The sequence below is a fragment of the Dechloromonas denitrificans genome (assembly GCF_020510665.1).
In the GTDB taxonomy this organism is placed as follows: Bacteria; Pseudomonadota; Gammaproteobacteria; order Burkholderiales; family Rhodocyclaceae; genus Azonexus; species Azonexus denitrificans_B.
In genome coordinates this window covers 702,501-760,171 of sequence record NZ_CP075187.1, presented here as the reverse complement: position 1 = coordinate 760,171, position 57,671 = coordinate 702,501, and the positions used below count along the sequence as shown (strand labels likewise).

Annotated in this window: 49 protein-coding genes and 3 tRNA genes (1 of these 52 only partly in view); 21 read left to right on the top strand and 31 right to left on the bottom strand. The window is 57.5% G+C overall.

Features of this window, described 5'->3' with window-relative positions:
- The 5 genes from folD to KI614_RS03590 all read left to right on the top strand — a co-directional run.
- Positions 1-199, top strand: the 3' portion of a protein-coding gene (gene folD / locus KI614_RS03610; protein WP_203468737.1) for a bifunctional methylenetetrahydrofolate dehydrogenase/methenyltetrahydrofolate cyclohydrolase FolD. Its footprint begins 656 nt before the window's first position; 199 of the gene's 855 nt are visible here — the last part of the coding sequence; its start codon lies beyond the left edge, outside the window; the stop codon is at positions 197-199.
- A complete protein-coding gene (gene purE, locus KI614_RS03605) occupies positions 200-697 on the top strand; it encodes a 5-(carboxyamino)imidazole ribonucleotide mutase (RefSeq protein ID WP_226407953.1) in 498 nt (165 codons plus the stop codon).
- A 17-nt stretch (positions 698-714) separates the two neighbouring features.
- The gene (locus KI614_RS03600) at positions 715-1,857 is read left to right on the top strand and encodes a 5-(carboxyamino)imidazole ribonucleotide synthase (protein WP_226409220.1); all 1,143 of its coding nucleotides are present in this window, start codon (positions 715-717) and stop codon (positions 1,855-1,857) included.
- Positions 1,854-2,849, top strand: coding sequence for an L-threonylcarbamoyladenylate synthase (locus tag KI614_RS03595; RefSeq protein WP_226407952.1), 996 nt, complete (start codon positions 1,854-1,856; stop codon positions 2,847-2,849). Before KI614_RS03600 ends, KI614_RS03595 begins: the two co-directional genes overlap by 4 nt.
- 48 nt (positions 2,850-2,897) lie before the next feature.
- Positions 2,898-2,973 (top strand) — tRNA-Ala (locus KI614_RS03590).
- Positions 2,974-3,065: 92 nt separating this feature from the next.
- On the opposite strand, the gene KI614_RS03585 is transcribed toward KI614_RS03590, so the two are convergent.
- Together KI614_RS03585 and KI614_RS03580 are read right to left on the bottom strand one after the other, a co-directional pair.
- Positions 3,066-3,839, bottom strand: coding sequence for a sulfite exporter TauE/SafE family protein (locus KI614_RS03585; RefSeq protein ID WP_226407951.1), 774 nt, complete (start codon positions 3,837-3,839; stop codon positions 3,066-3,068).
- Positions 3,840-3,868: 29 nt separating this feature from the next.
- Complete coding sequence (locus KI614_RS03580; RefSeq protein WP_226407950.1) at positions 3,869-4,957, bottom strand: tartrate dehydrogenase; 1,089 nt, start codon at positions 4,955-4,957, stop codon at positions 3,869-3,871.
- 100 nt (positions 4,958-5,057) lie between these two features.
- Between KI614_RS03580 and KI614_RS03575 the strand changes: the two genes are divergently transcribed.
- Positions 5,058-5,990 carry a LysR family transcriptional regulator gene (locus KI614_RS03575; protein WP_226407949.1) on the top strand — a complete coding sequence of 311 codons (933 nt, stop codon included), beginning with the start codon at positions 5,058-5,060 and terminating at the stop codon, positions 5,988-5,990.
- Positions 5,991-6,008: 18 nt separating this feature from the next.
- Here KI614_RS03575 and KI614_RS03570 read toward each other — a convergent pair whose 3' ends face one another.
- Positions 6,009-6,899, bottom strand: coding sequence for a LysR family transcriptional regulator (locus KI614_RS03570; RefSeq protein ID WP_226407947.1), 891 nt, complete (start codon positions 6,897-6,899; stop codon positions 6,009-6,011).
- A complete protein-coding gene (locus KI614_RS03565) occupies positions 6,896-8,236 on the bottom strand; it encodes a sigma-54 interaction domain-containing protein (RefSeq protein WP_226407945.1) in 1,341 nt (446 codons plus the stop codon). Before KI614_RS03565 ends, KI614_RS03570 begins: the two co-directional genes overlap by 4 nt.
- Before the next feature lie 340 nt (positions 8,237-8,576).
- Here KI614_RS03565 and ccoG point away from each other — a divergent pair, with 340 nt between their 5' ends.
- Both ccoG and KI614_RS03555 read left to right on the top strand, forming a co-directional pair.
- Positions 8,577-9,989: a cytochrome c oxidase accessory protein CcoG gene (gene ccoG / locus KI614_RS03560; protein WP_226407943.1), complete on the top strand. Its 1,413-nt coding sequence runs from the start codon at positions 8,577-8,579 to the stop codon at positions 9,987-9,989.
- Between the two features lie 295 nt (positions 9,990-10,284).
- Positions 10,285-13,422 carry an EAL domain-containing protein gene (locus KI614_RS03555; protein WP_226407941.1) on the top strand — a complete coding sequence of 1,046 codons (3,138 nt, stop codon included), beginning with the start codon at positions 10,285-10,287 and terminating at the stop codon, positions 13,420-13,422.
- Positions 13,423-13,465: 43 nt separating this feature from the next.
- Here KI614_RS03555 and KI614_RS03550 read toward each other — a convergent pair whose 3' ends face one another.
- From KI614_RS03550 to KI614_RS03525, 6 genes are read right to left on the bottom strand one after another with little or no spacing between them, the layout of a single operon-like run.
- On the bottom strand, positions 13,466-13,681 hold the full coding sequence (locus tag KI614_RS03550) for an RNA-binding S4 domain-containing protein (RefSeq protein ID WP_203468722.1): 216 nt from the start codon (positions 13,679-13,681) through the stop codon (positions 13,466-13,468).
- Positions 13,678-14,328 carry a LutC/YkgG family protein gene (locus KI614_RS03545; protein WP_226407938.1) on the bottom strand — a complete coding sequence of 217 codons (651 nt, stop codon included), beginning with the start codon at positions 14,326-14,328 and terminating at the stop codon, positions 13,678-13,680. Before KI614_RS03545 ends, KI614_RS03550 begins: the two co-directional genes overlap by 4 nt.
- A complete protein-coding gene (locus KI614_RS03540) occupies positions 14,325-15,281 on the bottom strand; it encodes a D-2-hydroxyacid dehydrogenase (RefSeq protein WP_226407936.1) in 957 nt (318 codons plus the stop codon). The genes KI614_RS03545 and KI614_RS03540 overlap by 4 nt, the downstream gene beginning before the upstream one ends.
- A complete protein-coding gene (locus KI614_RS03535; RefSeq protein ID WP_226407934.1) occupies positions 15,281-15,979 on the bottom strand; it encodes an aldehyde dehydrogenase family protein in 699 nt (232 codons plus the stop codon). The genes KI614_RS03540 and KI614_RS03535 overlap by 1 nt, the downstream gene beginning before the upstream one ends.
- Before the next feature lie 2 nt (positions 15,980-15,981).
- The gene (locus KI614_RS03530) at positions 15,982-17,424 is read right to left on the bottom strand and encodes a LutB/LldF family L-lactate oxidation iron-sulfur protein (protein WP_226407931.1); all 1,443 of its coding nucleotides are present in this window, start codon (positions 17,422-17,424) and stop codon (positions 15,982-15,984) included.
- Positions 17,424-18,152 carry a (Fe-S)-binding protein gene (locus KI614_RS03525; RefSeq protein WP_226407929.1) on the bottom strand — a complete coding sequence of 243 codons (729 nt, stop codon included), beginning with the start codon at positions 18,150-18,152 and terminating at the stop codon, positions 17,424-17,426. Before KI614_RS03525 ends, KI614_RS03530 begins: the two co-directional genes overlap by 1 nt.
- Before the next feature lie 130 nt (positions 18,153-18,282).
- Between KI614_RS03525 and KI614_RS03520 the strand changes: the two genes are divergently transcribed.
- Entirely contained in the window at positions 18,283-19,011 is a 729-nt protein-coding gene (locus KI614_RS03520; RefSeq protein WP_226409218.1) for an IclR family transcriptional regulator, read from the top strand.
- Between the two features lie 44 nt (positions 19,012-19,055).
- Here KI614_RS03520 and pbpG read toward each other — a convergent pair whose 3' ends face one another.
- Together pbpG and KI614_RS03510 are read right to left on the bottom strand one after the other, a co-directional pair.
- Positions 19,056-20,165 carry a D-alanyl-D-alanine endopeptidase gene (gene pbpG, locus KI614_RS03515; RefSeq protein ID WP_226407927.1) on the bottom strand — a complete coding sequence of 370 codons (1,110 nt, stop codon included), beginning with the start codon at positions 20,163-20,165 and terminating at the stop codon, positions 19,056-19,058.
- A gap of 103 nt (positions 20,166-20,268) precedes the next feature.
- Entirely contained in the window at positions 20,269-22,548 is a 2,280-nt protein-coding gene (locus KI614_RS03510; RefSeq protein WP_226407926.1) for an NADP-dependent malic enzyme, read from the bottom strand.
- A gap of 244 nt (positions 22,549-22,792) precedes the next feature.
- Here KI614_RS03510 and KI614_RS03505 point away from each other — a divergent pair, with 244 nt between their 5' ends.
- Complete coding sequence (locus tag KI614_RS03505; protein WP_226407925.1) at positions 22,793-24,637, top strand: phosphoenolpyruvate carboxykinase (GTP); 1,845 nt, start codon at positions 22,793-22,795, stop codon at positions 24,635-24,637.
- 60 nt (positions 24,638-24,697) lie between these two features.
- Entirely contained in the window at positions 24,698-25,858 is a 1,161-nt protein-coding gene (locus tag KI614_RS03500) for a pyridoxal phosphate-dependent aminotransferase (protein ID WP_226407924.1), read from the top strand.
- Here KI614_RS03500 and ampD read toward each other — a convergent pair.
- The 9 genes from ampD to KI614_RS03455 all read right to left on the bottom strand — a co-directional run bounded on the left by ampD (position 25,835) and on the right by KI614_RS03455 (position 39,624).
- Complete coding sequence (ampD, locus tag KI614_RS03495) at positions 25,835-26,404, bottom strand: 1,6-anhydro-N-acetylmuramyl-L-alanine amidase AmpD (protein WP_226407923.1); 570 nt, start codon at positions 26,402-26,404, stop codon at positions 25,835-25,837. The genes KI614_RS03500 and ampD overlap by 24 nt on opposite strands.
- Complete coding sequence (locus KI614_RS03490; RefSeq protein ID WP_413464170.1) at positions 26,401-27,750, bottom strand: sigma-54-dependent transcriptional regulator; 1,350 nt, start codon at positions 27,748-27,750, stop codon at positions 26,401-26,403. The genes ampD and KI614_RS03490 overlap by 4 nt, the downstream gene beginning before the upstream one ends.
- A complete protein-coding gene (locus tag KI614_RS03485) occupies positions 27,708-29,315 on the bottom strand; it encodes a two-component system sensor histidine kinase NtrB (RefSeq protein WP_226407921.1) in 1,608 nt (535 codons plus the stop codon). The genes KI614_RS03490 and KI614_RS03485 overlap by 43 nt, the downstream gene beginning before the upstream one ends.
- Complete coding sequence (locus KI614_RS03480; RefSeq protein WP_226407920.1) at positions 29,315-29,530, bottom strand: PP0621 family protein; 216 nt, start codon at positions 29,528-29,530, stop codon at positions 29,315-29,317. Before KI614_RS03480 ends, KI614_RS03485 begins: the two co-directional genes overlap by 1 nt.
- 120 nt (positions 29,531-29,650) lie before the next feature.
- Positions 29,651-31,498, bottom strand: coding sequence for a hybrid sensor histidine kinase/response regulator (locus KI614_RS03475; RefSeq protein WP_226407919.1), 1,848 nt, complete (start codon positions 31,496-31,498; stop codon positions 29,651-29,653).
- Between the two features lie 869 nt (positions 31,499-32,367).
- A complete protein-coding gene (locus KI614_RS03470) occupies positions 32,368-35,517 on the bottom strand; it encodes a type I restriction endonuclease subunit R (protein ID WP_226407918.1) in 3,150 nt (1,049 codons plus the stop codon).
- A 1-nt stretch (position 35,518) separates the two neighbouring features.
- Complete coding sequence (locus KI614_RS03465) at positions 35,519-36,604, bottom strand: Fic family protein (protein WP_226407916.1); 1,086 nt, start codon at positions 36,602-36,604, stop codon at positions 35,519-35,521.
- Positions 36,605-36,758: 154 nt separating this feature from the next.
- Positions 36,759-38,069 (bottom strand): restriction endonuclease subunit S, encoded by a 1,311-nt coding sequence (locus KI614_RS03460; RefSeq protein WP_226407914.1) that lies wholly within the window; start codon positions 38,067-38,069, stop codon positions 36,759-36,761.
- Positions 38,059-39,624 (bottom strand): type I restriction-modification system subunit M, encoded by a 1,566-nt coding sequence (locus KI614_RS03455; RefSeq protein ID WP_226407912.1) that lies wholly within the window; start codon positions 39,622-39,624, stop codon positions 38,059-38,061. Before KI614_RS03455 ends, KI614_RS03460 begins: the two co-directional genes overlap by 11 nt.
- Positions 39,625-39,847: 223 nt before the next feature.
- Between KI614_RS03455 and KI614_RS03450 the strand changes: the two genes are divergently transcribed.
- Positions 39,848-40,513, top strand: a complete 666-nt coding sequence (locus KI614_RS03450; RefSeq protein ID WP_226407910.1) for a hypothetical protein — start codon at positions 39,848-39,850, stop codon at positions 40,511-40,513.
- Positions 40,514-40,652: 139 nt separating this feature from the next.
- On the opposite strand, the gene KI614_RS03445 is transcribed toward KI614_RS03450, so the two are convergent.
- The 4 genes from KI614_RS03445 to KI614_RS03430 all read right to left on the bottom strand — a co-directional run bounded on the left by KI614_RS03445 (position 40,653) and on the right by KI614_RS03430 (position 44,587).
- Entirely contained in the window at positions 40,653-40,847 is a 195-nt protein-coding gene (locus KI614_RS03445) for a hypothetical protein (RefSeq protein WP_226407908.1), read from the bottom strand.
- Between the two features lie 643 nt (positions 40,848-41,490).
- Positions 41,491-42,555 (bottom strand): alpha/beta hydrolase, encoded by a 1,065-nt coding sequence (locus KI614_RS03440; protein ID WP_226407906.1) that lies wholly within the window; start codon positions 42,553-42,555, stop codon positions 41,491-41,493.
- Between the two features lie 22 nt (positions 42,556-42,577).
- Positions 42,578-43,420, bottom strand: coding sequence for a cupin domain-containing carboxymuconolactone decarboxylase family protein (locus tag KI614_RS03435; protein WP_226407904.1), 843 nt, complete (start codon positions 43,418-43,420; stop codon positions 42,578-42,580).
- 18 nt (positions 43,421-43,438) lie between these two features.
- The gene (locus tag KI614_RS03430; protein ID WP_226407902.1) at positions 43,439-44,587 is read right to left on the bottom strand and encodes an iron-containing alcohol dehydrogenase; all 1,149 of its coding nucleotides are present in this window, start codon (positions 44,585-44,587) and stop codon (positions 43,439-43,441) included.
- 127 nt (positions 44,588-44,714) lie between these two features.
- Here KI614_RS03430 and KI614_RS03425 point away from each other — a divergent pair, with 127 nt between their 5' ends.
- On the top strand, positions 44,715-45,677 hold the full coding sequence (locus KI614_RS03425; protein ID WP_226407900.1) for a LysR family transcriptional regulator: 963 nt from the start codon (positions 44,715-44,717) through the stop codon (positions 45,675-45,677).
- A 146-nt stretch (positions 45,678-45,823) separates the two neighbouring features.
- On the opposite strand, the gene KI614_RS03420 is transcribed toward KI614_RS03425, so the two are convergent.
- Positions 45,824-46,591 (bottom strand): alpha/beta hydrolase, encoded by a 768-nt coding sequence (locus KI614_RS03420; RefSeq protein WP_226407898.1) that lies wholly within the window; start codon positions 46,589-46,591, stop codon positions 45,824-45,826.
- A gap of 268 nt (positions 46,592-46,859) precedes the next feature.
- Here KI614_RS03420 and KI614_RS03415 point away from each other — a divergent pair, with 268 nt between their 5' ends.
- Positions 46,860-47,072 (top strand): hypothetical protein, encoded by a 213-nt coding sequence (locus KI614_RS03415; RefSeq protein WP_226407896.1) that lies wholly within the window; start codon positions 46,860-46,862, stop codon positions 47,070-47,072.
- A 349-nt stretch (positions 47,073-47,421) separates the two neighbouring features.
- Here KI614_RS03415 and KI614_RS03410 read toward each other — a convergent pair.
- Positions 47,422-47,498: transfer RNA gene (locus tag KI614_RS03410), tRNA-Pro, on the bottom strand.
- 87 nt (positions 47,499-47,585) lie between these two features.
- Between KI614_RS03410 and KI614_RS03405 the strand changes: the two genes are divergently transcribed.
- The 3 genes from KI614_RS03405 to KI614_RS03395 all read left to right on the top strand — a co-directional run bounded on the left by KI614_RS03405 (position 47,586) and on the right by KI614_RS03395 (position 49,687).
- A complete protein-coding gene (locus KI614_RS03405) occupies positions 47,586-48,566 on the top strand; it encodes a tyrosine-type recombinase/integrase (protein WP_226407894.1) in 981 nt (326 codons plus the stop codon).
- Positions 48,567-48,712: 146 nt separating this feature from the next.
- A complete protein-coding gene (locus tag KI614_RS03400; RefSeq protein ID WP_226407891.1) occupies positions 48,713-49,147 on the top strand; it encodes a hypothetical protein in 435 nt (144 codons plus the stop codon).
- A gap of 36 nt (positions 49,148-49,183) precedes the next feature.
- Entirely contained in the window at positions 49,184-49,687 is a 504-nt protein-coding gene (locus KI614_RS03395; RefSeq protein WP_226407889.1) for an SHOCT domain-containing protein, read from the top strand.
- 517 nt (positions 49,688-50,204) lie between these two features.
- On the opposite strand, the gene KI614_RS03390 is transcribed toward KI614_RS03395, so the two are convergent.
- The 3 genes from KI614_RS03390 to ispB form a co-directional block, all read right to left on the bottom strand.
- Positions 50,205-51,107 carry a hypothetical protein gene (locus KI614_RS03390; RefSeq protein ID WP_226407887.1) on the bottom strand — a complete coding sequence of 301 codons (903 nt, stop codon included), beginning with the start codon at positions 51,105-51,107 and terminating at the stop codon, positions 50,205-50,207.
- Positions 51,108-51,618: 511 nt separating this feature from the next.
- A tRNA-Pro gene (locus tag KI614_RS03385) sits at positions 51,619-51,695 on the bottom strand.
- Positions 51,696-51,712: 17 nt separating this feature from the next.
- Positions 51,713-52,681 (bottom strand): octaprenyl diphosphate synthase, encoded by a 969-nt coding sequence (ispB, locus tag KI614_RS03380; protein ID WP_203468707.1) that lies wholly within the window; start codon positions 52,679-52,681, stop codon positions 51,713-51,715.
- 142 nt (positions 52,682-52,823) lie between these two features.
- Here ispB and KI614_RS03375 point away from each other — a divergent pair, with 142 nt between their 5' ends.
- The 3 genes from KI614_RS03375 to corA are packed head-to-tail and all read left to right on the top strand — an operon-like array spanning position 52,824 to position 55,758.
- A complete protein-coding gene (locus KI614_RS03375) occupies positions 52,824-53,927 on the top strand; it encodes an HD domain-containing phosphohydrolase (protein ID WP_226407885.1) in 1,104 nt (367 codons plus the stop codon).
- On the top strand, positions 53,879-54,691 hold the full coding sequence (gene tcdA / locus KI614_RS03370) for a tRNA cyclic N6-threonylcarbamoyladenosine(37) synthase TcdA (RefSeq protein ID WP_226407883.1): 813 nt from the start codon (positions 53,879-53,881) through the stop codon (positions 54,689-54,691). Before KI614_RS03375 ends, tcdA begins: the two co-directional genes overlap by 49 nt.
- A 2-nt stretch (positions 54,692-54,693) precedes the next feature.
- Positions 54,694-55,758 carry a magnesium/cobalt transporter CorA gene (gene corA / locus KI614_RS03365; RefSeq protein ID WP_226407881.1) on the top strand — a complete coding sequence of 355 codons (1,065 nt, stop codon included), beginning with the start codon at positions 54,694-54,696 and terminating at the stop codon, positions 55,756-55,758.
- Here the strand turns inward: corA and KI614_RS03360 are convergent.
- On the bottom strand, positions 55,755-56,702 hold the full coding sequence (locus KI614_RS03360) for an MBL fold metallo-hydrolase (RefSeq protein ID WP_413464188.1): 948 nt from the start codon (positions 56,700-56,702) through the stop codon (positions 55,755-55,757). The two genes, corA and KI614_RS03360, sit on opposite strands and share 4 nt — an antisense overlap.
- Positions 56,703-56,765: 63 nt before the next feature.
- Here KI614_RS03360 and KI614_RS03355 point away from each other — a divergent pair, with 63 nt between their 5' ends.
- On the top strand, positions 56,766-57,614 hold the full coding sequence (locus tag KI614_RS03355) for an alpha/beta fold hydrolase (protein WP_226407877.1): 849 nt from the start codon (positions 56,766-56,768) through the stop codon (positions 57,612-57,614).
- Positions 57,615-57,671 lie beyond the last annotated feature (57 nt).

Below are 57,671 nucleotides of genomic sequence, written 5' to 3'. Positions count from 1 at the left end.
GATCAAGCCGGGCGCCGTCGTCATCGATGTCGGCATCAACCGCCTGCCGGACGGCAAGCTATGCGGTGACGTCGATTACGCCAGCTGCCTTGAAGTGGCCGGTCAGATCACCCCGGTACCAGGCGGCGTCGGCCCGATGACCATCACCATGCTGCTGGCCAACACCATCGAAGCAGCCGAACGCAAGGCAGGCATTTAAATGAGCGACCAACAGATTTCCGTCGGCATCGTCATGGGGTCGGATTCCGACTGGCCGACCATGCAGGCCGCCGCCGTCATCCTCAAGGATTTCGGCGTGGCTTTCGAAGCCCGTGTCGTTTCCGCCCACCGCACCCCGGATCTGCTTTTCGAATACGCCGAAACGGCGGGTCCGCGCGGCCTCAAGGCGATCATTGCCGGGGCTGGCGGCGCCGCCCACCTGCCCGGCATGCTGGCCGCCAAGACCATCGTCCCGGTACTCGGCGTGCCGGTTCAATCGCGCGCCCTGTCCGGCGTCGACTCACTGCACTCCATCGTCCAGATGCCGAAGGGCATCCCGGTTGCCACCTTCGCCATCGGCGAAGCCGGTGCCGCCAATGCCGCCCTTTTCGCTGTGGCCATGCTGGCCAACGAAAACCCGGCGCTGAACGCCAAACTGCAAGCCTTCCGCCAAGCCCAGACCGACAAAGTCCTGGGCATGAAACTTCCCGAAGTCTGAGCCCCATGTCCTCGACCATGATTCTGCCGCCCGCCACGTTGGGCATGCTCGGAGGCGGCCAGTTGGGCCGCTTCTTCGTGACAGCCGCCCACGAAATGGGCTATCAGGTCTGGGTTCTCGACCCGGACAAGAACAGCCCGGCCGGCCAGATCGCCGAACGGCACTTCTGCGTCGATTACAACGACTACGCCGCGCTCGACGAATTTGCCGCCGGTTGCGCCGCGATCACCACCGAATTCGAAAATGTGCCGGCCGACACGCTGGACTATCTTGCCAAGTTCGTGCCGGTTCGCCCCTCGGCCGCCGCCGTCGGCATCTGCCAGAACCGGATTGCCGAGAAGTCATTCCTGCGCGACAACGGCTTGCCACATGGCCCGTTTGCCGAAATCCGCAGCGAAAACGACATCCGCAACGCTGACAGCGCGCTCTTTCCGGCCATCCTCAAAGTCGCCCGCTTCGGCTACGACGGCAAGGGGCAAGCCACGGTCAACAACCGTGAAGAGGCTCTTTTGGCCTTCGGCCGCTTCAAGGGCGAAGCCTGCGTTCTCGAACAGCGCCTGACGCTGGACTACGAAGTTTCGGTCGTTCTGGCCCGTGACGAACAAGGCCGCGTCGCCTGTTTCCCGACCGGCGAAAACCAGCACACCAACGGTATTCTCGACGTTTCCATTGTCCCGGCCCGGGCCTCGGCCTGCGTCCGCAGCGATGCCGAGGAAGTCGCCGCTCGCATTGCCGAAAAGCTCGGCTACATCGGCACCATGGGCGTCGAATTCTTCATCAGCCGCGGCCAGCTGATCGTCAATGAAATGGCACCACGCCCGCACAACAGCGGCCATTACACGGTCGACGCCTGCATCACCAACCAATTCGAACAGCAGGTACGCGCCCTTTGCGGCCTGCCGCTGGGCGAAGCACGCGCTCACTCTGCGGCGGTCATGGTCAATCTGCTGGGCGACCTGTGGTACGACGGCGAGCACTACCGCGAACCGGATTGGGCCAGCCTGCACGCCATCCCCAACCTCAAACTGCACCTCTACGGCAAGCACCACGCCCGTCCCGGCCGCAAGATGGGCCACTTCACGGTCATCGGCGACAACGCTGAAGCCGTCCAGCAAGCGGCGCTGGCCGCCCGTGCCGCGATCGGCATCAAGGGCGAATGACTCCTTCCGACGCGGATTTCGAACGCGCCGTCGCCCTGCTCCAGGGCGGCGAACTGGTCGGCCTGCCGACTGAAACCGTATACGGCCTGGGCGCCGATGCAGCCAATCCGGCCGCCGTTGCCAAAATCTTCGCCGCCAAGGGCCGCCCGGCCGACCACCCGTTGATCGTCCACCTGGCCGGCCATGACGCGGTCGACCATTGGGCCGAGCAAGTTCCCGCCGTCGCCTGGGAGCTGATGGAAACCTTCTGGCCCGGCCCGTTGACCCTCATTCTGAAGAAGCAGGCCTGGGTTCCCGATGCCGTCACCGGCGGCCAGGACACCGTTGGCCTGCGCGTCCCCGGCCATCCTGTCGCCCTCGAACTGCTCCGCCGCTTTGCCGCCGTCGCCGGCCTGCATGCCGGCATCGCCGCCCCCTCGGCCAACCGTTTTGGCCGAATCAGCCCGACCTCGGCGGCACACGTCGCCGAAGAACTCGGCGATCGAATTCCGCTCATTCTGGACGGTGGACCTTGCAAAGTTGGCATCGAATCAACCATTGTCGACTGCTCGCGCGGTGAGCCCGTTGTCCTGCGTCCCGGCCACATTTCTCCGGAACACTTGCAAGCCGTACTCGGGCGCTGCCCGAACATCGAAACAGCAAGCGGAGCGCCACGCGTCTCCGGCTCCCTGGCCGCCCACTACGCACCGCAAACGCCGATGCGACTGGTCGCCGGCGAGCGCCTGCTCGACTTCCTCAACGCCCAGCGCCACAAAGGCGACACCTGTGGCGTGATCAGCCACAGCCAGCCGCCGCAGGCCGGCATGCCGCACCCGTGGCGCATGCTGCCCGCCGACCCGGTCGGCTACGCCCACGACCTCTACGCCGCCCTGCGCGACATGGACCACGCCAACGTCAGCCTGATCGCCGTCGAAGCCCTGCCGGCAAGCCCGGATTGGGCTGCAGTCAGCGACCGCCTGCGCCGGGCCGTTGCCGGGGCAGGAAAAGACTGAACGCCACTTTGATCGGCCACGCAGTCTGAGATAGAATTTCCTGACGCCGGGCCGATAGCTCAGCAGGGAGAGCGCCGCGTTCGCAATGCGGAGGTCGTGAGTTCGATCCTCATTCGGTCCACCAACGAATTACCCAGCAAAGGCCAGTTTTTACTGGCCTTTGTGCTTTCAGCCCCTTCAGCTCAACGCCCGACCACCCCGCATTGTTTGCAAAAATTAGCCGAGAAGTACGGGTTTGAGCAAAAGCCAAAGTGCCGTGACGAGAATCATCCACGCAAAGGCCAGCTTCATGGTGCGCTCCGGCAGGCGATGCGCCATCGCGACACCGGTTGAAACGGTCAATAAGCCACCGACGGCCAGCGGTAGGCCCACCGACCAATCAACCTGCTGCGCGCTGCTGTAAGTCATCAGGGCGACCATCGAACACGGCGTCACCAGCGCCAGCGAAAGGCTTTGTGCCACGGTTTGTCGTTGTCCGAAAACGCCGGTGAAAAAAGGCGTCGCGACCAAGCCGCCGCCAACCCCGAGCAAGCCCATGCAGGCGCCGCCGAGCAAACCGACCAGCGGCATCCAGCGAGAATCAAGACGAGCCCGGCCTTGCTCTCCAACCGGGGCTTTTCGTTTGGCCAGCATGCGCAGCGCCAGAACGATCAGAAAAACGGCAAACACACTGCGCAAAACTTCGGAATTGAGGCTGGTGGCTACATAAGCAACCAGCCAGGTCGCCAGCGAGGCCAGGATGCCGATTTGGATGGCGATTCGCCAGGGAATCGGGTGGCGGCGCGTATAGCGCCACCAGCCAACGAGCAGGATGGGCACCATCATCGCCAGCGATGTTCCTTGGGCCAGTGCCTGCGTCATTCCCAGCGCCAAGCCGAGAAACGGGATGGCAATGATCCCGCCACCAATGCCGAACAGGCCGCCAAAAAACCCCAGCGCGGCCCCCAGGGCAAGCATGGCAAGAAGGTCAGGAATCGCCAGCAGGTGCATGGTCGGACTTTCCGGAAGAAACAGGTTGATCAGGGGACAAGAGATTCCAGCGCCCGGGCAATTGCCTGCCCCGCTTCGGCGGTACTCGCCGTGCCACCCATATCCGGGGTTCGTGGGCCGTCGACCAGGACAGTTTCGATCGCCTTGACCATCGCATCGTGAGCGGCCTTGTAGCGAACATCGCCGTTACCGAGAAAATCGAGCATCAGCGCACCGGACCAGATCATGGCGATCGGATTGGCAATTCCCTGCCCGGAGATATCCGGCGCCGAACCGTGCACCGGTTCGAACAGCGACGGAAAAGTCCGCTCCGGATTAAGGTTGGCCGACGGTGCAATACCGATGGTCCCGGTACAAGCCGGCCCCAGATCGGACAGGATGTCGCCGAACAGGTTCGAGGCGACAACGACATCGAAGCGCTCGGGACTCAGCACGAAGCGGGCCGTCAGGATATCGATGTGATATTTATCCCAACGCACATCGGCATAGTCCTTGGCCATCGTTTCGACCCGCTCATCCCAGTAGGGCATGCTGATGGCGATGCCGTTCGACTTGGTCGCCGAGGTCAGGTGTTTCTTGGGGCGCGACTGCGCCAGATCAAAGGCGAAGCGAAGGATGCGGTCGACACCCTTACGGGTGAAAATCGACTCCTGCAAAACAGTCTCGCGCTCCGTCCCTTCAAACAGACGGCCGCCGACCGAGGAATACTCGCCTTCGGTATTCTCCCGAACGACGAAGAAATCGATGTCACCCACCTTCTTGTTGGCCAACGGACAAGGCACTCCCGGCATCAGGCGCACCGGACGCAGATTGACGTACTGGTCGAAGTCGCGCCGGAACTTGATCAGCGAGCCCCACAGTGAAATATGATCAGGCACGGTAGCCGGCCAGCCGACTGCGCCGAAATAAATGGCATCGAAGCCTTTCAACTGCTCGAACCAGTCGTCCGGCATCATCTTGCCGTGCTGCAGGTAATAGTCGCAGTTGGCCCATTCGAACGTCGTGAACTCCAGATCGATTGCGAACTTTCGGGCCGCCCCCTGGAGGACGCGCAGCCCTTCGGGCATGACTTCCTGACCGATACCGTCACCGGCGATCACCGCGATTTTGTGCTGCATGTCGATTTCCTTCGCCCTAAGCAAAACTGTGTGCCAGCCAGCTTATAGGCCACGAAAATATTTACAATTAGCACCAATGTGAATTCTGTGGATACGATTCGTGAACACAAAACCTCAACTCGACGATCTCCGCCTGCTCTGTGTGGTTGCTCGTAACCGCAGCTTCGCCGAAACAGCCCGCGAACTGGGCGTTTCCAAGGCCGTCATCAGCAAGCGCATCGCCCTGCTTGAAGCTGCGGTCCAGGAGCGGCTGTTCCACCGCACGACGCGCAATGTTTCACTGACCGCGCAGGGTGAAATCGTTCATCAATGGGCCCAGCGCATCCAGGAAGATGTCGACCTGATGGGCGAGGCCATTTCGCGCGAGAAGGCCGCACCGAGCGGGCTGCTGCGAATTTGCAGCAGCACCGGTTTCGGACGTAGTCGCCTGGCGCCGGCACTTTCGCAACTGGCCAGGCAATTCCCGCAATTAGAAATCCAGCTTGAGCTCTTTGATCGCCCGGTCGACCTGGTCGATGAAGGTTTTCAGCTCGACATCCGGATCGGCCAGGTCCGCGAAGGCAATGTCATCAAACGCCGGATTGCCCGAAACCAGCGGGTACTGTGCGCCTCACCGGCCTATCTCGGACACTTCGGCACGCCGCAATCGCTGGATGACCTGAAAACCCACCGCTGCATTCCGATCCGCGAACGCGACCAGGATTTCGGGCGCTGGGAACTGGAGGGGCCGGACGGTCCGGTTGCCATCAAGGTGAGCGGCCCGCTGTCTGCCAACAATGGCGAAATTGTCCGCCAGTGGGCAATCGATGGGCACGGCATCATCCTGCGGTCGACTTGGGATATCCGCCGTGAAATCGAAGCCGGCCTACTGCTGCCGGTCTTGCCCCGCTATTTCCAGCAGGCCGACGTCTGGGCGGTCTATCCATCGCGACTCTCGGTCTCGGCCAAGGTCAAGGTCTGCGTTGAATTTCTCGAACAATGGTTTGCGCAGACCGGCATGAATGAAGGCTCGCCAGGCGAGCCAGCGAACTGAGCGGGCCGCAGCACTGCCTCAAACCGACTGGCAGCAATGTCGCAAATGCTCGCGCAGCAAAACCACGGTTGGCGAAAGCTGGCGGCGGTCGGCGCAGACCAGCGACAGTGGCGCCAATTCGCCCTGCCATGCCGGGCAAAGCTCGACCAGGCGGCCGGCGGCGAGGTCCGGCGCCACGTCAAGGCGCGACTTGTAGGCAATTCCTTGACCGGATAAAGCCCAGCGACGAACGACGTCGCCATCGTCGGCCAGCCGGTTGCCGCTGACCGCCACATTGATTTTTTCATCCCCACGACTGAATGACCAATGTTCGTGCAGCTCATCGGCCAGCCGGAAGCGCAGGCAGTTGTGCGCAGGCAAGTCGAGCGGGGACGACAAGTCGCCATGCGCGGCGACATAGGCCGGGGCTGCGCAAAGGACACGCCGATTGTCGTGCAGCAAGGGAACGGCTACCAGCGCAGAGTCGACCGGGATACCATAGCGAATCGCCAAATCAACCGGCTGGCGATAGATATCCGCCAACCGGTCGGAAAAATTGAGCCGCAAACTGACTTCGGGATAGTGCAACACGAACTCGTCCAGCCAGGCCAGCATCAGATTGCGCCCCAGATCGGAAGGCAGCGAAATTTGCAGGCTGTCGCGAATCACTTGCCGGGCACCGGACAACTGATCCCGGGCGTTGCGCAGTTCATTCAGTGCCAAACGAGCGGCGGGCAGAAAGCGTTCACCCTCGTTGCTCAGACGCAGGCTGCGTGTCGAGCGCAACAACAGCACGACGCCGACCGACGCTTCCAGACGCTTCAACGCAGCGCTGGCCACGGCGGGAGAAAGATCGAGGAAGCGCGCTGCGGCCGAAAGACTGCCGCTATCTGCCGCGCGAACAAAAACCTCAAGATCGCCAAGATTCATGACGCGCCTCTTTGACTTGCCTGCCCCGCCGCTCCCTGCAGCTTCCGGTAAAGCGTCCGCTGGCTAACCCCCAGCTGTTCGGCCAGCGTGGGCAGCTCAAAACCAGGCCGGGCCTTGGCCCACGCCAGGTAGCGCCGTTCAAGATCGGCCAGCGCAACGACCTGTTCCAACTGGAAGACATCGCCACTGGCTGGCAAAACCGCCGGCACATCATCATCCATTTCGGACAAATGCGGCAGGTCGACCGTGTCACCGTCAGCCATCAACGTGGCGCGCTCGATCAGGTTGCGTAACTCACGAATATTCCCGGCGTAGCGTCGGGTACTCAACCAATCCAATGCCGCTGGCGAGAAGTGCCGGCCGGTCTTGCGGTCGACCCGCTCAAGCAGCGATGCAGCAAGCAGCGGAATGTCGCTGGCCCGTTCGTGCAGCGCCGGTGTCCGGATCGGGAAGGTATTGATCCGGAAATAAAGATCGCGGCGAAAACTTTCAGCCTGCACCATCGCCCGCAAATCACGGTGCGTCGCCGCAATCAACCGGAAATCGACCGGCAGCCAATCCAGCCCGCCGACCCGACGATAGGTCCCGGTCTCCAGCAGACGCAACAACTTGACCTGCAAGGCGAGCGGCAACTCACCGATTTCATCGAGAAACAGCGTGCCGCCGCTGGCGGCCTCAACCAGCCCTTGCTTACGATGGGTCGCGCCAGTAAACGCGCCTTTTTCGTAGCCAAACAACTCGCTTTCAAAAAGCGTTTCCGTCATGCCGGCACAGTCGACCGCAACAAACGGCCCATCTTCGCGAGCACTGGCCTCGTGAATGGCGTGGGCGACCAGTTCCTTGCCGGTGCCGGTTTCCCCAAGCAGGAGGACGGCGGCATTCGAATTGGCAACACGCAGGACTTTCTCAAGCATCCCGATGAACGCCGGCGAACGCCCGACCAGACCTTGTGCTGCCGGCCGGCTGCTGGCCTGGCGAACGACACGCATGGTTTCGACGAAATAGGCGATCTGCCCGGCACCATCCCGAATCGGCGTGGTCTGGACATCGACATGCTCCTCGCCGCGCGGGGTGTGATGCAGATGCAGGACACGCTGCGGTGCGCCGGCCTCCAGACTCAGCTTCAGCGGACACGACTCACCGGCCTGATCGCAGGGCACATCAAAGTGATGGGAAACCTCGTAACAGCAGCGTCCGGTGATGCTTTTCCCGGCACCAAACTCGCGGATATACGCTGCATTTGCCGCAATGATCCGGTAATCGGCGTTCATCACGATGCGCGGCTCAGGCAAGCCATCGAGGAATGAAATCAGTTCGCTGAGAAAATGTGCTGCCATGCCATTTTTGTCATCAAAGCCAAGGAATTTTGCCAATATTGACAGAAAGCCCCGAAGAACACCAAGCCCACCACCGACAAAATACGACAAGGCATTGATCAGAAAAGACTAATTCATCCGAACTAATTCAGGCACGCATCTTGATACATGATGCTCAGGAAACCGGGAAAATACCGGCTTGGCAGGCCGCTCTCCGGCCGGAAAAGCCGGTACTGGAAAATCTGAAACAGCCGGGCGGCATTCGATTTATAGTAAGCCCCGCAGGCCTGCTTATGCAGCCCGACTGATTCATGCCAGACACCCGGTTTCCGACTTTTTGCTTTTGACGAACAGAGGATCAATGAGCCAGCCCCCAGTCAGCCCCACCCCCGAGACGCCTGTAAAAGTCTCGTTCTACGAAAAACGCAAAAAAATCCAGGCCAAGGGAGTCCGAGGCTATTTCGACAACTGGCGGATCGCCCTTGTCCTGTTCACCCAGATTCTCTTCTACGGCGGCCTGTGGCTTGAATGGAATGGCCGCCAGGCCCTCCTGCTGCACATGGTTGAACGCAAGTTCTACATCTTCGGCATGGTTTTCTGGCCGCAGGATGTGATTTACCTGGCTGCCTTGCTCATTGTCTCGGCTTATGCCCTGTTCCTGGTCACCGCCATTGCCGGACGCCTGTTTTGTGGCTACGCCTGTCCGCAGACGGTCTATACCCAGATTTTCATGTGGATCGAAAACTGGGTTGAAGGCGACCGCAATGCCCGCCTGAAGCTCGACAAAGCCCCGATGGATGCCCGCAAACTACGTCTGCGCATCACCAAGCACGGGTTGTGGCTACTCTTTTCATTGATCACCGGCTTCACCCTGGTGGGCTACTTCACGCCGGTCAAGGAACTGACCGAATCGTTCATGACCTGGAATCTCGGGCCATGGGAGACTTTCTGGATCTTTTTCTACGGCGGCTTCACCTACCTGATGGCTGGTTTCATGCGCGAGCAGGTCTGCAAGCACATGTGTCCCTACGCCCGCTTCCAGAGCGTGATGTTCGACCCGGACACACTGATCATCACCTACGACCCGGAGCGCGGCGAAACCCGTGGCGCACGCAAGAAAGGCGTCGACGCCAAAGCCGCCGGACTGGGTGACTGCGTCGATTGCGGCCAGTGCGTTGTCGTCTGCCCGACCGGCATCGACATCCGGAACGGCCTGCAGTACGAGTGCATCGGCTGCGCCGCCTGTATCGACGTTTGCGATCAGGTGATGGACAAAGTCGGTCTGCCGCGAGGTCTGGTGCGCTACTCGACCGAAAACGCCATGGCCAAGCACATGACGCGCAAGGATATTTTCAGCCACATCATCCGTCCGCGCATCCTGCTGTACACCGCCATCCTGGCGCTGATCACCGGCTTGAGCGCCTGGTTCCTGGTGCATCGCATCCCGCTCAAGGTCGACATTATCCGCGACCGCTCAAGTCTCGCCCGCGAAGCGGACGACGGCCGCATCGAGAATGTATTCACATTGCAGATCATGAATACAGAAGAACAGGCGCATCGCTACAAAGTTACGGTCGACGGTCTCCCTGAGATCGAAATCGATGGCGCCAATGAAGTCGAAGTACCGGCCGCGACATTGCAATCCTTCATGACCGTCGTTCGTACCGCGCCGGAGGCTGGCAAGAAGGGCGCCAACCAGATTCACTTCGAGATCGTGGCGCAGGAAGACAAGGACATTCGCGTCAGGGAAAAAGCATCGTTCATGCTGCCTTAAGCAATTATAAAAAATAAAGCCCCCAATCGCTTGGAGGCTTTGTCAGCAGTCTGAAGGGCGGGAGTTTTATCTCCCGCCCTTTTTATTCACCAGAAATCACCCTATCGAAACAATGCGACTCAAAAGCAAGCAAAAGCCTTACTTGATGAATATTTACAAGACCAATACAAATTCAAACGCACGCCAAAGACACAGTGTTTCAAAAGCCTAGGGCACATCAAAACAAGAAGCGGTGAATTGATTTATCATTTCCTCCACAAGGTAAAAAATATTACCGACCACACCCGGAGGATTGATGACACAAAAGCAGAAGATTCTGCTTTCGTTCGTATTGCCTGCGCTTATCGCGCTGGTCACGATTGCCATTTTTCTTGAGCACTCGCACAGGAAACTGGCGGTCGAACGCTGGCCAATCGAGCACAAGGCACTGGTTCACGCCATTGCCGAGGCGATGCAGGACAAGATCGATGAAGCCCGTGCCGTGCTCGGCTATACGGCACAGCTCCGGCAATTTGCCCATCTTGAATCAGTCGACCGCATCGACCGCACACTCAACGGTATCCCGCCCTACCTGGAAGCCGACAAACGCAAGACGCTCGATATTCTGCTCAAGAACAGCCGGGGTATTTCGGCTGTTTTCATTTTGCTGCCGAACGGCGATCACTACCTGTCGCACCCATTCAGCGTGCAGAAATCGCTCAAAAAATACAATTTGTCTGACCGCGCCTACTTTCAGGAAGCGCAGCAGACGAAACAACCGGCCATTTCCGATAGCCTGATCGGCGCCGACGGCAAGATGGCCGTCGTGGTGGATATTCCCTTGCTCGACGCCCAGGGGGAAATTTATGCCCACCTTGGCGCCGTCGTCCTGCTCAACAAACTGTCGGCGCTGGTCAGCCCGGAGCAAATCGCCCCCTTCGATGTCGGACTGCTGATCGACCGCCAGGGCAAACTGATCGCTCACACGGATGCCAATCAGGTCGGCCCTGAAAGCCAGTTGGTCCGTTACCGGCACCCGATGCTGTCGCTCGCCGAGGAAAGGCCGGGCGAGAATCATTTCAGTCGCTGGACCGACGAAAACGGCGTCGAATGGCTGAGCTTCGTCGAACACCTCGACCGCGGCTGGAGCCTGCTCTTGCAACGCCGCCTCGACAGCGTCATCGCCGAACATGCCGATGCGGTTCGCGACAGTGTGCTGATGGTCGCCCTGATCCTGCTGCTGACCGGCGGTATCGGACTAACCGTAGCCACCATTGCAACACGGCGCTGGGAAAAAGCTGATGCCGACCTGCGCCAGGCCAGGGACGGACTGGAAAACCGCGTACTCGAACGGACCGCCGAACTGGCCCGCAGTGAACGGCAACTGGCCGCATCGCGCGACTTTTACCTGTCCGTTCTGGAGAGCTTCCCCGCCCTCATCTGGCGAGCCGGGCTGGATGCCAAATGCGACTATTTCAACCGCACCTGGCTGGAGTTCACCGGCCGGACGATGGAGCAGGAAATGGGTGACGGCTGGGCCGACGGGGTTCATCCGGACGATATCCAGCGCTGCATCGATATTTACCTTGGCGCGTTTCATCATCGCCAGAATTTTTCGATGGAATACCGCCTGCGCCGTCACGATGGCGAATACCGCTGGATCACCGACATCGGACGCCCCTTCCACGACGTTAACGGGCAATTCATCGGCTATCTCGGCACTTGCTTCGATGTTTCCGAACGCCATCAGGCGGCGGAACAACTACGCCTCGTTGCCAGCGTTTTCTCACACACCCACGAAGGCATCATGATCACCGATGCCAACAATGTGATCATCAACGTCAATGAAGCCTTCTGCGCCATCACCGGCTACAGCCGCAGCGATGTCATTGGCCACACCCCGAACATGCTCAAGTCACCGCACCAGAATGTCGAGTTTTACCGGACGATGTGGAGCGAACTGAATACCAACGGCTACTGGCAAGGCGAGGTCTGGAACAGGAAAAAGGGCGGCGAGTTGTATGCCGAATTACTGACCATTTCCTCCGTCTTCGGCCCGGATGGTTCGCTCAACAACTATGTCGGCATCTTTGCCGACATCACGATCCAGAAGGAGCACGAGCAACGGCTCGAACACCTGGCGCACTACGATCCATTGACCGGCCTGCCGAACCGCACCCTGCTCAGCGACCGACTGCACATGTCGATTGCCCAGGCGCAGCGCAACAAGCATCTGCTGGCAGTCGGCCTGCTCGACCTCGATGGTTTCAAACAGGTCAACGACAAACTCGGGCACGCCGCCGGCGACCAGTTGCTGATCGAGTTTTCCAACCGGATGCGAACCGAGTTGCGCCAGACCGACACCCTGGCCCGACTGGGCGGCGACGAATTCGTCATCTTGCTCAATGAACTGGGCAGCATCGATGAATGCATCGAAGCGATGCGTCGCATCATTTTCAGCACCAGCCAGCCCTACATCCTGAATGACGAAATAGCGCGCATTTCGGCCAGTATCGGGATCACGATCTACCCGGATGATGGCGCAGATCCCGACTTGCTGCTGCGCCATGCCGACCAGGCGATGTACATCGCCAAGCAAAGCGGCGGCAATCGCTATTTCATGTTCGACCCGCAAAAAGACCTGGCCGCGCGTGCCGAACGCTCAGCCATCGACCGTCTGGGACAAGCCCTGCTCCAGCGCGAATTCGAACTGCACTACCAGCCCAAGGTCGATATGCGGCACGGTCTTGTCGTGGGTGCCGAAGCACTGATCCGTTGGCGTCATCCGGAAAAAGGGCTGGTCATGCCAGGTAATTTCCTGCCCGGTATCGAGGGCACCGACCTGTCGATCGCCCTCGGCGAATGGGTCATCGACCAAGCGCTGCGCGACCTGAACGATTGGCTTGCGCAAGGCATCGAGTTGAGCATCAGCATCAACATCTCGCCGCGCCACCTGCAGTTGCCGGACTTTGCCCAGCGCCTGGCCGGACAAATATCGGCCTACCCGGACCTGCCGGCCCACCTGATTGAACTCGAAATTCTCGAAACTGCTGCTTTGCACGATACCGAGCACGTGGCCGAAGTCATCGCGGCGTGTCGGCGCATGGGCGTCTCATTTGCCCTGGACGATTTCGGCACCGGCTACTCTTCGCTGCTCTATCTCAAGCATCTGCCGGCCAACACGCTGAAAATCGACCAGTCCTTCGTTCGCAACATGCTGCACGATCAGGAAAACCTGGCAATCGTCAAAGGGGTAATCGGCCTCGCCGAAGCCTTCAATCGAACCGTGATTGCCGAAGGCGTCGAAACCATCGAGCACGGCGACGCATTGCTCAAGCTGGGTTGCCAACTGGCACAAGGCTACGGCATCGCCCGTCCGATGCCGATGCAGGCGCTCGCCGAGTGGATCACCAACTGGAAACAACCGGCCAGCTGGTCACAGGATAGCCTCTGAGCGGCAGGCCCGTACGGACCTGTCGCGCTTTGCGGAGAGAAAGTTACTCAGCGACCAGGACGACGCTTTCACCGGCAAAACAGACCGTCTGACCGGGACGCAATTTAGCCCGTTTACGACTGTCGACCGCGCCATCGACTTCAACCAGTCCTTCGGCAATCGCCGCATGGGCGGCACCGCCCGATTCGCACATACCGGTCGCCTTGAGCAATTGATCAAGCTGGATATATTCGCCGCGGACGGCAAAAGTGGCGCTCATGGTGTTTCCTCTACAAGAATCAGATGTACCCGGCATGGGCCGTGTGCGCCGAGTACGATGGTTTGTTCTATATCTCCGGTCCGTGACGGCCCGGAGATGAAATTGATCGCACGCGGCGTACCGGCGGACTCCCGACGCAGCAACGCAAAGGCGTCCTCCATCGTTGCAACGATGCGCCCGACCGGGACCAGGGCAATGTGTGTTTCCGGCAGCAGACTGACCGTGGCCGGCGTTCGCGGACTGGACAGCAGCATCAGCGTTCCGGTTTCGGCTATCGCACAAAAACAGCCGGAAATCCCGACCGGATCGGCGTCGACCGCAGCACGGGCGACAACGTCCAGCCCAGCCCCGGCCCAGGCGAGCGCAGCCACATCATCGGTCGCCACGGCCGCGCAGCCAAGCTGCCCGGCTTGCAAGAACGCAGCCACGGCAGCCGGCACATCAGCCAGAGCAGCAACCTGCCCGACAGTACTCGACAGGCTTTCGGCCCGAGCCCGAAAACGGCTGGCCAACTGATCGCCGACCACCGGCTGCGGACCTCGCACCGGATGGCTCAAGCGTGCCTCGGCCGCTGCGCGGCGCGCAGCAAAGTCGGGCTTGCCGACACCGGCCCGAACGCGCTGGAGAATTTCGTCGCGGGCGCTCATGCGAGCTGGTTTTGCGGCTGGCCCGCAACAAAAGCTTCAAGATTGGCAATCAACTGATCGGCCAGCGCCCGCATCGCCGGCTGGCTCGACCAGGCGACATGCGGCGTCAACATGAAATTGGGCAAGGCCAGCAATTCGGGAGACAACATCGGATGCCCGACCGGCGGCGGTTCGGCCGTCACCACATCAAACCCGGCTCCGGCAATCCAGCCTTCACGCAAGGCCTGAATCAGGGCGGCTTCATCGACCAGCCCGCCGCGTGCAGTATTGATCAAGATGGCCGAAGATTTCATCGCCTGCAACTCGGCCGCCGCAATCAGGCCGCTGGTTTCCGCCGTTAACGGGCAGTGCAGTGAAAGCGCATCGGCCTCGGCCAGCACCGTGGCGAAGGCGGTATAACCGGGGCGCACCTGTATCGCCCCTTTGCGCTCGGCCCGCAGGACACGCATGCCGAAAGCTTCGGCCAAACGGGCAACGCCGTTGCCCAGACTGCCACTGCCGACCAGCCCCAGCGTTGCACCATGCAAATCCTGGATCGGATGGTTGAACAGGCAGAACTGTTCGGACTGCTGCCAGGCACCGGCCTGCAGCGTCGCGCGCCAGGCCAGAAGATTGCGCGACAAGGCCAGGAGCAGCGCAAAAACATGCTCAGGCACCGTGTGCTCGGCATAACCACGAATATTTGAAACGACGATGCCGCGACGCCGGCAGGCATCCAGATCGATGTGATTGGCCCCGGTTGCCGCGACCGCGATCATTTTCAGCTCAGGCAGCGCGTCGACCGCAGCAGCATCGATCGGCACCTTGTTGGTGATGGCAATCGTTGCCCCGGCCAGACGCGCAACGACATCCGCAACCACCGTTTTCGGATACTCCACCCAGTCACAGTTGAAGGCCGGACGAAAAACCTCGACCGGGATCGAGGCGCGATCGAGGTAAACGATGCGCTGCATCAGTCGGCCTGGGCGCAGAAGGTCTTGCCGGCAGCGGCCGCAATCGTCGCAATCTGCTCGCCCAGGGCGGCGTGGCCGACATAAACCAGGCGATCGACTGTCGAGGCACACAGCCCTTCAATGGCCGCCGTATCGCCATGCACCAGGTTGAGAACGCCGGCCGGCCATTCGGCGCGCGACGACAGTTCGCACAAGGCAAAAATGGCCGAAGGCGCTTTCGGGCTTGGCTTGACGACGATGGTCGCACCAGCCATCAATGCCGGCGCAGCGGCTCGGGCAAAGTTGGCCAGCGGCTGCGTCGCATCGAGCACCAGCCCGATCACGCCGGTTTCGCCCACACTGGCCCCGCGCAAGGCGTCGACCGCAGCAACGACTTCGGCGCTTGCCGCCGCTTCATCCAGCCCCGACTCGGCGAGCAGGAGCTTGGCAAAGTGCCCACGGTAATGATCGAGCTCATCAGCCAGCCTGGCCAGGCAAACCCGCCGTGCCTGCAGCCCCATGTCGGCCCAGGCCGACTGCGCCGCAAGCGCCGCACCCGCAGCTTCGGCGGCTTCGGCAGCGCCGGATAGCGGCACCCGGCGGATGGCTTCGCCGGTCGCCGGATTGCTGACTTCATAAAAGCGGTCGCCGGCGGTCAGGAATGCGTGACCGTTGATCCACAAGGGAATGGCCTTCGGGCCTTCGGGAGAAAAATCCATGTTCAGGTTCTCTTTCTTGCTGCGTAAAGTTCGTGGAATGTCTTGCCATCGGGCGGCGTCAGATCGCGTCCTGCGGTCCACCCCGGCGCCAGGCCCAAAATGCGGATACGGCCACTGTCGTCGGCCAGCCATTGCAGATAACGCGCAGCACGACGCATCACCCAGCGATAGAGCGCCGGCTTGCCGGCCAGCCAGGCCCAGGCACGCAAGGCCAGGCTTTCGGACCATGGCCTCAGACCGCCATCGACCTGATCCTCGCGCAGGCGATGCATCAATTTGGGCAAAGGAATGCGCACCGGGCAGACGCTGCCGCACTGATTGCAACCGGTCGACGCATGCGGCAGATCCAGTGCATTTTCGATGCCGGTGTATAGCGGCGTCAGCACCGAACCCATCGGGCCGGGATAAACCCAACCATAGGCATGCCCGCCCAGCGAAAAATAAACCGGGCAATGGTTCATGCAGGCGCCGCAGCGAATACAGCGCAGCATCTCCTGATAGGCCGAACCCAGCAGCTTGGCGCGACCGTTATCGACCAGGATGAAAACCGTCTTTTCCGGCCCATCCTGATCGCCCGGCTGCTTTGTCCCGGTCAACAGCGAAACATAGTTCGAAATGGTCTGCCCGGTGGCCGAACGTGGCAAAAGGCGCATCAGGGTGGCGAAATCCTCCAGAGTCGGCACAATCTTCTCGATCCCGGTAATCACGACATGTACCTTGGGCAAGGTCGTCACCATGCGACCGTTGCCCTCATTGGTCACCAGCGAAGCCGAGCCGGTTTCGGCAATCAGGAAATTGGCACCGGTAATCCCCATCTCTGCACTGAGAAAATGCTGGCGCAGCACCTGGCGCGCCTCACGCGTCATGGCCGGAATATCAGCCGAGGTGCGTTGTTGCTCGGCCCGGCCATGTTCCCTGGCAAACAGCGCCTCAACCTCGTCGATCGTCTTATGCACCGCCGGAGCGATGATATGCGACGGCGTTTCCCCGGCCAGCTGGATGATGTATTCACCGAGGTCGGTCTCGACCGGCTGAATGCCGGCGGCGGCAAGCGCCTCGTTGAGATGCGCCTCTTCCGACAGCATCGATTTCGATTTGGCGGCCTTGGTGACGCCATGACGACGCGCCACATCGATCACCAGATCGCAGATTTCGTCGCCATCGCGCGCCCAGAGCACCTCAGCACCACTGGCCCTGGCCCGTTCTTCGAAAATATCGAGCCAGACATCGAGATCGCTCAAAACGCGATTGCGGATCTCTTCGCAAGCCGAACGTAACCCCTCGAAATCCAGCCCGTCCTCGGGCAATGCGGCGATTCCCTTGGCCCGCTTGCCGACGAACAGCGGCTTGGCTTTTTGCAACGCTCGCTGCAACACCGGATTCCTGATCTTCTCTCCGGCCCGAGCCTGGAAATGCATCGCCTGCGAATGCTTGGCCGCACTCATCAATCAACGCTCCCGGCAAGGATTTCGGCAATATGCAGCACCCGCGTCGTTTCATCGCCACGACGACGCAGACGCCCTTCGATATTCATCAGGCACCCCAGATCGCCGCCCGCTACAACCTCCGCCCCGGCCGCCGCAATCGACTCGCATTTGCGATCGACGATACGGGTCGAAACATCACCGAACTTGACCGAGAATGCGCCGCCAAAGCCGCAGCACTCTTCGCAATCGGACATTTCCTTGAGCTCGGCGCCCGCCACTTTCATCAACAAGGCCCGTGGCTGCTGCTTGATGCCCAGCGAGCGCAGTCCCTTGCATGAATCGTGATAAGTCACGCTGCCCGAAAAATGCGAGGCCAGATTATCCAGCTTCAGCACATCGACCAGAAAACTGGTCAGCTCGTAGGTCCGACCGGCCACCGCCGACGCACGCGCCGCCCAGGCAGGGTCATCGGCCAGCAAGGGCGGATAGACATTGCGAATTTGATCGGTACACGAACCCGAGGGAATCACGACATAGTCGTAGGCTTCCAGTTCGGCAATCGCCTTCTTCGCCAGGTCGACAGCCAGCTTGCGATTTCCGGCACTCCAGGCCGGTTGACCGCAGCAAGTCTGCCCCTCGGGAATGACCACTTCGCAGCCGGCAGACTCAAGCAGACGCAGGGTCGCAAAGCCGACCGAGGGTCGCATCAGGTCCACCAGGCAGGTAACGTACAGAGCTAAGCGCATGCTAATATTGCGGCGCACAAGAAAATAAAGTGGCTAATGCTACTCAAACAGCACCAATAAAGGAATCCAGTTGTCAGAAGCTGCCAACGGGTCTGCAAAAACTCCCGGCTCAATCCAGGTCATCGAACGCATGATGTCGCTGCTCGACGCGCTCGCTGACGCCCCCGAAGCGACCAGCCTGAAACAACTGGCTGGCGCGACCGAACTGCATCCATCGACCGCACACCGCATTCTCGCTGCAATGTGCAATGCGCGCTTTGTCGAACGTCAAGATGCCGGCACCTATCGCCTGGGCATCCGTCTTCTGGAACTTGGCGCGATTGTCAAATCGCGCATCAATCTCCGCGAAGTCGCGCTCCCGTTCATGCAGGAACTGCACGAGTCGATCGGCGAAGCAATCAATCTGGGCGCCCGTCACGATGATGAAATCGTCTATCTTGAGCGGACCTCCTCCGGTCGTTCACTGGTTCGCGTGGTTTATCTCGTCGGTGGGCGGGCCCCGCTGCATCTGACGTCGCTCGGCAAACTCTTCCTGGCGGCCGACAATCCGCAAAAAATACGCGACTACGCGAAACGGACCGGCCTGCCGGGCAAGACGCCGCACTCGCTGACCACGCTGGCCGCCCTGGAAAAAGAGCTCGACAAAGTTCGGCGCCACGATATCGCCTACGATGATGAAGAGGCTGAAATCGGCCTGAAATGCCTGGCCGCACCGATTCGCGACGACGAGGGCAATATTGTCGCAGCACTCTCTGTCTCTGCCCCTGCGGATCGCCACGATCCGGAATGGGTTGCCAAGATCAAACAAACAGCGGATGCGGTTTCGCATGCGCTCGGCTATCTCGGCCCCAAAAAATAAGGCCGCAAACAGCGGCCTTATTTCACAAACGCACAGTCACCTCATCAAACGCGGCGACGCTCGCTACTCAGACTGGCACTTTCCATCCAGCGCTTGATCCGGTTGGCATCCCCAACCCGGGTCATCTTGCCGGCCGAGTCAAGCAGCACGATCACGACCGGCTTGTCCGCCACGCGTGCCTGCATGACCAGGCACCGCCCGGCTTCGGAGATATAGCCGGTTTTCGATACCCCGATTTCCCAACTGTCACTGCGCACCAGCGGATTGGTCGTTCCGAAGTTATGAACCCGGCCATTCAATTCCACCTTGGCTTCAGCCGTCGTCGAATAACTGCGAATTTCCGGATAACGCGCCGCAGCGGTCACCATGCGGGCCAGATCATGGGCGGTTGATACATTGTTGCTCGACAACCCGGTCGGCTCTTCAAAACGCGAGTTATACATCCCCAAGGCTTGTGCCTTCTTGTTCATCGCCGTCACAAATGCCCGCAGGCCGCCCGGATAATGGCGCCCCAGCGTATGTGCCGCACGATTCTCGGAAGACATCAGCGCCAACAGCATGGCGGTTTCACGCGTCATCGTGGTACCGACCGGCAAGCGCGAACGCGTACCTTTCAAGCTATCGACATCTTCCTCACCAATCGAAATGACTTCCTGCAAGTCCAGCTTGGCATCAAGCACAACCATGGCGGTCATCAGCTTCGAAATCGAGGCGATTGGAACCACGGCATCCGGCTGCTTTTCGAGTACGGCATGCCCGGTACTCTGATCAATCACCAGAGCCGATGAGGAATAAAGCGCCAGGCGACCGGGGTCGATATCGGCCATCGAGACACGACGTACCGGCTTTCTGGGTGCGTCATACGCGGCATGAACGGTTTTCTTCCCGGATTTAGCCGCAACAGGCTTGCCGGAAGAGGCCGCAGGCCGCACAGGTGCCGCAGCTACTTTATGTGTCGTTTTGCCATGAGAACCCTTGGCGGCAAGCCTGGATGACGGCTTGGCGGCAACAGTCGTTTTCTTGCCAGCAGATGCCGCGACCTTTTTGGTCGGCGCATGCGCATTTTTGGCGGTGCTGGACGCCAGCAACGAGGTATTAACCCCGAAGGACAACAGGGCGCCCAAGAGTAGGGCAACCTTCAGTTTTTGCTTCATTCACGATCTCCTGCCAATACCGGGAAATTTTAGCCCAGTTTAGCAGGAGAGTGTGAATTTTCAATAAAAATAAGCAGATACAACAACAACTTAAAGCAACAATTTATACAGCATCAACCACTGTAAGCGCTGTCATATTGACGATGCGACGAACCGTTGCCGTTGGCGTCAGGATGTTGACCGGCTTCGCCGCCCCGAGCAGGATCGGACCAACGGTCAGATTGTCGCCCGCAGCCACCTTGAGCAGGTTGAACGAAATGTTCGCTGCATCCAGGGTCGGCATAACCAGCAGATTGGCCTGCCCCTTGAGCCGGGAGTTCGGGAAGGCGGCAAGACGAATTTCCTCATCCAGCGCCGCATCGCCGTGCATTTCACCCTCCACCTCAAGCTCGGGAGCCCGTTGCTGCAACTGCGCCAGGACATCGCGCATCTTGATCGAGGTCGGCGTATCTTCGGTACCGAATGTCGAGTGCGACAACAATGCAACCTTCGGCTGAATACCGAAATTGCGGATTTCCTCTGCCGCCAGCAAGGCCATGTCGGTCAGATGCTCGGCCGTCGGGTCGTAATTGACATAGGTATCGCCGATGAACACGGTACGCCCCGGCAACATCAGCAAGTTCATTGCGTAGTAGCGATCCAGATCACCCCGCGTACCGATGACGCTCTGCACATACTCACGGTGCGTTTCGTGGCGCCCGAAAGTCCCGCAAATCAAGCCATCAGCATAGCCAAGATGAACCATCAAGGCACCGTACAAGGTATTGCGCCGACGAACTTCACGTCGCGCATAATCCGGAGAGACACCTTTACGCTCCATCAAGCCGTGATAGGTTTTCCAGAACTCCTCGTAATGCTCATCGAAGAACGCACAGTTTTCCGAATGAACGACTTCGAAGTCCTCACCCTCACGAATCCGCAGCCCCGCCACTTCGATCCGCCGATTGATTTCGGCGTGACGACCGATCAGTACCGGCCAGGCAATGCCTTCATCGCGAACCACCTGAACCGCACGCAGTACGCGCTCGTCTTCCCCCTCGGCAAAGACGATGCGCTTGGGCGCCATCTTGGCCTGGGAGAAAACCGGCTTCATGATCATGCCGGAGTGGTAAACAAATTCGTTCAACCCCTGGACGTAAGCATCCCAATCCTTGATCGGGCGGGTTGCCACGCCGGAATCCATCCCCGCCTTGGCGACAGCCGGTGCGATCTTGACGATCAAACGCGGGTCAAACGGTTTCGGAATCAGGTATTCAGGACCGAACGCAGAGACTTTTTCCCCATAAGCCGAAGCCACCACTTCCGATTGCTCAGCCCGGGCCAACTCGGCAATCGCCTTCACCGCGGCCATTTTCATTTCTTCGGTGATCGTCGTTGCTCCGACATCCAGAGCACCGCGGAAAATGAACGGGAAACAGAGAACGTTGTTGACCTGGTTCGGATAGTCGGAGCGACCGGTGCAAATGATGGCATCGCTGCGCACCTTGGTCACTTCCGCCGGCATGATCTCCGGCGTGGGATTGGCAAGAGCAAGAATCAGCGGATTGGCCGCCATTTTCGCGACCATCTCGCCCTTGAGCACGCCACCGGCAGAAAGGCCAAGGAACACATCGGCATCGGCAATTGCTTCACCCAGCGAACGCTGATCGGTCACCTTGGCGTAACGCGCCTTGATCTCGTCCATTTCCTCGACGCGACCTTCGTATACCAGGCCCTTGATATCGGTCACCCAGATATTTTCAATCGGCGCACCGAGCATGACCAGCAAATCAAGGCAGGCAAGAGCGGCAGCGCCCGCCCCGGAAGTCACGATTTTTACCTTGGAAAGATCTTTTCCGATCAGGTGCAGGCCATTCAGGACCGCCGCACCGACAACAATCGCCGTACCATGCTGATCATCGTGGAAGACGGGGATTTTCATCCGTTCCCGCAGCTTTTTCTCGATATAGAAACACTCCGGCGCCTTGATATCCTCAAGGTTGATCCCGCCAAAAGTCGGCTCGAGCGAGGCGATCGTGTCGATCAGCTTGTCCGGGTCACGCTCATCGATTTCCAGATCGAACACATCGATATTGGCAAATTTCTTGAACAGAACGCCCTTGCCTTCCATGACCGGCTTGGCCGCCAGCGGCCCGATGGCGCCGAGACCAAGAACTGCCGTCCCGTTGGTAATCACACCGACCAGGTTGGCGCGTGAAGTCAGGGTGCTGACTTCGGCCGGATCAGCGACGATTTCTTCGCAAGCGAAGGCCACGCCCGGCGAATACGCCATCGACAAATCATACTGGTTGGTGAGCTGCTTGATGGGTGTCACCGCGATCTTGCCCGGCTTCGGGTGGCGATGATAGTAAAGCGCGGCTTCGCGCAGTTGCCTAGGATCCATGTCTACCTCCGTTTTATATTGTGAAACGTGATTTCGAATCGCGGAACATAATATCATGCCTTTTTGCCATTTCCACCCCCGGATATCACTTAGAAGTGTAAAGTCAAGTAGATGTTTACCCTGACTTGATGCATAATTACGGGCTTCCCAGCCGACGGCCCCTCGCCGCTCTAAGTCTTGGTGGCAGCTCCCGGCGACTGGCGTGAAACTTAGCTATTTCAGTAACTTAGAGAGAGACACCGCCATGACCGCACCGCTGAATGCACCTGACTACGTCAAACATGAAGCCCTGAAAAAATGGGTTGCAGACATTGCTGCACTGACCCAGCCTGACCGTATTCACTGGGCCGATGGATCGCAGGAAGAGTATGACCGCCTGTGTGCCGAAATGGTAGAGGCCGGCACCCTGATCAAGCTCAACGAAGCCAAGCGTCCGAATTCCTACCTGGCTTTCTCCGATCCGTCCGATGTGGCACGCGTCGAAGACCGCACCTACATCTGCTCCGCCAAGAAGGAAGACGCCGGCCCGACCAATAACTGGGAAGAACCTGCCGTCATGCGCGAAACCCTGAACGGTCTGTTCAAGGGCTGCATGAAGGGCCGTACGATGTACGTCATCCCATTCTCGATGGGTCCGCTCGGTTCGCCGATCGCCCATATCGGTTTCGAAATCACCGACTCCGCCTACGTTGTCACCAACATGCGCACGATGACCCGCATGGGCAAGGCCGTTTTCGACGTGCTCGGTACCGATGGCGAATTCGTGCCCTGCATCCACACCGTCGGCGCCCCGCTTGAACCGGGCCAGCAAGACAGCAAGTGGCCGTGCAACCCGACCGTCAAGTACATCGTGCACTACCCGGAAACCCGCGAAATCTGGTCCTACGGTTCCGGCTACGGCGGCAATGCCCTGCTTGGCAAAAAGTGCTTCGCCCTGCGCATCGCCTCCAACATGGCGCGCGAACAAGGCTGGCTGGCCGAACACATGCTCATCCTCGGCGTCGAATCGCCGGAAGGTGAAAAGTCTTACGTCGCTGCCGCCTTCCCGTCGGCCTGCGGCAAGACCAACTTCGCCATGCTGATTCCGCCGAAGACCCTGGACGGCTGGAAGATCACCACCATCGGCGACGACATTGCCTGGATCAAGCCGCGCCAGGACAAGGATGGCGTCACCCGCTTCTACGCCATCAACCCGGAAGCTGGTTTCTTCGGCGTCGCTCCGGGCACCTCGGAAAAAACCAACTTCAATGCGCTGGCCACGTTGAAGGAAAACATCATCTTCACCAACGTCGCGCTGACCGACGACGGCGATGTGTGGTGGGAAGGCCTGACCAAGGAAGCACCGGCTCACCTGATCGACTGGCAGGGCAACGACTGGACGCCTGCAGATGGCAAGGCCGGCAAGAAGGCTGCGCACGCCAACTCGCGTTTCACCGCCCCGGCCAACCAGTGCCCGTCGGTTGACGAAGCTTGGGAAGACCCGGCCGGCGTACCGATTTCCGCCTTCATCTTCGGCGGCCGTCGTGCCACCACCGTGCCGCTCGTCTACCAGGCTTTCAACTGGAACTACGGCGTCTACATGGCGGCCACGCTCGGCTCCGAAACCACGGCTGCCGCCTTTGGCCAGCAAGGCGTTGTCCGTCGCGACCCGTTCGCCATGCTGCCGTTCTGCGGCTACCACATGGGCGACTACTTCAACCACTGGTTGAAGATGGGCAAAACCGTCGATGCCACCCCGAAGATCTTCTGCGTGAACTGGTTCCGCATGGATGCCGATGGCAACTTCATGTGGCCAGGCTTCGGCGACAACATGCGCGTCCTGAAGTGGATCGTTCAGCGTTGCAAGGGCACCGTTGCTGCCAAGGAAACCGCTCTGGGCTGGATGCCGAAGTTCGAGGACATCGACTGGACTGGCATCAATATTTCCAAGGGCGAATTCGATGCGCTGACCACGATCGACGCCGACGCATGGCGCTCCGAACTGGCTGGCCACAAGGAGTGGTTCGACAAGATGGGCGAAAAACTGCCGCGCGAGTTCACCCTCAAGCGTGAGCTGTTCGAAATGGCCCTGTTTAAAGACGCTGTCTGATTGAACGTCTGATTTAAGCTGACGGCCACCTGCGGGTGGCCGTTTGTTTTGGAGAATCACATGTACCGCCCAGCCCAACGCCTGGCCGACATTTCCCCGTTCCATGTGGTCGAACTGCTGACCCGGGCTCGACAACTGGAAGCTGAAGGTCGCGACATCATTCACATGGAAGTCGGCGAACCCGACTTTCCCACGCCTGAACCGATTGCTCGCGCCGCCATGGCTGCGATCGAACAAGGCCGCACCCTGTACACCCAGGCACTCGGCCTGCCCGAGTTGCGTGAAGCGATTTCCAGCTTCTACCGTCAACGCTATGGGGCTCATGTACCGGCCTCCAGAATCGCCATCACCAATGGCGCATCCGGTGCGTTGAATCTTGCATTTGCCTGCCTGGCCGACCCGGGCAGCGAATGGCTGCTGACCGATCCTGGCTACCCGTGCAACCGGCATATTTTACGGGCCTACGAAGGTCGACCGTGCAATATCCCGGTTGGCCCTGAAAGCAATTTCCAGCCGACACCTGATTTGCTCCGAAAACACTGGTCGACCGCGACACGCGGCCTGCTCGTCGCTTCACCGGCCAACCCGACCGGCACCCTGTTGACGCAATCCGAAATCGAGGCCCTTGCCGCTGTCTGTCGGGAGCAAGAGGGTCACTTTCTGGTGGACGAGATTTATCACGGGCTGACCTATGAAGGCGATGCACCGACCGCCTGCGCCGCAGGCGACGATATCTGGGTGATCAACAGCTTCTCGAAGTATTTCCAGATGACCGGCTGGCGACTGGGCTGGATGGTCATTCCCCAAGCCTATGTCAGGGATGTCGAAAAACTGGCACAGAACCTGGTTCTTTGCCCATCCACACCCGCGCAATACGGCGCACTGGCTGCATTCGAACCAGAAACCATCGCCCTGCTCGAAACTCGCCGCGCCGAATTCCGCCGGCGCCGCGACTTTCTTGCCCCGGCGCTGGAAGCCATTGGCTTTCGCATCACAGCCCGCCCAGAAGGGGCGTTCTATCTGTATTGTGACTGTTCCGCCTTATGCGAAGACAGCTTTACCCTCGCACGCGACTTGCTGGAAACGGCAGGCGTTGCGGCCACACCCGGGCTTGATTTTGGTTCGCACGAACCGGCGAAGCACATCCGTTTTGCCTACACGACAGAGATCGAACGACTGGCTGAAGCCGCGCAGCGTCTAAAAACCTATTTCAGCCGGTAAGCACAGATCGGGATAGCACCGGGCAAGCTCAGGCCAATCAAAGAATGGCCCTGGATCGGTTTTCCGCGCCGGGGCCACGTGACAATGCCCGGCAATCGCGGCAATTGGGTAGCGCTGACGCAACGCCTCGATCAACGCGCTAAGCGCAACGTATTGCTCTGCCGGATATGCCTGAAAATCGGAGCCTTCGAGCTCGATACCAACGGAGAAATCGTTGCAATTCTCCCGCCCCGACCAGCTTGACCGACCGGCATGCCAGGCTCGCTGGTCGCAACCGACAAACTGGATCACAGAACCATCGCGTCGGACGAAAAAATGGGCCGATACCTGCAACGGTGCGATTTCAGCAAAATAGGGATGGGCCTGCGGATCGAGCTGGTTGGTAAAAAACTGTTCGACCCAGGGGCCGCCAAAATGATCAGGGGGCAAGCTGATGTTATGCACGACAATCAGCGAAACATCCCCTGAATCAGGCCGCTCTCCGAAATTCGGGGAATGAATGTGACGAACCCCGCCCAGCCAGCCTCCGGGAGCCCAATCGCTCATTCGATCCCCAAGCGTTCCAGGCGATAACGCATGGAGCGAAAAGTCACACCAAGCAAACGGGCAGCGGCCGTCCGGTTACCCTCGGTGGTTTGCAAAGCCTCCAGAATCGCCTGGCGTTCAAGTCGGTTCAGATACGTATCCAGCGTCTCACTACCACGCCCGACGCTCTCTCCAACCATGTCTTCAGGTTCGAGATGGAGATCATCGGTTTCAATAAGCGCCCCCGAACACAGCGCCGTGGCTCGCTCCAGAATATTTTCCAGTTCTCGGACATTGCCTGGAAATGTGTAGAACTCCAGGGCACGCAAAGCGGCCACAGACAAAAGCGGGTGATCGGCGCCAAACAGCCGCTGCAAAATGGCGGCGACCAGCGGGGCAATATCTTCGGCTCGCTCGCGCAAAGGCGGCATGCGCAGCTCGATGACGTTCAGGCGGTAATAAAGATCCTGACGGAAAGCTCCCCGGTCGACACAATCGCGCAGGTTTTTATGCGTCGCACAGACAATACGGACATCGACAGGCTCTTCGAGTGTATTGCCCACTTTGCGCACACGTTTTTCCTGAATGGCGCGCAACAACTTGACCTGCATGGCCAGCGGCAAATCGGCCACTTCGTCAAGAAACAACGTCCCGCCATTGGCCGCCTGGAAAAAGCCGTCACGGTCGCTTTCTGCCCCGGTGAACGCGCCCTTGCGATAACCGAAGAATTCGCTCTCCATCAGCATTTCGGGGATTGCACCGCAGTTGACCGGGACAAAGGCACCGGCATGCCGGGCGCTGCGGGCATGGATCAGGCGAGCGGCCAGTTCCTTGCCACTGCCGGACTCGCCTGAAATGTAGATCGGCGCCTGGCTGCGCGCCAATTTGTCGATCATTGTCCGGACGTGCTGCATGCAAGGCGAATCGCCCACCAAGGCAAGCAAGGGATCATCTTCACGGACCGCCTCTGGCAAGCGCAGGGCCGATTTGACCAAGGTCCGCAACTGATCCAGGCCAACCGGTTTGGTCAGGTAATCAAACGCCCCGGCCTTGAGAGCCGCGACCGCATTTTCTGCACTCCCGAAAGCCGTAATCACGGCAACCGGCAGTCGACCGTGGTGCTCGGCAATATGCTGGACAATTTCCAGCCCCTCGCCATCGGGCAGACGCATATCGGTCAGGCAGAGATTAAAGGTCCCCGATTCGAGTGCTTTTTTCGCCTCGCCGACCGAGCCGACACATACCGTAGCCAAGCCCATGCGCAATAGCGTCAGATCGATCAGCTCACGAATATCCGGCTCGTCGTCGACCACCAAAACCCGGTTCAACGCATCAGCGGACCGTCGCTCACTTCGGGCAAGTGACACCAATCATTTCTCCCTGCAAGAATAAAATGGCCGCCAGACGACGTGCCGACCAGTTCAAGTGTCGCACCGTTGGCTGCCGACAACTCGCGCGCGATGAACAAACCCAAGCCCGTACCGGCATGGTGAGTCGTGAAAAAAGGCTCGAATATCTGCTCCCGAACCGCATCAGAGATACCGGGACCATCATCGATGACGTGCAATTCTACCCGCCCTTCCTGGCTGCCGCGCCGGGCAAGCAGGCGAACAGCACCTTCGCCGCGACTCGAATGCCGCAAGGCGTTGCTCACCAGGTTCCAGAGAATCTGATCAAGGTGCGAGCGATCAAAACACAAGGTCAAAGGTTCATCGAAGATGGCAGCGACAACACCGGGAGCCAGACTTTCCGCCGCTGAAAACTGCTCGATAAAAGCAGCGCAGAACTCTTCAAGTGCCAGGTTTTGCGGCTCCGCACGCTGCTGGCGCCCCAAACCCAGGACATCCTGGACGATGCGATCCAAGCGAACCACATTGTCATTCAAAATACGTAAAAGGCGATCTTGCACGGCGCCGCGCTGTTCCTCGCGCAACAACTCACCGGCATGCCCGATGGCCGACAACGGATTGCGGATTTCATGGGCAATACTCGCGGTCAACCGCCCCAGGGAGGCCAATTTCAATTGCTGGGCACGCGCCTTGATACGCCCGACATCCTCAAGAAAAACGAGCACCTCGCCATCGGAGCTAGTTGTCCGCTCAAAACGGGCCTGTAACTCGCAACCATCGCTTCCGCCAAACTGCACGGAATCGGAGCCCCCCGCCAGCCAGGCGTGAAGCGCGTCAGCCAAGGCAGGGACCAGTACAGCAAGCATCGGGGCAGTATCCGGAGCAATCCCCAGCATGTTCGCGGCCACCGGATTACTCTGCCCGACCACACCATCCTGTCCGACAATCAACACGCCATCCTGCATCCGCTCGACCACACGCCGACTGATGCGAATCTGATTCTCCAGCGCCTCGCCACGACGCCTGGCCAGATCCTCGTTGGCCATCACACGTTGTCCCAACAAGCGCGCCAGAATCGCTGTCGCAAAAAAACCGGCCGAAAGGAATCCGCCCTGGACAACGGATGCCAGTTCAAAATACCCCTCGACAAGCCCGTAAAGCTGGGTCAACAACACCGCCAGCGTAGCCAGCGCAGCATAGAACAATACCAGCCGCCCTCGCCCAACCAAACTGGCTGCCGCCAGAGAGATCAGCAACAAGACGCCGAGACCGCTCCCCACGCCTCCCGCCTCATACATGAACAAACTGACCACCACCGCATCGATGGCCACCTGGATCGAGAGCTGGAAGTTGAAACGCCGTTGCCAGTGGATCGACAACAGCAAGCCGCCAACGATACTCAGGGCATAGATTGCATCAAGCGCCAGCAAGGCGGCGGAGGGCGAAAAATGAAGTCGGCCAGTCCAGTCAAAGGGTACCAGCAGGGCCAGAAAGAACAGGCCGGCGAGCACCAGTCGATACAGGTTGAAATACTGGAAGGAGCGCCAATTAGCCTCCCAGGTCGAGGACAGCCAGTCGGACATCAGCGTCCGTCGGCCTGACGGTGAGCCTGGCAGCAAAAACTGCGGTCATTGTCGACAAGCGCTTCGCTGGCCGGCAGATAGACGCCGCAGTGTGCGCAACTGACCATCTGCTCGGGGGGCCGCCCTTGAACCGGCTGGTCCGATGGCTGTGCATTGCGCTTCTTCCACACCCACCAAATCACGCCCAAAAACGCAAAAAGGAACAGGTATTTCATTACAACCTCACACAGGAAAGGGCGTCACACCAGGATGGGCAATACAACGATAGCCCATCAGCTTCGCCCAATCCTCTGCATTTTGCAACCACCCGGCAAGACTCGGGACAGGCAAAAAAATTAATTGAGCTGACCTTCAAGCGCCGACAACAACTGGGGAAAGTCGACCGGCTTGAAAAGCACGGTCCAGCCAGAAGACTCGGCAATCTTGATCCGCTCGGGCAATGTTTCCCCCGTCAGGATGACCGCCCTGATCGGATGCATTGCTTGTCGCTGAATGGTTTTCAACATCTCGACACCATCCATGCCTGGCAGCCGAAAATCAGAAAGATAGATATCTGCGCCTGAAATATCACTGGCCGACAAAGCAAGCTCTGCAGAAGCGTAGGAAGAAACACGAATACCCTTGGCCCTGAGCGCGATATCAACCGCACTCGCCAGCAAGGCATCATCCTCGACCACCACAACCCGACGTCCAAGCCAGCAGGACTCAACGGCGGACTCGCTGACCGCGGCGGGCACCAAGGCCCGAACGGGCAACAAAGCCTCGTCGGCCAATGGGAGTGAAAATTCAAAAACTGATCCCTTGCCGTGGCGTGAACGGCAAATCACCTCGGTGCCCAGCAACTTGGCCAGGCGCTTGACAATCGACAATCCCAGCCCCAGCCCCTTGGCTCGATCACGCGCCTGGTTCCCGATCTGAAAATACTCATCGTAAATTTTTCGCGTATTTTCAGCCGAAATACCGATCCCGGTATCCCAGATCTGAATTACCGCACGGTCACCCCGGCGGCGAATACCAACCAGAATCCCGCCTGCGTCGGTGTATTTCAGTGCATTCCCGATCAGGTTATTGAGCATGCTGAGAAGCAATTTGGCATCGGTAAAAACAGCCAGCCGCCGGAAGGGAAAATAAAGCTTGAAGCGCAACCCCTTGTCCAGCGCCAGGGAACTGAATTCAGCATCGATCTGGCGAAATAAAGCCTCGACATCAATCGTATCCGGAACAGGCTTGATGCGACCGGCATCCAGCTTTGAAATATCAAGAAGGGCATTCAATAAGTCGCCCAAAGAGGTCAGCGAAAGTGACAGATAGTGACTCAAGCGCTGCTGCTCTTCATTGAGGCCCGTACCTTTGAGAACACTGTGGAATAAATTGATTGCCTGCAAAGGTTGGCGTAAATCGTGGCTCGCCGCAGCCAGGAATTCACTCTTGACCTGATTCAAGCGGGTCGCTTCCTCCTGTGCCAGTTTCAACTCGTGGGTCCGAGCCTCAACCAGCTGCTCGAGATTGTTTTGATGTTCAACCAAAGCCTGTTCGGCCTGACTACGCGCCAGATCACGGCGCTTCAATCCCTCCAGCAAGCTGCCGAAGCGCTCATCAAGCAGTTGAATTTCATCGACAGCCCGTGGGACAGGCTTTGAAGCCAGCGCCAACTCAGGCAAAGCATCGGTAATCGCCTGTTCGGTACGAGAAGTCAAATGCTCGATCGGCCCAATCACCGTCCGCCGTAACAGCCAGCGCAACGAAAAACACATGACGATGAAGATCAGCAGCATGGTAATCAGGTGATCGCGCAGGCTGGCAGCCTGCAATGCATCCCGATCATGACTGGAAAAAATAACCCGTATTTTCCCGATTCCAGGCGCATCGCTATCCCGCCAGCGGATTTCCGAAACAAATTCAGGCCCAGCCGCATCAGGATTGCCAAAACGAGCCACACCCTGGCCATGATGAGTCACCTCAACAAACTGGATACTGTCGTTTTTTTTCCCGGCAACGGCAATGGCATACTCAAGCGCGGGGTAATCCAGACTGATCAATTGCTCAATGGCAAATGCTCCCAGTGAGTCGACCAGATTCTGGCTCTGCTTCTCGAACAGACGCTCAAGAGAAGCGCGCTGATTGATTGAAAAATACGCAGTAGCCAGGAGCAGGGCGATACCGACAGCGGTTGTTGCCCCCATGAGAATTCGCGCAGAAAGGGATCGCCCTGGCCCGAAAATTTGTTCGAAGCGGTTAAACAGCCTGATCGATCTCACTGGCAAAAGCCCTTTGAGTTTTATTTCCCGGAACAATCCGGCGGCATGCGAAAACGGGAAAAATTGCCGTCCGCATAAAACGTTGAAATATATCACAGCGCAAAGAGCCGCCCTTGGAAATCCAAGGCTTCAGGAATATCGCAAAATGCTGACTGAAAATAGAAAAACCCACGTAACTGGTAGCCCAAGATGGACAAAATAGCGACCATCACCAAACGCGGCGACCTCCAATGGCGAGCTCAAGTTCGCGGGGAAGGCCACCCTGCCCAGAGTAAAATTTTTGAGACCTGAGAAGCTGCAGAGCAGTGGGCTCACGCCATAGAACGCGAACTCGACATAGATTAACCGCGACCCGGCAGAGAAAATACGCTAGGCGACATTCTCAAACGCAACTGGATGAAGTCGTTCCCTCGCACAAAGGGGCTGCTATCGAAAAAATCGGGATCAACGCCATCCTCACGGCCAAAGTCAGCCAACTGGCCATGATGGCCCTGACACCGGCGGCTCTGGCGGAGTGGCGTGACGAGCGACTAAAAGCGGTGGAAGCAGCCACAGTCCACCGCGAGCTGGACATCATTTCTGCCACCATTAACACGGCCCGAAAAAAGAGGGGAATCCACACTTCCCCCCCATTCTGTCAATGCATCGTTCCAAGCCATCGAAAGCCAGATGGACGGTCAAACGAGATATCCAAGTAATCCATCTAACCCAGTTCTTGTATCGCTCCAGGGTGAGAATTGGAACTTATTAAGCCACTAATGCCGCGTCGCCACCAGGTTTTACTGTCCGATAATTCAACAAGCCCATTCCTCCCCAAGAGTCTGCATCTGTTGCAACACTAATTCCACTGCAGTCTCCTGCTGATCCGGCGGATACTTGTACTTGCGGAGAATTCGCTTAACCATCAACCGCAGCTTCGCCCGAACACTTTCTCGCGCAGACCAATCCACCGTAATGTTCTGACGCAGGTTTTCGGTCAGCTCGTGGGCAATTTTCTTCAGCGTCTCATCCGACAGCTCGCGCACCGCTGACTCGTTGTCGGCCAGCGCATCGTAGAAACGAACCTCGTCGTTGCTCAGGCCCAGCTCTTCACCGCGATTCGCTGCAGCCCGGAACTTCTTGGCCATCTCGATCAGTTCTTCGATGACTTGTGCCGTTTCGATGGCGCGGTTCTGATAACGCTTGATAACGTTGCTCAACAGCTCAGAAAACTTCCGTTCCTGCACGACATTGCTGGCGAATTTGCTCTTGATCTCACCTTCAAGCAGCCGCTCCAGTAGCTCAACCGCCAGATTCCGCTCGGGCAGACTGCGAACATCAGCCAGGAAGTCGTCATCGAGGATGCCAATGTTCGGCTTGTCGAGGCCTACCGCATCGAAGACATCGACAACCTCTTCCGAAACCACCGCCGAACCGATGATCTGGCGGATTGCCAGTTCCTTTTCGTCGTCGCTGCGCTTTTTCTGGCTCAGGTCACGCTTGGTCAGGATCACCTTCACGGCTTGATGGAAGGCCACCTCCTCGCGCACCGCCTTGGCTTCATCCAGCGTGCAGCACAGCGTGAAAGCCTTACTCATGGCCAGCGCCGTATCGGCGAAACGCTTCTTGCCGTCTTTCAGCCCCAGTACATGATTGGCAGCACCGGCCAGCCGTTTGTGGCCGGCGCTCAGGAAATCGCTGTAATCGAAACCATGCAGCAGGCCGCGCAGAATGTCGAGTTTCTCTGCCAGCACGGCATAGGCTTCGGCGGCATCCACCGTCGGCCGGCCGCGCCCGTTGCTGTTGGTGTATTCCCGCAAGGCGCTTTTCAGTTCATTGGCGATGCCGATGTAGTCCACCACCAGCCCACCCTGCTTGTCCTTGAACACCCGATTGACCCGCGCAATGGCCTGCATCAGGTTGTGGCCCTTCATCGGCTTGTCGGCGTAGAGCGTATGGACGCAGGGCGCATCGAAGCCGGTCAGCCACATGTCGCGCACGATCACCAGGCGCAACGGGTCGGCAGGGTCTTTGAAACGCTTCTCCAGCCGTTTTTTGACCTGGCCGCTGTAGATGTGCGGCCGGAGCAATGCCTTGTCGCTGGCTGAGCCGGTCATCACGATCTTGATTGCGCCCTTTTCCGGGTCGGCGTCATGCCATTCCGGGCGCAGCTTGACGATCTCATTGTAGAGATGGACGCAGATCTCGCGACTCATGGCGACGACCATAGCCTTGCCGCTTTGCGCCTTGTTACGCTCTTCGAAATGAGCGACCAGATCGCCGGCCACGCTGGCGATGCGCGGCTCGGCGCCGACCACCTTTTCCAGCGCCGCCCATTTGCTCTTCAGTTGCGCCTTCTGGCTGTCTTCCTCGTCCTCGGCCAGCTCGTCGACCTCGTCGTCAATCTGCGGCAGTTCTTCCTGCTTCAGCGACAGCTTGGCCAGGCGCGACTCGAAGTATATGGCGACCGTCGCCCCATCCTCCTTGGCCTGCTGCATGTCGTAGACGTGAATGTAGTCGCCGAACACGGCGCGCGTATCACGGTCCTCCGACGAAACCGGTGTGCCTGTAAAAGCTACAAAGGTGGCATTGGGCAAGGCATCGCGCAAATGCTGCGCGTAGCCCACCTGGAAGCTGGTTTGATACTCCGCCGTGGGCTCGGCCACTTTAAGCGCCTGTGCGTCGTTGGCAGCAGCTCTGGGCGCCTTGATCGTCTTCAGCTTGGCCTTGAAACCGTATTGCGTCCGGTGCGCTTCGTCGGCAATCACCACGATGTTGCTGCGCTCGGAGAGCACAGGGAAGGTGTCCTCATCCTCGCCCGGCATGAATTTCTGGATAGTTGCGAAGACGATGCCGCCGGATGGACGGTTGCCCAACTTTGCGCGCAAGTCCTGCCGGGTGTTGGCCTGCACCGGCTGCTCGCGCAACAAATCCTGGGCCAGCGAAAACACGCCGAACAACTGCCCGTCCAGATCGTTGCGGTCGGTGATGACGACGATGGTCGGGTTCTCCATCGCTGTTTCCTGCATCACCCGCGCGGCAAAGCAGGTCATCGTGATGCTCTTGCCGCTGCCCTGCGTATGCCAGACGACACCGCCCTTGTGCGTGCCGCCGGGGCGCGAGGCCACCACCACCTGGTTGATCGCTGCCCGCACCGCATGGAACTGGTGATAGCCGGCAATTTTCTTGACCAGCCCGCCGTCATCCTCGAACAGCACGAAGAAACGCAGGTAATCGAGCAATTGCGCTGGCGCCAAGACGCCACGAATCAGCGTTTCCAGCTCGTTGAACTGGCCCAGCGGGTCAAGCGTCAGGCCATCGATCGTCCGCCACTGCATGAAGCGCTCAGCATTGCTGGAAAGCGAACCCAGCCGCGCCTCGCTGCCGTCAGAAATGACCAGCAGCTCGTTGTACTGGAACACATCGGGGATCTGTTCCTTGTATGTCTGAATCTGGTCGTAGGCTTTCCAGATGTCGGCCTTCTCATCGGCCGGGTTCTTCAACTCCAGCAGTACCAGCGGCAGGCCATTGACGAACAGGATCACATCCGGCCGGCGGGTATGGTGCGGCCCTTTGATGGAGAACTGATTGACTGCCAGCCAGCGGTTCTTGGCCGGGTTGCTCCAGTCGATCAGGCGAACGAAATCGCCACGCGTTTCGCCCTCTTTCTGGTACTCCACCGGCACGCCGCCCACCAACAATTTGTGGAAATGGCGATTGGCCGAAAGCAAGGCCGGGATGCCGAGATCCAGCACTTGTTTAAGCGCTTCTTCCTTGGCGGCGGTAGGGATGTCCGGGTTCAGGCGGTGAATCACCTCGCGCAAGCGGAAGGGCAATAGCACCTGCAGGTAATCGGCGCGCTCCGGGTGTTCGCCGTCCGGGGCGATGTCCGGGCCAAACAGTGTCTCGTAGCCTGCCTCTAGCAGCCAGCCCAGTGCTTCCTGTTCGAGTTGGTCTTCAGTCATTTCAACTACCCAGCAGAATGCGGTTCAACGCCACATTCACGTAGTAATTGCTGCGCCCAATCTTGTTCTTCTGCACGAAGCCGCCGGCATCCAGGGCATCCAGATACTTGCTGGCGGTCAGGCGCGAGACGTCGAGGTCGCGTTCGATGAACTCGATCTTGGTATAGGGGTGCATGAACAGGTTGTTGATCAGGTCCTGGCTGTAGAACTTGTAGTCGGCGCGAATACGGTGCTTGTAGTCGAACAGCGCATCCTTGATCGCATGGATGGTCTGAATCGTCTGCCTGGAGGTCTGTTCCACAACTTCGAGCATGTACAGCACCCACTCCTCCCAGGCGTCGGCGTCGCGCACCGCCTGCAGCAGGCGGTAATAATCCGCCTTGGTACGCACGATGTGGCGAGAGAGGTAGAGCACCGGCACATCAAGCAGCCCTTCCTTGACCAGATAGAGCACATTCAGGATGCGCCCGGTACGGCCATTGCCGTCGTAGAAGGGATGGATGCTCTCGAACTGGTGATGAATCAGCGCCATCCGTATCAGAGGGTCGACCGCGAAACGCTCGCCGTCGTTGATGAAGCGTTCCAGCTCGCTCATCAGTGCAACAATTTCGGCGGGGTCTTGTGGCGGGGTATAGACCGTTTCCCCCGCCCCGGTTTTCAGCGCCGTGCCCGGCAGTTTGCGAAAACCGGCGTTGTTGCGCTCCAACTCAGCCTGGATGTCGACAATGCGGTTGGCGGTAATCAGGCCAGTCTCACGGACTTGCCGATAGCCAAGATGCAGCGCCTGCCGGTAGCGCAACACCTCCTTGGCCGCCGGATTGGCGAAAGCCTCCGGCAACACATCATCCTTGAACAACTCATCGTGAGTCGTAACGATGTTCTCGATTTCCGAACTGTCCTTGGCCTCCTGCAAGCCTAGCGTATTGATCAGGATGCCCTGGTTCGGAATCGACGCCGCAACCCCTTTCAGCTCAGCCAAGGCACGGCTGGCGCTGGCCAGGCATTTCAGGATGGCCGGCGTATCGAAGCGGGCAGCATTCAGCGTTTCAAGGGAAGGCAAGGCAGTCATGGCAACAGGCGGGCGCATGGTCTCGTGTATAGGAAAACGGATTCTCCATGCACGTCGACCGGGACATGTTTAAGGAATCGACATTTTTATACATATCCAGCAGGACGTGTATAAAAATCGTCATTTTTTATGCACGTCTTGCGCCGGTATTAAAACCGGCTTTAATACCGGATTACGAGACTGAATTTGCTTCCGGCAGGCGCAACTGGCCGGAAATCAAGCGAGGAAGCAAGGTGTCGCGGAGGGAGGCGAGGTTTTGGGCTTGTTGTCGATTATGGCCAATACGTTCAAACACTGGACGTGTAGCCGCCTCAAAACTCTCCAGCACAGACGGAGGGGGAACAATACGCCGCATCGACAAAACACCATCAGGCTTCACACGTTGATGACTGTTCGATGTACCGGTGACCAGTTGGCAGAGCAACTGCTGAAACTCTGGTGCAGAAAAGCTGCAATACACAAACTCCCTAGATGCACCGCCAGCGGGGGTAAACACCAGAAATTCGGTTGAGCAAACTGCCGTCGCGCCGGCTGACGCCGGCATCCATACGCGGGAAATATGCGGATTCAGTTTTGAGAGCAGAACCGCGCGGGGTGGAACAGAAGTCTTGTTACTCTTGATTTCCGAACCAGCTTCAATTACCGGCATTTGCCCGGAATCGAAGGCCGGCAAGCTGTAATGCTCAAAAAAAATATCCGGGTGGCTCAAGGGATTGAGTGACCCTTTGTGTTGGTGCACCAAGTCCGATAATGCGCCAACCCGCCATCCTCTCGGCACCAAGCCCAGTTCCGACTCCTCGAAGCTGTCGGGAAAGAACGCGGCAGTGGCTTCGTCCATGCCATCCGGTGCGCGGCCTTGTTGCCTGGCGTGCACGGGGTCGAAATCGACAAACCACGATTTGAACAACGCCTGTGCGATGGCTTCCATGGTGGCGTTGGTTTCGCGCAACAAGGTGATGCGGTCGTCGAGAGGCTTTACAACATCAACGATAAATCGCTGAGTTGTGGTGTCAGGAATTGTTGCCGTGATTCTTCGCTGGTCGCGCAAGCTGACGTAGTCAGCCATATCGGTCTGACCTTTCAGGTAAGCAACCTGATTAAAGAACTCTGCGCTGTTCATCCAGTAGTAAAGATATTCCGGCAACAATCTATTCGGCGCCAGCGAGCGCCAAAAACAAAGTTGAGGTGAGTATACAAACTGCTGCGTTTGATCCCGCACTAACGCAAAGCGACCAACGGTCCCTTTTGACGTAAAGACAACATCACCGGGACGACTGAGTTTGCTCCCTACTTTGGAGAGCGAGTTCACCGGGAATAAATCAGCAGATGCAAATTTGAATCCGTCGTTGATATTTCCTGCCCGTGCGAAGGGAATACCTTGATCAGAAAGTTCACTGTTTTTTGCCCGGTAACCGTCTCCGATTTCCATTAGGCCGGCAGAAATCAACTCCTCAATTCGGTAGGTTCCGGCCTTAAAACTCATACCCTAGCCCCCCAAGCTTCTGGCGAATCAAGGCATCAAGTTCCGCCCCTTTCGCCATCTGCTCGCCGAGTTGCTCGGTGAGCTTCTGCATCTTGTCAGCAAAAGCTTCGTCGTCGTCCTCGACCTCTTCGGCACCAACGTAACGGCCCGGCGTCAGGACATGACCATGTTCGGTGATTTCGGCCAGTTTGACGCTGCGGCAGTAGCCGGGGATGTCGAAATAGAGTTCATTTTTGGCCGTTTTTTCCGGTTGACCGCGCCAAGCGGCTACCGTGTCGGCGATGCGGGCGATAACCTCATCGGTCAGTTCCGACTGCACCCGGCTGATCATGCTGCCTAGCTTGCGGGCGTCGATGAACAGCACTTCGCCCTGCCGGGTTTGCTTCTGCCGGGCAAGAAACCACAGGCAGGCGGGAATCTGGGTATTGAAGAAGAGCTGGCCGGGCAAGGCGATCATCACTTCGACCACGTCGGCGTCGACCATGGCGCGGCGGATGTCGCCTTCGCTGTTCTGGCTGGAGCTCATCGAGCCGTTGGCGAGCACGATGCCGGCGCGGCCGTTGGGCTTCAGGTGGTAGAGCATGTGCTGCAGCCAGGCGTAGTTGGCGTTGCCGGCCGGCGGCTGGCCATATTCCCAGCGCGGGTCGCCGGTCAGACTGGCATGCCACCAGTCGCTGATATTGAACGGCGGATTGGCGAGGATGAAGTCGGCGCGCAGATCCGGGTGCTGGTTGCGGGTGAAAGTGTCGCCGGGTTCGCGGCCGAGGTTGAAGTCGATGCCGCGAATGGCCAGGTTCATGGCGGCAAGGCGCCAGGTGGTCGGATTCGATTCCTGACCGTAAATGGAAACGTCGCCGATCTTGCCGCCGTGCGCCTCGATGAACTTCTCGGACTGCACGAACATGCCGCCGGAACCGCAGCAGGGGTCGTAAACCTTGCCGTGGTGAGGGGCGAGCACGGCAACCAGGGTCTTGACGATGCTGGCCGGCGTGTAGAACTGGCCGCCCTTCTTGCCTTCGGCGCTGGCGAACTGGCCGAGGAAATATTCATAGACCTGGCCGAGCACGTCGCGCGCCTTGCCTGGGTCATCGCCGAAGCCGATGGTGGACACCAGATCGACCAGCTCGCCGAGCTTGCCATCCGGCAACTGGGCACGGCCGTAGCGCTTATCGAGGATGCCCTTGAGCTTGGGATTTTCAACTTCGATGATGTTCAGCGCGTCATCGATGCGCTTGCCGATGTCCGGCTGCTTGGCGGCGGCACGGATAGCTTCCCAACGGGCCGACTCCGGCACCCAGAAGACATTGACCTCGCGGTAGTAGTCGCGGTCTTCCAGCTCGGCGGCGAGCAGTTCATCGTCGCAATCGTGCAGGAAATAGTCGTCGGACTCATCGGCAAAGCGCCGGGTCAGTTCGGCACGACGGGCAGCGAAGGTATCGGAAACGTATTTGACGAAGATCAGGCCGAGAACGAGGTGCTTGTATTCGGCTGCGTCCATGTTGGCGCGCAACTTGTCGGCGGTGGCCCAAAGGGTCTTCTTGATGTCATCCAGCATTGAGTGGGCTTTGTCGTTGATGCGATTAGGCCGGCATTATGGATTGACGCTGATCAATCCGCCAATGTCACCCGCAAGCTCTGTTGCTGGTCGAATTTTAGCGGGAAGGAAAATCAGACGGCGCTCTACCAGATTGGCACATTAAACCAGCTTGCACCATCGCACTTCTGGAATGGAGATTGCTTGATTTGTCATATTCCTTATCCAGACCGAGCGACGCCAAATGACCTCCACCGCCAATTCCTTCATGACCTTTCTGACATCTCGAAGGATCAATCTACGCAACATTGCAGGCAGGAGCCGAGGGGACTACACCGTAGATGACGTATATTCCGAAGCTTGGCTCATCGCTGATGAGATCAGACGAAAACGAGGTTTCGCCGTTGACTTCTCGAATCACGATGATCAGGAACTTGTTTTAGCATGGCTCCACTGCAAGCTCATCCGCTTTGCGGAAAAACATATTCGATTCGCTGTGAAGCTCGACAAGGGCTGGGATTCTGAGGATTCCGAGTTTGCAGTTAACCGCTTGGCCTGGTTTCTTGCCGCACCGGAGCAATTTGACCCTGCAATTCGCATCGAGCTTGATCAGGAACACGTTGCCCCCCTCGAACTGGTCAAGCACAGTTATTCGCAAGCATCGGCGTATGTAATTCTGCTGGACCGATTTGACTGGGAATTGGAGAGACTGGCCAACCATCTCCGACTCGTGGCCTCTACCGTACGGAGCAAAATGACCGCAACCGGACAACACATGAAACGCCAGCCATCGTTGTTTGACCGTATTCAGACCATCGACAACAACTTCATACCCACCGTTGCGCGCGGCCTAACTAGAATTGCCATTGGAGAAGAAGGACCACAACAACTTGCATGGGAATTCGCATAAGCCACTTGTACCAGATAGCCGCGTCGACACCTATCCGGCCCTAGACTTCCTAAACATTTTCGCGCCCGCGAAAATCATGCAGAACGATTCGAAACAACGAGGAATGACGTTAAGAAACATGAATTCACGTGGATCAACATCAATCAACACCAAGGACACGCACCAATTTAGGTTGCAAGCGACGATCAACAACGAAAAAATCTCTGGCATCGAGATTCCGGCCACAGTTTTCTGTACGATGGTCGAAATCAAAGCCATCGACTGAATGCAGAGTGCGGACCTGGCCAATTGCGAGCTTATGTTTGCCAGCCTGCTTTAATGAGAGTGCCTGCATCGTCCTATGCAACGATTCGTATTGGGACTTGCCGGTATCGCGGCCTGCCTCGAGGAACGAGGCGCGAGAGGCTACTACAGCCCCCCCCCTGCGGCATGCCAGTCACCTCATAGATTACCTGCATCCAGACATCCGCTTTAGCTTCTTCCAATTGCTCGCCCCAGAACTTGATCTCGGCATCACCCCTGCTTACCAAAACTGATCCAGTGTGGATCTTCTTTCGACCGCGCACCACGGGTGAAAACAAACAGGATCTTGCAATGTAATTTGGCATCACGCGAAGAAACTCTTCCATCCCCGGCAAAAACATTTGCACTAGGGTTTCAGCAGCTTTCAGCGCTAGATGTCGTTTAGCCTACAGCGCCTTCTGACTCACCCATGCAATCTGGCCATCAGGTAGATCAGGGCTTAGCAAATCACGCACATCTCAACTGCCCGAGCTTGCATCGGTTACGTTGGTCGATAGCCGCCTTGGGAACTGCACGGCCCGAACCGGCCAGCGACTGGGCCTTAGCATCGGTTGCCAAGCCCCCCCGAAACGGCGATGCCGGAAGCGACCGCCATGGAGGTGTTGATGAATTTGCGTCGTTGCGCATCAAATGTTGAGCGGGTCATGACTGGTTCCTTTTCCAGTGATCTCAAATCAAAGGGACTTGCCGTAGAAGTGAGTCAGCTTTTCCACCGCCTGATTCAGGTAGGGCTGCTTCCAGTAGGTTTCGATATGCGTGGCCCCTTGGAGCAGGAACAACTCCTTATCCTTCGTTCCCGTGGCCTTGGCGTAGGCATCCTCGGTCATGTAGAGGCTGTCGGCCTTGCTGCCGGCGATCATTAGCAGGGGCTGGTTGATCAGCTCGATCTGGTTGGTGGCGTCAAAGCGCATCAGGTCCAGCAGACTGCTCGTGGTGTATTTGAAGGTCGAGTTGGGGTGGGCATGGGTCTTCCAGTAATACTCGTAGCCCTGCCGGTACAGATCAAAGGGTAGTTTGGCGATCTGCTCATCCGTCAGATTGGCATCCCCGGAATAGCGTACCGGGCCACCGGCTGCTTCCTGGGCGCGGGCCTCGCTGGCCTGCTGCAGGCGGGTCTGGATCGTGTTCAGTTGCGAATCCACGTAACCATTGCGGCGCACGCGCCCGGAATTGAACATGCTGATGGTCGCAAGCGCCTTGAAGCGCTTATCTGTTTGCGCAGCAGACAGGGAATAGCCCCCGCCACCACAAATGCCGAGCAGACCCAAACGGCTGGCATCGACCCCTGCATACTGGCTGATGAAATCAGCCATGCCGTGGATGTCTTCGATCCGGTAAGCCGGCTTGTCCACGTTGCGGGGCTGGCCACCGCTACCGCCCTGGTAGGCGGCATCGGCGGTGATGGTGATATAGCCCTGTTCCGCCAGACGCTGGGCATACAGGCCGGCAACCTGTTCCTTGACCCCTCCATTGGGATGGGCCACCACCACGGCTGGGTAGCTCTTGCCGCCGTTGCCCTTACCGTAGTTGGCGGGGGTGTAGACATTCGCGACAATGTCGAGACCGTGCAGTTTGTAGGTAACTGGATGGATACTCACCTGGCCCGGGCGGTTCTCGGTAAGGGCCCCCTGGTAGGTGAGGGTAAAGGGGTTCTGTTTGTAGTCGGCAGCACCGGTGGCACCGGACAAGGCACCAAGGCTTGCGGCCAGCAGGATTGAGGGAAGGCCTGTGGATTTCATGTCATTTGCTCCAGTAACCCGCTTACTTGGCGGGCGAAAAAACTTCCTTGGCCACAGTCGCTGCCGTGACGCTATTGGGCCAACCCGAATAGAAAGCCAGATGCGTGATGGTTTCGACCAGCTCTGCCTGGGTCACACCGTTCTGGCGAGCCAGGTTCAGGTGTGAGCGGAGTTGATCTGGGCGATTGAGTGCAATCAGTGCACTCACGGTGACCAGGCTACGATCCCGTTTGGACAGTTCTAGGCGTTCCCAGATGTCGGCGTAGAGCACGGTGTCTGTCAGTTCAGCGAACTTCGGAGCCACACCCCCGAACAGCTGTTGGGCTCTGGAAGGTTTGTCGGCTGAAGGCGAGGCGCTGGAACCCTGGGCAATGCTCTTGTTAGCAGTAACGTCTTCGGTTTTGTACTGGTCCTCGCTGACCTGTTCCAGCCAATCAACCACCTTCCCATCCAGAGCTTCGGCGATGGCGATGTGCGTCATGACTGAGGTTGGTGCGGCGCCGTGCCAGTGCTTTACGTCGGGGGGAATCCAGACCGTGTCACCCGCCTGGATGACCTGCACCGGGCCACCCCAGTGCTGAACCCGTCCGGTGCCTGCCGTGACAATCAGGGTCTGGCCCAGAGGGTGGGTGTGCCAAGCCGTGCGGGCACCGGGATCGAAGCTCACCGTAGCCCCACTGACACGGGCACCCCCGGTACCGGAAAAGCGCCCATCAACACGAACGTTTCCAGTGAAATAGCTGGCCGGTCCAGCCACAGTGGTCTGGCTGCCTACCCGGGTAACCTGGACACCCTGGGGCTCTTCGGCCAGGGCGCTGCCGACAATCAGTCCTGCGGTGGTAACAGTAGCAATCAGATTTTTCATGGCCGTCTCCCGATGTACTCAGAGGGCGCGCTTCAGAATGTCGGCCAGCACATCCTGGGTATAGGTTTCGGCCAGGCCAAACCACTGTGCATTGCCCTGCAGGTTGTCGAGGATGGCCGGCAGTTCGGCAGCGGTAATACCGAACTGGGAGAGGCGGGTGGGGGTGCCGATCTTATCGAACCACTTTTCCAGGGCGGCAATGCCTTCTGCCGCCGTCTTCAGGCCGAAGATCTGCTGGGCGAAGCGTTCGAACTGGGCTGGATTGCGGCTGTGGTACCACTTCATCCAGGCCGGCATCACCACCGACAGGCCGGCACCGTGGGGCACGTTGAACAGGGCAGACAGGGAGTGCTCGATCATGTGGTTGGGATAACCGAAGCCCGAAGTGCCGGCGTAGGTGATGCCGTTGAGGGCCAGAGTGGCGGCCCAGGCGAATTCGGCGCGGGCGTTGTAGTCGTTCGGAGTGGCCAGGAGCGCTTCCGTGGTCTCCATCACCGTGGAGATGACGGATTCCACTAGGCGGGACTGAATTCTGGGCTGAACTGTGGCGGTGAAATAGCCCTCAATGGAGTGGGCAATGATGTCAGCGGCGGAATACACCAGGTAGTCCCGGGACACCGTCTGCATCAGGGTCGGATTGACGATGGAGACCTTGGGGAAGGTATGCACCGACTGGATGGCGAACTTTTCCTGGGTGGCCTCATTGGTGACCACGGCCCCGCTGTTCATCTCGCTGCCCGTGGCGGCCAAGGTGAGGATGTCGAATATCGGCAGAGCGCTGTCGATGCTGGCCTTGCCGATGAACAGATCCCACACATCCCCGTCATATCGCACGCCTGCGGCAATGGCCTTGGAACTATCCAGCACGGAGCCGCCGCCGACGCTCAGAACAGCATCGACCTGCTGGCTGCGGGCCAGGGTGATGGCTTCGCGCACTTTGGAAATCACCGGGTTGCTAACGATGCCTCCGCATTCCACGAACTGGATTCCACGCTCGCTCAGGCTCTTGCTGACGACGCTAAAGAGACCGTCGCGCTTGATGCGCTCACTGCCGTAGGTCAGCAGCACCTTTTTGACGCCATGCTCGGCCAGATGCTGGCCGATGGCCTGTTCCTTGTCCTTGCCGAACTCGACCTTGGTGGGATTGAAGAAAGTGAAGTTGTCCATGAATGTTCTCCTGAAGAAGTTGCGTCACACGCGATGACCGAACTTTAGTTCCCAGAGAAACATCTAACTAGCGCCAAATAGTTTGTATTATTTACAACCAATAGATGTTAATTGAGCGAACAGACCGATGCCCATCAACGAATTGCGCTCCATCACCACATTCATCCGTACCGTGGAAACAGGCAGTCTGAGCAAGGCGGCCGCTGTCCAGCAGATCTCTCCCCAGGCGGCCAGCAAGGTCCTGGGGCAACTGGAGCAGCATCTTGGCGTCAGGCTCTTTCACCGCACGACCCGCAGCATGTCCCTGACAGAGGAGGGGCAGCGTTTTTTTGAAGCAGTCCAGCCATCGCTGCTCGGTCTGCAACAGGCGCTGAATGGCGCGCGCCAAACCCGGGAAGATTTGGCGGGACCGTTGCGCATTGTCGGCCCGCGTTCGGTTTCCCTGGCGGTCATTAGTCCTGTGCTGGAGGAATACTGTCGTCTTTATCCCGAGGTAGAACCGGACATTCAGCTGGACGATCGGCGAAGCAACTGGGTTGAGGAGCGTGTCGACGTGGGTTTTCGCCTGGGTTCTTCACCGGAGGAGGGACTGATCGCGCGCCCGCTGTTTCCCATGCAGATGGTGATCTGCGCGGCACCAAGCTATCTGCGCAAACATGGCACCCCGCGCAGCCTCGACGAACTGACCACCCACCGCTGTAGCGCATTTCGCCGTTCGGACAATGGTCGGGTCGTGCCCTGGCGGGTACGGGTGGATGGTGGCGAGCAGGAGCACCCGATTCATCCGGCTTTTTGCACCAATGACGAGCAACTGGAACTGCATGCCACCCTGGCTGGCGAAATCATTGCCCAGATCGCGGTGCCCACCGCCATTTCTATGATCCGCAATGGACGCCTTGTTCCCTTACTGCTTGAACATATGACTGACAGTTATCAGATGTTCATCTACTACGGCAGCCGCCAGGCCCAACCGGCCCGGGTAAGGCGCTTTATTGATCTGGCAGTGGAGCGGCTTGGAAACAGCAGTGACTATGTACTGAGCCGGGATGAGTTGGCAGCTGCGGCTGCTAACCGGCACATTGCAGCCTGATTCCGATTGTTTTTGGAACGTCAGCAAAGGCCGACCAACTGCTTGTTGCCGCTGGCATCAGGCCGGATTTCGGCCAAAACCGCCATTGCTAAGCATTGCCTTTTAAGTCTGCTTTGCGCACCGAGGAGCGGACTTGGAAAGCCCGCTCAATCCCTAGGCGCGTTAATCCAGTTCGAGATTAGATTAACAGCCTCCTGCTCCATACCCGGATACCCATGCCAATGTAGTGCAGCACAAACATCCCCGCTCGGATTCCCCCCGCCATCGACCATAATTTCCTTCTTCACGGGCGCATTAGTTAGCCCACGCAAAATAGCCGGTACTTCGTAGGGACGACACAGCACACATTCATCCCTGCTGTGATGCACTACAAGAACAGGAACCCTGATTGCCGCCAAATCCTGTTTCGGAACCGCGCCCACTTTCTTGTAATTGACTACGCTGGAGGTCAATACCACCCCGGCAATGCTGTTCTGCAGATTGATGGCCGTAGCGGTCGCAGAAATGGTTCCCCGGCTAGTACCGACCACCCAAACCGGCACATCTGATTTTGTCTTCACGAACTCTAGCACCTTGCGAACGTCCATTATGTGCGTATCGCTGATCCGATCAGGATAGTCGAGTTCTTCGGTGTCGCTGGGCCGTCCGAAGATAGCCACGTTAAACCCGTTGACGATGAAATAAGGTTCAGAGCGAACCAGGAAGTTATTGCTCATGGCCTTGCCGTTTTCCACCTTGCCAAAACCACCACCGCCACCTGGAAACAAGAACATTGTCGCTTTGGCGTTCGGAACAGTTTCCCAGAACAAGGTCGTGGTAACGCCGTCCCGAGTCGGGACCTTGAACAACGTACCTTCGGCTTTGCAACACATCGCGAAGACGGACAACACTAATGCTGCAAACCAGGCTTTCATCGCAATACTCTCTATCGCTGATTGTCATGGTGGATTGGACCCTAAAGTCAGGCGCTACTCAATTCTGGGGTAACCTCGGGTCGCTTGCTGAACCAATGCTCTGTCCTCCAGCGGCTTGCTTTTGATTGTGCCATTCGTCTTAAAGCGCCCCCTAACAGGCCATTCACTTTCTAGATGATTTCGGCGAGTAGACAGGCTTATGGAGTACGGGCGCCTCAAGGTCAGCCAATGTAGAATTGTTTGTTTGCCAAAAATACAGATGCCGACCATGGAATATGCCATTGAAATCACACTTGTCGGCATCCTGCTTTCGGGGACCTGCCTGCACATTCGCGGAATGATCAGAGAAGCCAGATACCACCGTGAGTTCAGGTCTGACCTTGAGCGATTTCAAAAAATTGGCCCAAAAGCAAGTTGCCAGTGGTTTGTCGATGCCTCCGGAGAATTTGGAAGGATTCGTCGCTCTCTTCCGAAGGACTGACGGCCCGCAGTTGTCGGCACCAGCTTTGCTTGCATCTTCGCTAATTTGGCACACCACGTTCCTGATGGGTTCCAATTGGCTCAGTGACGCCTGAACCGCGTCGCGCATATTAATCGGCACTGCACACCGACTACCACTGCAGTAGACAGTAGAGCGCGGAATCTAGAACACCAGCCACAAAAAATGAAGGCAGTGCCTACCAAAGAGGCGAACAAGCTACGTCTGAATGCACTGCAACAAAGACGAAAATAAAGACTTGTGCAATCAATGAATTTCCGTACAGTTTCCGTACAAAGCAAAAAGGCCACCCCGAGGGATGGCCTAACCGCTTGAATCACAACCAAATTAATGGTCGGAGTGACAGGATTCGAACTTGCGACCCCTGCGTCCCGAACGCAGTGCTCTACCAGGCTGAGCTACACTCCGAACCCTTGCCAATTCAAGTAGTTGCAACTCTTCACGGGAAACCCTCCCCTAGCTTGATCACACTCCGATCACATTGGAGTTCAGAACATGGCAACCATTCGGCCCATGCGTGACAAGTGGCAATGCATCATCCGGCGTAAGGGCCATCCGGCCCAATCCAAAACCTTTGACCTCCGCAAGGATGCAGAGAAGTGGGGAAGACAACAGGAAAGGCTTATTGATGCCGGTCAGTGGGTAGATCGGACTGAAGCCGAGCAGACCACCTTGAGAGACCTCCTGAAGCGGTACTCAAAGGAAATCAGTATCACCAAGCGGGGTGCCGAGGTGGAGACCACCCGCATCAATGCCCTGTGTCGCTCTGCATTGGCGAAGTACACAGTAGCCGCTATCACCGGCAAGACGTTGGCCCACTGGCGGGATGAACGCTTGACTGAAGTATCGGGCAGTACAGTAACCCGTGAGTTGCAACTACTGGGTCATGTCTTCAGCGTGGCGATTCGGGAGTGGGGTTTTGGTCTCCATAGCAACCCTGTGAGCCTGATCCGCAAGCCCACTCCCAACAAGGCCAGAGACAGGGTATTAAACGACACCCAGCGGCAAGCCTTGGTTACTGCCTGCGCTCAGTGTCAGAGCCCTTGGATAAAACCCGTTGTTGTATTCGCTCTTGAGACAGCAGCACGGCGAGGCGAAATCCTTGCACTCACATGGCGCGATGTTGACCTTGAACGGAAGGTAGCCAAGGTTTCAGGGAAAACCGGTAGCCGTACCATTCCGCTATCCCCTGCTTGCGTATCAATGCTGAGGTCGCTACCGCGTAGCCTTGAAGGTCACGTATTCCCCGTAACTATCGAGACATTAAAGCAAGCGTATGCACGTGCAGTAGCAAGGGCTGGCATTCAAGACTTCACGTTCCACGACCTACGACACGATGCGCTCACCCGGCTAGCAAGGCTAGGCTTGAATATCTTGGAACTACGCAGCGTCTCAGGCCACACGACAGCGAACATGCTTCAACGGTATGTATCAATTGACGCTGGCGATCTGGCGAAAAAGCTTGCCATTAGATGATCTATGACAATCGGCAGGTCTTGATACATGGAATAATCGAAATCCTTCGAGGCTTACGCAATAGAAACAGATAGCGGAAGCACGAGCGAATGGTCTTGCGGGCGTTAGGGCTCGATATTCTGTTGTTGATACGGGAGTTACAGGGAATGGGGTATTTGATTGGTGGCGTTTTATTGTTGGTTGTTCTCGTCCTTTTCTTTAAGCGAGACGTAAATAGGTTTAATCAGCAGTGTCTAATTGATTTTCCAGCTTGGCTAGCGCTCTATACAGCAAGTCAAATGCCTGACAAGGGCGGGATGGCAAGAGCATTCTTGATTCAATCCATTCATATGGCAGAGGGGTTTGGGGCGCTTTCGGCAGCAGCATCGAGGGAATTATCCGTAGGGTTGAGAAGAGAAAATCCCGTAAGCGTGGTCAATGAATGGCTGGAATCCGCGCTACCCAATGTTGTGGATGTTGTCGGGTCAGCCAGTTTGTCTGATGTCCCTGCCCGGCAGGTTGGGGCGCTAATGATCGTCGCGCTGATGGGGGTAAATCCGCAAAGAGACCTGAGGGATTTTATGCAGCGCTTTGGCCGCTAAAGAGTCAGATCGCGTATCTGCTACAAGAGGATTCACATGAACTTATCGCTATGGACAAGATTTTCGATTTGTGTGGCGCTGATTGTGCCGGGCCTTTACGGGTGTTCTAGTACACCTCCAATCCAAAAGGTCAGCACAAGCACTTCTGAGTTTGATAACGCTGTATTCACGGGCGAAATCATCGAACTTGATACAGACAAAACTGGGGCGGAGAAATACAGGGCATACACCAAAGGTGCAACCGGCTTTGTCTCTCAAGATTCGCTGTGCGAGTACGTAGCAGGGCAAGCTGAAAGGTACTGCTCTCAACAAGACAAGAAGCCTAAACACCTTCAAGAGCGTAGGGCTGTGCCTCCGTATATTCTGGGGAACTTCCCTCGCTGCGAGCTTGTGTTCGTATGCTTAGATAGGCCATCAAATAAGTCACTCGCGGACACACGGTATCAACGGCTCACCGATCTAAAAAAGCTGCTTGATGGCGGGGTAATCACCTCTGCTGAGTTTGACTCAGAGAAGGCCAAGATACTGAACGAGAACTAATCCTCGCCCCCCTGCCATATTGACTGCTGCAAGGCGCTCTGGCGGGGGGTTATACAGCCCGAAGGGGTTGTCTTGGGCAGGTCTACCCGACCGCTCAGGATGGCCCCAGAGGGGCTGCGGGGGGCGTTTAGCAGAGCATCGGGAATGGAGACACCCGCGCATGAGCAATCCATAACTGAACGCTAATGCAGCTTTGGAAGCCCCCCCCAAGCGTTGGCAAGAATCTCCAGAACGGGGAACAGCAGGAATGACCACAAAGGCACCTGCCGGGCTCTCAGCGGGGTTTCGTGCCGGGGGGCGGGGCAATGTTCACCCGAGGCACAGAAAGCCTCTGGAAACGCTTACATGGCTTATATAGCAAAACACTAATACAACCTGCACTCAGGCGGTTCAGATCGAAAACAGGAAGACTGGATAGCAAGGAAGGTTTCTAAATATTTACTTACGTAGTAATAGAAATCGACCCTAAAAACCGGGTGCATTTGCACCCTCCCTTGCCCCCTTCCTGAATTCCGTTTCAGGTCCTTTTGGAACGCGCGATAATTGACCGTACCCGCTCCAAATTCATACCCAGCTGCTTTGCGATCACGGTCGGCCCAAGCTCTTTTTTGTAAAGGGTTAGCACCATCTCCTTTGGCGTGAGGGCACCGGTGTCCGCAAGAGCTTCCCGTTGCTTTGTAGCCTGCATCTGTTGCTCAGGCAATTGCAAACGGGCTTCGAGCTTTGCGATCCGGTCGCAACCTTTGAACAATGCCACATGGATACTTAAGCTCGCCCCAAAGCTCACAGCAGAAGCTCTCTGGTTCATACCTACCCTGCCATAAATCGCTCGCATAGCTATCTCCACAGGGTGGTTCCGCACAACATCCGAACTGTATGCAGCCTTCCATCGCTCAGCCCTATTGCTCCCCCTGATACTTTTAGCCTTCTCTGGAGCGTCCGGAAACACACCCTTTAACAGAGCACTGATACTTTGGGTTACACCATCTAGTTGTAGGTCTAGCAATCTCACGATTACTTGCACAAAGTCATTTTCAGTGTGCTGCTGTGACTTGAAACCCTGTGCCCTTAGGGCGCTCCAGCATTCTGAGTTGGCTTCACGTACAGCTTTCTGCCGCTTGGCCATAATTTGTTGGCGTGTCAGCGCTTGGCTCAGCGCTGCCTTCTCGGGCATCTCTGCAAGGCTTTTCTGCTGAACTGTAGCAATACGAGGCTCTTGAACAATATCACCCCCCTCCCAAGGAGCATCTGGGTTCGAGATGCGCATGTCTGGCGATGTCCTTACCACTTCCGCGATTATTTCTCGCATTTCGGGAGAAAGATTGGAAGGGAGAAATATAGGAACTGTCTCAGCGGGATCAAAGGTGTCAGACATATAGATGCTTGCCATTGCATCCTCAAATTCGTTGCTATGTTGCATGATCGATTTCCTGTGTGTTGGTCACTGGCTCGCACCCAGCCCTAGCCGCAATCCCTTCAGCGAGGGATGGACCAATGACCAAGACACAGAAAACAGTGGGATTGTTATGAATTAGACAAAGATGCTTGCGAGGTTTCTTTATCCGTTACATGCAACTCTAATCACAGGGCGGGTACGGAATCCGGCCACAACGGGGAGGGGCATGGGGGCGGCTAGTGCACCGACGGGCACGGAGGGGATTTCGCATGAGCGCAGTGGATTCAGACGCGAATGCAGGCGGAATTACAGGAGCGAGGCTAGAGGGAATAGCAGACAAGCAGACCACTTGTGCACGGTAGCCGGACCGTGATAGGCTGAATTTAGGCAGTCGTATTTGACTGCTAGTGCGTGATCACACTTTGATCACACAGGATGTGATCAGCAAAGAGACGATTGCAGCCACTACTTGAAGCAATACCGAGGCCACAAAAGAAAAAAGCCTTGATTTCTCAAGGCTTTTTTCGACCATACTTGGTCGGAGTGACAGGATTCGAACTTGCGACCCCTGCGTCCCGAACGCAGTGCTCTACCAGGCTGAGCTACACTCCGAATGCAACCGAAAGAATCTAGTGATTTCTCTCAACTGCGAAGGAGGACAATTGTAGCAGAGCTTCCTTAAAAGGTGAAGCCCCCAAGCAAAAAATTGATGATCTTGCGAGCTCGGCTTCCTGACGTGCCCGCGCCCGGGCATGATCCAAAGCTCCGCTGGCACGGATCGCTTCGAGAACAGCCGGGAAATCGTCACGGCCACCTTCTTCAATCGCCTTGCGCACATTGGCCGAATGCTGCGGTGAACCATGCTGCATGGCATAAATCAACGGCAATGTCGGCTTGCCCTCAGCCAGGTCATCACCAAGATGCTTGCCTGTATCGGCTTCCTGCCCCGAATAATCGAGCACATCGTCAATCAGCTGGAAGGCTGTTCCCAAGTGCATGCCATAAGCCGCCAGAGCTTTCTCCACCTCGGGAGTGGCCTGCCCCAAAATGGCGCCCAGTTGAGCCGCCGCCTCGAAAAGCTTGGCCGTTTTGTAATGGATGACCTGCATGTAACGCGCCTCGTCGACATCTGCGTCGTGGCAATTCATCAACTGCAGGACTTCACCTTCGGCGATCACATTGGTCGCGTCGGACAACACTTGCATAACGCGCATGTTATCCACCGAGACCATCATCTGGAATGCGCGCGAGTAGAGGAAATCTCCAACCAGAACGCTGGCTGCATTGCCGAACATGGCATTTGCCGTATCCCTGCCGCGTCTCAGCGCTGACTCATCGACCACGTCGTCATGCAAAAGCGTAGCCGTGTGAATGAATTCAACCACAGCCGCCATTTCATGATGACGCGTCCCTTGATAACCCATGGCACCGGCAGCCAGCAACACCAAGGCCGGCCGCATGCGTTTGCCACCGCTGTTGATGATGTATTCGGACACCTGGCTGACCAGGGCCACATCGGAATGCAAGCGATCGCGGATAACCGCATCCACGGACTTCATGTCGGGCCCGATCAGGGCGTAAAGCTGTTCCAGTGTCACAGTAAGGGCGATTCTCTTGGGAAGCCCGAAATCTTAGGTGCCATGAAGGGGGGAGTCAAGGCCGCCGGCGCTTCCGCCCTCTTATTTATCAGCGCTTTGGGATAAACTCGACACCTGAAAATCGAACAACAGGGAGGCAGAGATGGATATCCGCTTGATCATTGCACCGGTCGTTCAGGACCGCGATGCGCTTGAGGAGTTTGCCGAAGTACTGACGGATCGCGCCCCGGAAGTTGAACGCAATGTAGCACGCCTCAAAAAGACACCAGCAGATCGCGAGATTACGGCTGAGCTGTTCAGAGCCATCCACAACATCAAGGGCGATGCCTCCCTTTGCAAGTTCGAACTGGGTGTCGCCATTGCCCATCCGATCGAAACAATGATGGCCCGGTTTCGGGAAGGCGAAATTCTGTTTTCCGATTTGCTTTCAGAACTGATCCTGCTTGCCGTCGACCGACTTGAACTGGCTACTGATGCCCTGCTGTCGGGTAAATCGGTGGATCATCTTCAACTACTCGCCCTGATCCAGGGACTAGAGAAGCTCGCGCTGTCGAGTGCAGACAGTGTTGACACTCATTGCGCAGAACTAATTGAAGCAGTCACCGGATTTCCTCCGGTCATTGCCAATATTTCAAGCCGAGCCCCACGAGTCGCCACGCCCAAACCGGAACAAAAAAACGCCACCTCTGACTTGCACTTTTTCCGCTCCCTGGCCTTGCAGCTGGAAAGTCGTTCGCCACTCTTCAAGGGACGAACGATGCGAATTTTGCGTCTCGCACTGGAAACCAACAAGGCAGGCGGAGATGCGGTAGATCCGGTCCAACTCGAGGCGGCCGTTTATCTCCACGATATCGGGATGATGCTCCTGCCTGAAGCCGTCTGGCTGAAAATGGGCAAGATGACTGCAGATGACAAACTATCCCTGCGCAACCACCCGGGTTACGCGGCAGGATTGTTGCAGCGCATGCCAGGCTGGGAGGCTGCAGCAGAGATGGTTGCACAGCATCATGAAATGCCGGACGCCGGAGGCTACCCCAACAAGTTGGCAGCCAATGATATTTGTCCCGGAGCCAAAATCATTGCCATCGTCGACGCCTTTGAGGCCGTCATGCTCAAACACATTCATCGCGGCAAAAATCGTTCGGTACTGCGGGCGATCGCGGAAATCAACGCTTGCGACAATCAATTTGCTCCTGAATGGATCGCACCGTTCAACGCAGTCATTCGCAAAACGGTCGAAGCTTGATGGCGATCGATCATGATCGCCGCTTCGGTGGCGTGGCACGACTGTATGGGGAAGAAGGCGCACACCGACTGCGCCAGGCACACGTTTGTATCGTCGGCATTGGCGGCGTTGGCTCGTGGAGTGCCGAAGCACTCGCCAGAACAGGTATCGGGCAGATTACCGTGGTCGACCTCGATATGGTGGCCGAATCGAATACCAACCGGCAGATTCATGCACTCGGCGAGATCTATGGCAAAGCCAAGGTCGACGCCATGGCTGAGCGCATTCAGGCCATCAACCCTGAATGCAAAGTCACGTGCATTGAAGACTTCGTCACGGTTGAGAATATGGCTCAAATTCTCTTGCCGCATTTTTCCATCATCATTGATGCCATTGATCAGGTGCGTATCAAAACAGCCATGGTCGCTTTTTGCAGGGACAACAAACAATCGATTGTCGTTGCAGGCGCGGCCGGGGGGCAGACTGATCCAACAAAAATTCAAGTCGCCGACCTGAGTCAGACCATTCAGGACCCTCTGCTTGCGAAGGTTCGCTCAGGATTGCGTCGGGATCATGGTTTTCCTCGAGCTGGTGGCAAAAAATTTGGCGTTCCTGCCGTCTTCTCAACAGAACCGCTGCGCTACCCGGAAAGCACGGATAGTTGTGCAGCGACACCAAGCCCTAGAGGACTCAACTGCGCCGGATTTGGATCGTCCGTTTGTGTTACGTCAGTATTCGGTATGGTGGCGGCCGCACAGGCTATTGAGCTAATCATCGGCCAGTAAAAGTGAAAAAGCCGAAAAAACTGCGCTCAAGCAAGGCTGGATTTCCTCCCGGCTCCCTGATTCATATCGGGGAAATCAAGATACCGGAAACCAGCTTCACCTTGATCGACTACGACGACCGGGGACTGGCCGAACGGCCCTTGGTCAGCAGCCACGACTTCGCGACGGCACCGCGCCCGTTCAAACTCCGCTGGGCCAATATTTACGGTATCCAGAAAGCCGATGACCTGAAAGAAATCGGCCAAACATTCAACCTGCATCCGCTCGTTCAGGAAGATATTCTGAACAATGCTCAACGGCAAAAAATCGATGCGTACGACGACTACCTTTATCTGGTTCTGCACCGATATGAACTAAAAAGTCCCAAGCTGGAGCTGATGCAGGATCAAATCAGCCTGGTACTCGGGCATGATTTTGTCCTCAGTTTTCAGGAGCGACAATCCCAGACCTTTGAGCCAGTCCGCCAACGGATTCGGACAGAGCACTCAAGCCTGCGCAAAGGGGGGGCTGACACACTGGCTTATTCCCTGATTGACGCAGTGGTCGACAGCTATTTTGCCGTAATCGAGCAACTGGACGATCACGCAGAGCAGCTGGAAATGGATATCTTGTCGCACGCCAAGCCATCAACGCTTGAAGCAATTCACCAGTTCAAGCGGACGGTATCCCAACTGCGTCGCAACCTTCAGCCGTTGCGGGAAATTCTGGGCTTTCTCCACCGGGATTCGGACAACTTTTTCCGTCCGGAAGTCGCCCTGTACATCCGCGATGTCTATGACCATACGGTACACATTCTGGAGTCACTTGAAGATCTCCGCGACCAAGCCAGCGGGCTGCTTGACGTTTACTTGACGACAGTCAGCCATCGAGTCAATCTCGAAGTACGAACGCTGACTGTCGTTGCGACTATTTTTATGCCGGCCACACTGATCGCCGGCATCTTCGGCATGAACTTTCGCACCATGCCCTGGCTGGAGCTTGGCGGTGGCTACCTATATGCCCTAGGCTTGATGGCAGCCATCGCCGTGGTGATGCTGATACTTTTCTGGCGTCGCCGCCTGGTTTAATCAGGCAGACTGTCCAGCCAAACCACCAATCCTTGAGCATTCAGTTCAAGGTCGGTGCCCCAGATATCCAGCAAGGTCGCCTCGGGCAGGCAACAACCGTGAGCACGAATCTGGCTCAACAGATAAGCCGTCATGGCTTCCTTGATTCTGACCTGACGAAGCGAGCCAGCGCCTTTTTCGGCGAGCGCAAGTGCAATCAGCACATCAAGGTGCCGGAGCAACTCAGCTCCCTTTTCAGACACCTGATCGACTCGACTGTAGTGCGTCAAATACATTGCTTCTGGCTCACAGGCCAGCAAGCGCTGAATCGACTGACGCATCTCATCTGGATCGAACTGTGTCGGCGTTGTCGTTGGAAAGATGAACTGACGCCCATCAACATCCAGCTCACGGTAGGACAGACCAAACATGTCTCCCGTAAAGATGCCGCTGGTTTTTTGATCAACAATACAAATATGATGGCGCGCATGTCCCGGCGTATCGAGGCAAATCAACTGACGCCCAGCCAAGGACACAGTATGGCCATCTGCCGCCTCGATAATTCGCTCAGCGGCAACAGGAATAATGTCTCCATAAACCCGCTGGACGTATTCCGGGCCATACACGGCACAAACCCCGGCAACCAGTTTTTCAGGCGCAGCCATGTGTCGGGCGCCCCGTGGATGCACCACCAGTTTGGCATTAGGGAATGCCTGCATCAGACAACCCGCACCACCGGCATGATCAAGGTGAATATGCGTCAAAATCACGTAGTCGACCGCGGCAGCATCAAGACCGACAGCCCCCAAAGCAGCCAGCGCATTCGGAAGAGCATCGTTACTACCTGTATCGATAAAAGCAACGCGGCCCTCTTCGATGACCATGTGAATTGCAGCCAGAATTGGCCTGACATAACCTGCGTCAAAGGCAACAATTCCGTTTCCGTAATCTCTGAAATCGAACATTTCCATACCTTGGCGTATTGATTGGCGGATTATACTTCCCGGACTACAACACCGTTCTCAGACATGTCCCATTTTTTTGCCGACGATGGCGCCAAGATTCATGTGAAAATATCCGGAGAAGGCACGCCGCTCGTCATGCTGCATGGCTGGACGTCCAGCCACCAGGAGTGGTTCCCTTTCCTTGAAACCCTCAACAGGAAGCACCGGGTATATCGCTGGGATGCCAGAGGGCATGGCGGTCATGAAATTTCGGGCAAAGCTGCACCAACGGCTGAGCGGATGGCACGAGATCTGGAAAATATGATGACCCATTACCAACTGAAGGGTGTAGCTGCAGTTGGGCACTCCATGGGCGCCTTAACGCTTTGGCAATATATCCGTGATCACGGAACCGCCCGTCTGAGCAAGCTGTGCTTTATCGATCAATCCCCAAAACTACTGACCGACAGCACTTGGAAGTTTGGCGTATACGGCGCATTCGACCAATCAAAAGCCGATCAAATGATGACTTGGCTTGAGGAAGATTTTGCTGAAGGCGTCTTGAAATTAACGGCCTTTGGTTTGAACGAGCGAGCCAGGGAAAAGTATCTTGCCGGAGCTATCGGCTGGGAAAAATCCCGCCAATCCTTGCGGACTCAAAATCCAGCCCCTTTGATTGAATGCTGGAAAAGCCTGACCGCTGCGGATTATCGAACAGTGCTCTCAACGATCGACATTCCATCGATGCTGGTTTATGGCGGCCAAAGCAATTTTTATAGTCGAGAAACCGCTCATTTCGTTGCCAAGCAAATCCCGAATGCCATTCTTTATATTTATGAAGGCACCGACCATTCGCCACATCAATGGCAACGAGAACTCTTCGCTGAACAACTTATAAAGTTCATCGAAAACCCATCGAATCCCATACCCTGATTTATCTGGGAGGCTGCCCTAGGGTAGAGCGGAGGGTCTGTGTGGCCTCCAGAGCGA

Bases quoted from the DNA above. Each gene is read 5' to 3' on its own strand.
- KI614_RS03580 (WP_226407950.1), bottom strand. From the start codon at position 4,957: ATGCAGCACAAAATCGCGGTGATCGCCGGTGACGGTATCGGTCAGGAA.
- KI614_RS03390 (WP_226407887.1), bottom strand. From the start codon at position 51,107: ATGCAACATAGCAACGAATTTGAGGATGCAATGGCAAGCATCTATATG.
- KI614_RS03505 (WP_226407925.1), top strand. From the start codon at position 22,793: ATGACCGCACCGCTGAATGCACCTGACTACGTCAAACATGAAGCCCTG.
- KI614_RS03475 (WP_226407919.1), bottom strand. From the start codon at position 31,498: ATGGGGGCAACAACCGCTGTCGGTATCGCCCTGCTCCTGGCTACTGCG.
- KI614_RS03555 (WP_226407941.1), top strand. From the start codon at position 10,285: ATGACACAAAAGCAGAAGATTCTGCTTTCGTTCGTATTGCCTGCGCTT.
- KI614_RS03435 (WP_226407904.1), bottom strand. From the start codon at position 43,420: ATGAAAAATCTGATTGCTACTGTTACCACCGCAGGACTGATTGTCGGC.
- KI614_RS03445 (WP_226407908.1), bottom strand. From the start codon at position 40,847: ATGCAGGCACTCTCATTAAAGCAGGCTGGCAAACATAAGCTCGCAATT.
- tcdA (WP_226407883.1), top strand. From the start codon at position 53,879: ATGGATCGCACCGTTCAACGCAGTCATTCGCAAAACGGTCGAAGCTTG.
- KI614_RS03550 (WP_203468722.1), bottom strand. From the start codon at position 13,681: ATGAGCGCCACTTTTGCCGTCCGCGGCGAATATATCCAGCTTGATCAA.
- KI614_RS03450 (WP_226407910.1), top strand. From the start codon at position 39,848: ATGACCTCCACCGCCAATTCCTTCATGACCTTTCTGACATCTCGAAGG.
- KI614_RS03425 (WP_226407900.1), top strand. From the start codon at position 44,715: ATGCCCATCAACGAATTGCGCTCCATCACCACATTCATCCGTACCGTG.
- KI614_RS03470 (WP_226407918.1), bottom strand. From the start codon at position 35,517: ATGACTGAAGACCAACTCGAACAGGAAGCACTGGGCTGGCTGCTAGAG.
- KI614_RS03480 (WP_226407920.1), bottom strand. From the start codon at position 29,530: ATGAAATACCTGTTCCTTTTTGCGTTTTTGGGCGTGATTTGGTGGGTG.
- KI614_RS03430 (WP_226407902.1), bottom strand. From the start codon at position 44,587: ATGGACAACTTCACTTTCTTCAATCCCACCAAGGTCGAGTTCGGCAAG.
- KI614_RS03565 (WP_226407945.1), bottom strand. From the start codon at position 8,236: ATGGCAGCACATTTTCTCAGCGAACTGATTTCATTCCTCGATGGCTTG.
- KI614_RS03530 (WP_226407931.1), bottom strand. From the start codon at position 17,424: ATGAGTGCGGCCAAGCATTCGCAGGCGATGCATTTCCAGGCTCGGGCC.
- KI614_RS03520 (WP_226409218.1), top strand. From the start codon at position 18,283: ATGATGTCGCTGCTCGACGCGCTCGCTGACGCCCCCGAAGCGACCAGC.
- KI614_RS03355 (WP_226407877.1), top strand. From the start codon at position 56,766: ATGTCCCATTTTTTTGCCGACGATGGCGCCAAGATTCATGTGAAAATA.
- KI614_RS03485 (WP_226407921.1), bottom strand. From the start codon at position 29,315: ATGTCCGACTGGCTGTCCTCGACCTGGGAGGCTAATTGGCGCTCCTTC.
- KI614_RS03415 (WP_226407896.1), top strand. From the start codon at position 46,860: ATGGAATATGCCATTGAAATCACACTTGTCGGCATCCTGCTTTCGGGG.
- KI614_RS03420 (WP_226407898.1), bottom strand. From the start codon at position 46,591: ATGAAAGCCTGGTTTGCAGCATTAGTGTTGTCCGTCTTCGCGATGTGT.
- KI614_RS03540 (WP_226407936.1), bottom strand. From the start codon at position 15,281: ATGCAGCGCATCGTTTACCTCGATCGCGCCTCGATCCCGGTCGAGGTT.
- KI614_RS03500 (WP_226407924.1), top strand. From the start codon at position 24,698: ATGTACCGCCCAGCCCAACGCCTGGCCGACATTTCCCCGTTCCATGTG.
- KI614_RS03510 (WP_226407926.1), bottom strand. From the start codon at position 22,548: ATGGATCCTAGGCAACTGCGCGAAGCCGCGCTTTACTATCATCGCCAC.
- KI614_RS03440 (WP_226407906.1), bottom strand. From the start codon at position 42,555: ATGAAATCCACAGGCCTTCCCTCAATCCTGCTGGCCGCAAGCCTTGGT.
- KI614_RS03595 (WP_226407952.1), top strand. From the start codon at position 1,854: ATGACTCCTTCCGACGCGGATTTCGAACGCGCCGTCGCCCTGCTCCAG.
- KI614_RS03570 (WP_226407947.1), bottom strand. From the start codon at position 6,899: ATGAATCTTGGCGATCTTGAGGTTTTTGTTCGCGCGGCAGATAGCGGC.
- KI614_RS03455 (WP_226407912.1), bottom strand. From the start codon at position 39,624: ATGCTGGATGACATCAAGAAGACCCTTTGGGCCACCGCCGACAAGTTG.
- KI614_RS03465 (WP_226407916.1), bottom strand. From the start codon at position 36,604: ATGCGCCCGCCTGTTGCCATGACTGCCTTGCCTTCCCTTGAAACGCTG.
- KI614_RS03600 (WP_226409220.1), top strand. From the start codon at position 715: ATGATTCTGCCGCCCGCCACGTTGGGCATGCTCGGAGGCGGCCAGTTG.
- ccoG (WP_226407943.1), top strand. From the start codon at position 8,577: ATGAGCCAGCCCCCAGTCAGCCCCACCCCCGAGACGCCTGTAAAAGTC.
- KI614_RS03460 (WP_226407914.1), bottom strand. From the start codon at position 38,069: ATGAGTTTTAAGGCCGGAACCTACCGAATTGAGGAGTTGATTTCTGCC.
- KI614_RS03545 (WP_226407938.1), bottom strand. From the start codon at position 14,328: ATGAGCGCCCGCGACGAAATTCTCCAGCGCGTTCGGGCCGGTGTCGGC.
- ampD (WP_226407923.1), bottom strand. From the start codon at position 26,404: ATGAGCGATTGGGCTCCCGGAGGCTGGCTGGGCGGGGTTCGTCACATT.
- KI614_RS03585 (WP_226407951.1), bottom strand. From the start codon at position 3,839: ATGCACCTGCTGGCGATTCCTGACCTTCTTGCCATGCTTGCCCTGGGG.
- pbpG (WP_226407927.1), bottom strand. From the start codon at position 20,165: ATGAAGCAAAAACTGAAGGTTGCCCTACTCTTGGGCGCCCTGTTGTCC.
- purE (WP_226407953.1), top strand. From the start codon at position 200: ATGAGCGACCAACAGATTTCCGTCGGCATCGTCATGGGGTCGGATTCC.
- KI614_RS03395 (WP_226407889.1), top strand. From the start codon at position 49,184: ATGAACTTATCGCTATGGACAAGATTTTCGATTTGTGTGGCGCTGATT.
- KI614_RS03525 (WP_226407929.1), bottom strand. From the start codon at position 18,152: ATGCGCTTAGCTCTGTACGTTACCTGCCTGGTGGACCTGATGCGACCC.
- KI614_RS03375 (WP_226407885.1), top strand. From the start codon at position 52,824: ATGGATATCCGCTTGATCATTGCACCGGTCGTTCAGGACCGCGATGCG.
- KI614_RS03535 (WP_226407934.1), bottom strand. From the start codon at position 15,979: ATGGATTTTTCTCCCGAAGGCCCGAAGGCCATTCCCTTGTGGATCAAC.
- KI614_RS03400 (WP_226407891.1), top strand. From the start codon at position 48,713: ATGGGGTATTTGATTGGTGGCGTTTTATTGTTGGTTGTTCTCGTCCTT.
- KI614_RS03405 (WP_226407894.1), top strand. From the start codon at position 47,586: ATGGCAACCATTCGGCCCATGCGTGACAAGTGGCAATGCATCATCCGG.
- KI614_RS03360 (WP_413464188.1), bottom strand. From the start codon at position 56,702: ATGTTCGATTTCAGAGATTACGGAAACGGAATTGTTGCCTTTGACGCA.